This window comes from Rhodovulum sp. PH10, assembly GCF_000293785.1.
GTDB lineage: Bacteria > Pseudomonadota > Alphaproteobacteria > Rhizobiales > Xanthobacteraceae > Rhodoplanes.
Map to the genome: position 1 here is coordinate 1 of NZ_AKZI01000105.1, position 56249 is coordinate 56249.

The 56249-nt window shown below is 68.5% G+C and carries 55 protein-coding genes (1 of these 55 running past the window's edge); 32 read left to right on the plus strand and 23 right to left on the minus strand.

What is annotated here, in order from left to right:
- Positions 1-90: 90 nt before the first annotated feature.
- The gene (locus tag A33M_RS22520) at positions 91-1080 is read right to left on the minus strand and encodes a transglycosylase SLT domain-containing protein (RefSeq protein WP_008389383.1); all 990 of its coding nucleotides are present in this window, start codon (positions 1078-1080) and stop codon (positions 91-93) included.
- Between the two features lie 142 nt (positions 1081-1222).
- On the opposite strand from A33M_RS22520, the gene A33M_RS16480 reads away from it, so the two are divergent.
- From A33M_RS16480 to A33M_RS16500, 5 genes are all read left to right on the plus strand, one after another.
- Positions 1223-1708, plus strand: coding sequence for a MaoC family dehydratase (locus A33M_RS16480; RefSeq protein ID WP_008389384.1), 486 nt, complete (start codon positions 1223-1225; stop codon positions 1706-1708).
- Positions 1709-1722: 14 nt separating this feature from the next.
- Positions 1723-2604, plus strand: a complete 882-nt coding sequence (locus tag A33M_RS16485; RefSeq protein WP_008389385.1) for an HpcH/HpaI aldolase/citrate lyase family protein — start codon at positions 1723-1725, stop codon at positions 2602-2604.
- Between the two features lie 108 nt (positions 2605-2712).
- Positions 2713-2886, plus strand: coding sequence for a hypothetical protein (locus A33M_RS16490; RefSeq protein WP_237718400.1), 174 nt, complete (start codon positions 2713-2715; stop codon positions 2884-2886).
- Positions 2883-3095 (plus strand): DUF2283 domain-containing protein, encoded by a 213-nt coding sequence (locus A33M_RS16495; protein WP_008389388.1) that lies wholly within the window; start codon positions 2883-2885, stop codon positions 3093-3095. The genes A33M_RS16490 and A33M_RS16495 overlap by 4 nt, the downstream gene beginning before the upstream one ends.
- 37 nt (positions 3096-3132) lie before the next feature.
- A complete protein-coding gene (locus A33M_RS16500; RefSeq protein ID WP_008389389.1) occupies positions 3133-3666 on the plus strand; it encodes an isochorismatase family protein in 534 nt (177 codons plus the stop codon).
- Between the two features lie 19 nt (positions 3667-3685).
- On the opposite strand, the gene A33M_RS16505 is transcribed toward A33M_RS16500, so the two are convergent.
- A complete protein-coding gene (locus tag A33M_RS16505) occupies positions 3686-4429 on the minus strand; it encodes a hypothetical protein (RefSeq protein ID WP_008389390.1) in 744 nt (247 codons plus the stop codon).
- 139 nt (positions 4430-4568) lie between these two features.
- On the opposite strand from A33M_RS16505, the gene panD reads away from it, so the two are divergent.
- Positions 4569-4958: an aspartate 1-decarboxylase gene (gene panD / locus A33M_RS16510; RefSeq protein ID WP_040621167.1), complete on the plus strand. Its 390-nt coding sequence runs from the start codon at positions 4569-4571 to the stop codon at positions 4956-4958.
- 173 nt (positions 4959-5131) lie between these two features.
- Here panD and gyrA read toward each other — a convergent pair whose 3' ends face one another.
- A complete protein-coding gene (gene gyrA, locus A33M_RS16515; RefSeq protein WP_040621170.1) occupies positions 5132-7963 on the minus strand; it encodes a DNA gyrase subunit A in 2832 nt (943 codons plus the stop codon).
- 222 nt (positions 7964-8185) lie between these two features.
- On the opposite strand from gyrA, the gene A33M_RS24130 reads away from it, so the two are divergent.
- Positions 8186-9283, plus strand: a complete 1098-nt coding sequence (locus tag A33M_RS24130) for a hypothetical protein (protein WP_157223524.1) — start codon at positions 8186-8188, stop codon at positions 9281-9283.
- Between the two features lie 136 nt (positions 9284-9419).
- Here the strand turns inward: A33M_RS24130 and A33M_RS16520 are convergent, their stop codons facing one another.
- The 6 genes from A33M_RS16520 to A33M_RS16545 all read right to left on the minus strand — a co-directional run bounded on the left by A33M_RS16520 (position 9420) and on the right by A33M_RS16545 (position 16270).
- Complete coding sequence (locus A33M_RS16520; protein ID WP_008389393.1) at positions 9420-10085, minus strand: 3-oxoacid CoA-transferase subunit B; 666 nt, start codon at positions 10083-10085, stop codon at positions 9420-9422.
- Complete coding sequence (locus A33M_RS16525) at positions 10085-10738, minus strand: CoA transferase subunit A (protein ID WP_008389396.1); 654 nt, start codon at positions 10736-10738, stop codon at positions 10085-10087. Before A33M_RS16525 ends, A33M_RS16520 begins: the two co-directional genes overlap by 1 nt.
- 150 nt (positions 10739-10888) lie before the next feature.
- The gene (locus tag A33M_RS16530) at positions 10889-11671 is read right to left on the minus strand and encodes a 3-hydroxybutyrate dehydrogenase (RefSeq protein ID WP_008389398.1); all 783 of its coding nucleotides are present in this window, start codon (positions 11669-11671) and stop codon (positions 10889-10891) included.
- Between the two features lie 162 nt (positions 11672-11833).
- Positions 11834-13225, minus strand: a complete 1392-nt coding sequence (locus A33M_RS16535; protein WP_008389400.1) for a GntP family permease — start codon at positions 13223-13225, stop codon at positions 11834-11836.
- 938 nt (positions 13226-14163) lie between these two features.
- Positions 14164-14910 carry a DUF4142 domain-containing protein gene (locus tag A33M_RS16540; RefSeq protein ID WP_008389402.1) on the minus strand — a complete coding sequence of 249 codons (747 nt, stop codon included), beginning with the start codon at positions 14908-14910 and terminating at the stop codon, positions 14164-14166.
- 859 nt (positions 14911-15769) lie between these two features.
- Entirely contained in the window at positions 15770-16270 is a 501-nt protein-coding gene (locus A33M_RS16545; protein ID WP_008389404.1) for a single-stranded DNA-binding protein, read from the minus strand.
- A 793-nt stretch (positions 16271-17063) separates the two neighbouring features.
- Between A33M_RS16545 and A33M_RS16550 the strand changes: the two genes are divergently transcribed.
- Both A33M_RS16550 and uvrA read left to right on the plus strand, forming a co-directional pair.
- Positions 17064-17795, plus strand: a complete 732-nt coding sequence (locus A33M_RS16550) for an outer membrane protein (RefSeq protein ID WP_008389411.1) — start codon at positions 17064-17066, stop codon at positions 17793-17795.
- A 284-nt stretch (positions 17796-18079) separates the two neighbouring features.
- Positions 18080-21082: an excinuclease ABC subunit UvrA gene (gene uvrA, locus A33M_RS16555; protein ID WP_008389413.1), complete on the plus strand. Its 3003-nt coding sequence runs from the start codon at positions 18080-18082 to the stop codon at positions 21080-21082.
- A 108-nt stretch (positions 21083-21190) separates the two neighbouring features.
- Here the strand turns inward: uvrA and A33M_RS16560 are convergent, their stop codons facing one another.
- Both A33M_RS16560 and A33M_RS16565 read right to left on the minus strand, forming a co-directional pair.
- Positions 21191-21706 (minus strand): GNAT family N-acetyltransferase, encoded by a 516-nt coding sequence (locus A33M_RS16560; RefSeq protein ID WP_008389414.1) that lies wholly within the window; start codon positions 21704-21706, stop codon positions 21191-21193.
- 15 nt (positions 21707-21721) lie between these two features.
- Positions 21722-21979 (minus strand): YjhX family toxin, encoded by a 258-nt coding sequence (locus A33M_RS16565; protein ID WP_040621173.1) that lies wholly within the window; start codon positions 21977-21979, stop codon positions 21722-21724.
- A gap of 320 nt (positions 21980-22299) precedes the next feature.
- Between A33M_RS16565 and A33M_RS16570 the strand changes: the two genes are divergently transcribed.
- The 4 genes from A33M_RS16570 (at position 22300) to A33M_RS16585 (ending at position 25200) form a co-directional block, all read left to right on the plus strand.
- Positions 22300-22593, plus strand: a complete 294-nt coding sequence (locus A33M_RS16570) for a DUF4258 domain-containing protein (protein ID WP_202801926.1) — start codon at positions 22300-22302, stop codon at positions 22591-22593.
- Positions 22590-22802 carry a hypothetical protein gene (locus tag A33M_RS16575; RefSeq protein ID WP_008389417.1) on the plus strand — a complete coding sequence of 71 codons (213 nt, stop codon included), beginning with the start codon at positions 22590-22592 and terminating at the stop codon, positions 22800-22802. Before A33M_RS16570 ends, A33M_RS16575 begins: the two co-directional genes overlap by 4 nt.
- A gap of 254 nt (positions 22803-23056) precedes the next feature.
- Positions 23057-23614 (plus strand): VOC family protein, encoded by a 558-nt coding sequence (locus tag A33M_RS16580; protein ID WP_008389418.1) that lies wholly within the window; start codon positions 23057-23059, stop codon positions 23612-23614.
- Positions 23615-23892: 278 nt separating this feature from the next.
- Positions 23893-25200: a citrate synthase gene (locus A33M_RS16585; protein WP_008389419.1), complete on the plus strand. Its 1308-nt coding sequence runs from the start codon at positions 23893-23895 to the stop codon at positions 25198-25200.
- 102 nt (positions 25201-25302) lie between these two features.
- Here A33M_RS16585 and A33M_RS16590 read toward each other — a convergent pair whose 3' ends face one another.
- Positions 25303-26271 carry a TIGR03557 family F420-dependent LLM class oxidoreductase gene (locus tag A33M_RS16590; protein WP_008389421.1) on the minus strand — a complete coding sequence of 323 codons (969 nt, stop codon included), beginning with the start codon at positions 26269-26271 and terminating at the stop codon, positions 25303-25305.
- A 166-nt stretch (positions 26272-26437) separates the two neighbouring features.
- On the opposite strand from A33M_RS16590, the gene A33M_RS16595 reads away from it, so the two are divergent.
- The 3 genes from A33M_RS16595 (at position 26438) to A33M_RS16605 (ending at position 29747) form a co-directional block, all read left to right on the plus strand.
- The gene (locus A33M_RS16595; protein ID WP_008389423.1) at positions 26438-27277 is read left to right on the plus strand and encodes a potassium channel family protein; all 840 of its coding nucleotides are present in this window, start codon (positions 26438-26440) and stop codon (positions 27275-27277) included.
- 158 nt (positions 27278-27435) lie between these two features.
- Positions 27436-27744 carry a GNAT family N-acetyltransferase gene (locus A33M_RS16600; protein ID WP_008389424.1) on the plus strand — a complete coding sequence of 103 codons (309 nt, stop codon included), beginning with the start codon at positions 27436-27438 and terminating at the stop codon, positions 27742-27744.
- Between the two features lie 302 nt (positions 27745-28046).
- A complete protein-coding gene (locus A33M_RS16605; RefSeq protein ID WP_040621176.1) occupies positions 28047-29747 on the plus strand; it encodes a methyl-accepting chemotaxis protein in 1701 nt (566 codons plus the stop codon).
- A 382-nt stretch (positions 29748-30129) separates the two neighbouring features.
- Here the strand turns inward: A33M_RS16605 and A33M_RS16610 are convergent, their stop codons facing one another.
- A complete protein-coding gene (locus tag A33M_RS16610) occupies positions 30130-31881 on the minus strand; it encodes an alpha-amylase family protein (RefSeq protein WP_008389428.1) in 1752 nt (583 codons plus the stop codon).
- Positions 31882-32125: 244 nt separating this feature from the next.
- Between A33M_RS16610 and A33M_RS16615 the strand changes: the two genes are divergently transcribed.
- Both A33M_RS16615 and A33M_RS16620 read left to right on the plus strand, forming a co-directional pair.
- Entirely contained in the window at positions 32126-32629 is a 504-nt protein-coding gene (locus A33M_RS16615) for a peptide deformylase (RefSeq protein WP_008389432.1), read from the plus strand.
- 73 nt (positions 32630-32702) lie between these two features.
- Positions 32703-33260 (plus strand): YgjV family protein, encoded by a 558-nt coding sequence (locus A33M_RS16620; protein ID WP_008389437.1) that lies wholly within the window; start codon positions 32703-32705, stop codon positions 33258-33260.
- On the opposite strand, the gene A33M_RS16625 is transcribed toward A33M_RS16620, so the two are convergent.
- On the minus strand, positions 33239-33616 hold the full coding sequence (locus A33M_RS16625) for an ArsC family reductase (protein WP_237718401.1): 378 nt from the start codon (positions 33614-33616) through the stop codon (positions 33239-33241). The genes A33M_RS16620 and A33M_RS16625 overlap by 22 nt on opposite strands.
- 151 nt (positions 33617-33767) lie before the next feature.
- Between A33M_RS16625 and A33M_RS16630 the strand changes: the two genes are divergently transcribed.
- The 3 genes from A33M_RS16630 (at position 33768) to A33M_RS16640 (ending at position 36468) form a co-directional block, all read left to right on the plus strand.
- Positions 33768-35396, plus strand: coding sequence for a Na+/H+ antiporter (locus A33M_RS16630; protein ID WP_237718403.1), 1629 nt, complete (start codon positions 33768-33770; stop codon positions 35394-35396).
- A 186-nt stretch (positions 35397-35582) separates the two neighbouring features.
- On the plus strand, positions 35583-35801 hold the full coding sequence (locus A33M_RS16635; protein WP_008389443.1) for a DUF3222 family protein: 219 nt from the start codon (positions 35583-35585) through the stop codon (positions 35799-35801).
- Positions 35802-35862: 61 nt separating this feature from the next.
- Positions 35863-36468, plus strand: coding sequence for a biliverdin-producing heme oxygenase (locus tag A33M_RS16640; protein ID WP_008389446.1), 606 nt, complete (start codon positions 35863-35865; stop codon positions 36466-36468).
- A 318-nt stretch (positions 36469-36786) separates the two neighbouring features.
- On the opposite strand, the gene A33M_RS24135 is transcribed toward A33M_RS16640, so the two are convergent.
- Complete coding sequence (locus tag A33M_RS24135) at positions 36787-37014, minus strand: hypothetical protein (RefSeq protein WP_157223525.1); 228 nt, start codon at positions 37012-37014, stop codon at positions 36787-36789.
- 160 nt (positions 37015-37174) lie between these two features.
- Between A33M_RS24135 and A33M_RS16645 the strand changes: the two genes are divergently transcribed.
- From A33M_RS16645 to A33M_RS16660, 4 genes are read left to right on the plus strand one after another with little or no spacing between them, the layout of a single operon-like run.
- Entirely contained in the window at positions 37175-37732 is a 558-nt protein-coding gene (locus tag A33M_RS16645; protein ID WP_157223526.1) for a TetR/AcrR family transcriptional regulator, read from the plus strand.
- Positions 37729-38541 (plus strand): HlyD family secretion protein, encoded by an 813-nt coding sequence (locus A33M_RS16650; protein WP_008389453.1) that lies wholly within the window; start codon positions 37729-37731, stop codon positions 38539-38541. The genes A33M_RS16645 and A33M_RS16650 overlap by 4 nt, the downstream gene beginning before the upstream one ends.
- Positions 38538-39512, plus strand: coding sequence for an ABC transporter ATP-binding protein (locus tag A33M_RS16655; protein ID WP_008389455.1), 975 nt, complete (start codon positions 38538-38540; stop codon positions 39510-39512). Before A33M_RS16650 ends, A33M_RS16655 begins: the two co-directional genes overlap by 4 nt.
- Positions 39509-40717: an ABC transporter permease gene (locus A33M_RS16660; RefSeq protein WP_008389457.1), complete on the plus strand. Its 1209-nt coding sequence runs from the start codon at positions 39509-39511 to the stop codon at positions 40715-40717. Before A33M_RS16655 ends, A33M_RS16660 begins: the two co-directional genes overlap by 4 nt.
- A gap of 142 nt (positions 40718-40859) precedes the next feature.
- On the opposite strand, the gene A33M_RS16665 is transcribed toward A33M_RS16660, so the two are convergent.
- The gene (locus tag A33M_RS16665; RefSeq protein ID WP_008389460.1) at positions 40860-41327 is read right to left on the minus strand and encodes a nucleoside deaminase; all 468 of its coding nucleotides are present in this window, start codon (positions 41325-41327) and stop codon (positions 40860-40862) included.
- Positions 41324-42301, minus strand: a complete 978-nt coding sequence (locus A33M_RS16670) for a LysR family transcriptional regulator (RefSeq protein WP_008389462.1) — start codon at positions 42299-42301, stop codon at positions 41324-41326. The genes A33M_RS16665 and A33M_RS16670 overlap by 4 nt, the downstream gene beginning before the upstream one ends.
- Positions 42302-42445: 144 nt before the next feature.
- Between A33M_RS16670 and A33M_RS16675 the strand changes: the two genes are divergently transcribed.
- Positions 42446-43459, plus strand: a complete 1014-nt coding sequence (locus A33M_RS16675) for a TRAP transporter substrate-binding protein (protein ID WP_008389464.1) — start codon at positions 42446-42448, stop codon at positions 43457-43459.
- 76 nt (positions 43460-43535) lie between these two features.
- On the opposite strand, the gene A33M_RS16680 is transcribed toward A33M_RS16675, so the two are convergent.
- Complete coding sequence (locus A33M_RS16680) at positions 43536-44840, minus strand: DUF2336 domain-containing protein (protein WP_008389466.1); 1305 nt, start codon at positions 44838-44840, stop codon at positions 43536-43538.
- 244 nt (positions 44841-45084) lie between these two features.
- Here A33M_RS16680 and msrB point away from each other — a divergent pair, with 244 nt between their 5' ends.
- Together msrB and A33M_RS16690 are read left to right on the plus strand one after the other, a co-directional pair.
- A complete protein-coding gene (gene msrB, locus A33M_RS16685) occupies positions 45085-45489 on the plus strand; it encodes a peptide-methionine (R)-S-oxide reductase MsrB (RefSeq protein WP_008389468.1) in 405 nt (134 codons plus the stop codon).
- A 465-nt stretch (positions 45490-45954) separates the two neighbouring features.
- A complete protein-coding gene (locus A33M_RS16690; RefSeq protein ID WP_157223528.1) occupies positions 45955-47313 on the plus strand; it encodes a glycosyltransferase family 39 protein in 1359 nt (452 codons plus the stop codon).
- A 214-nt stretch (positions 47314-47527) separates the two neighbouring features.
- On the opposite strand, the gene A33M_RS16695 is transcribed toward A33M_RS16690, so the two are convergent.
- The 4 genes from A33M_RS16695 to A33M_RS16710 form a co-directional block, all read right to left on the minus strand.
- Entirely contained in the window at positions 47528-48148 is a 621-nt protein-coding gene (locus tag A33M_RS16695; protein WP_008389473.1) for a transglutaminase-like cysteine peptidase, read from the minus strand.
- A gap of 582 nt (positions 48149-48730) precedes the next feature.
- Positions 48731-49345, minus strand: a complete 615-nt coding sequence (locus tag A33M_RS16700) for a PilZ domain-containing protein (RefSeq protein WP_008389476.1) — start codon at positions 49343-49345, stop codon at positions 48731-48733.
- Between the two features lie 85 nt (positions 49346-49430).
- Positions 49431-51041, minus strand: a complete 1611-nt coding sequence (locus tag A33M_RS16705; RefSeq protein ID WP_008389485.1) for a DHA2 family efflux MFS transporter permease subunit — start codon at positions 51039-51041, stop codon at positions 49431-49433.
- Between the two features lie 14 nt (positions 51042-51055).
- On the minus strand, positions 51056-52081 hold the full coding sequence (locus A33M_RS16710; protein ID WP_237718402.1) for an HlyD family secretion protein: 1026 nt from the start codon (positions 52079-52081) through the stop codon (positions 51056-51058).
- A 308-nt stretch (positions 52082-52389) separates the two neighbouring features.
- Between A33M_RS16710 and A33M_RS16715 the strand changes: the two genes are divergently transcribed.
- The gene (locus A33M_RS16715; RefSeq protein WP_083850516.1) at positions 52390-53199 is read left to right on the plus strand and encodes a TetR/AcrR family transcriptional regulator; all 810 of its coding nucleotides are present in this window, start codon (positions 52390-52392) and stop codon (positions 53197-53199) included.
- 78 nt (positions 53200-53277) lie between these two features.
- Here the strand turns inward: A33M_RS16715 and A33M_RS16720 are convergent, their stop codons facing one another.
- Positions 53278-53853, minus strand: coding sequence for a PAS domain-containing protein (locus tag A33M_RS16720; RefSeq protein WP_008389489.1), 576 nt, complete (start codon positions 53851-53853; stop codon positions 53278-53280).
- A gap of 356 nt (positions 53854-54209) precedes the next feature.
- Between A33M_RS16720 and A33M_RS16725 the strand changes: the two genes are divergently transcribed.
- The 3 genes from A33M_RS16725 to A33M_RS16735 form a co-directional block, all read left to right on the plus strand.
- Positions 54210-54950, plus strand: a complete 741-nt coding sequence (locus A33M_RS16725; RefSeq protein ID WP_008389490.1) for a rhomboid family intramembrane serine protease — start codon at positions 54210-54212, stop codon at positions 54948-54950.
- Between the two features lie 206 nt (positions 54951-55156).
- Positions 55157-55588: a CBS domain-containing protein gene (locus A33M_RS16730; protein ID WP_008389491.1), complete on the plus strand. Its 432-nt coding sequence runs from the start codon at positions 55157-55159 to the stop codon at positions 55586-55588.
- Positions 55589-55956: 368 nt separating this feature from the next.
- On the plus strand, positions 55957-56249 hold the start of the coding sequence (locus A33M_RS16735) for a lytic murein transglycosylase (RefSeq protein WP_008389496.1). It continues 943 nt past the right edge of the window; 293 of the gene's 1236 nt are visible here — the first part of the coding sequence; the start codon lies at positions 55957-55959; its stop codon lies beyond the right edge, outside the window.

The window sequence follows — 56249 nt, forward strand, 5'->3', positions numbered from 1 at the left end:
CCGATATCCCCGATATCGGCATCGCTTTTCTCCTGGCCTCCGGCAGTTCGCGCCGCAACGCAGCCCGCGTCCGAGTTTCCAAACGGGCTCTCAGGTCTTCTTCCCGTAAAGCCCGGCGGCGTCGACCGCGGAGACGGTAAAAAGCTCGGCGGCGCGGGTCGGGTCGGTGGCGGCGATCGAGCCGGGCGCAGCCTGCGCCACCGCCCCGCTGAGGGCGGCGGCGACGTGCGGGCGCGTGTGCCACAGGTCGGTGATGAAGCGCGACACGCCGGCGCGCGGCGCGTCGCTCTGGAACAGGCCCTCGAAGATCGGCGAATTGGCGTTGCGGGCGGTCGAGGTCTGGTAGGCCGCATCGGCGTACTGCGCCGAATCGAAGCGGCCGCCGGGCGCGCGGGCCGGCGTCTCGCCGGTCGGCACCGAGCCGCCGAGGGCGGCGACCGACTGCAGCGCGCTCGTCCGCGCGGTCTCGAACCGGCCGACCAGCACGCCGTACACCTCGGCGAAGCTGCGGGGTCGTCCGCTGCGCTCGAAGAAGATCGACTGGTTGGCGGCGGCGGCGTTCGGGAAGGCGTCGGCGGCGATGCCGTCCGGCTGCGAGCCCGCCCGCGCGATCAGCTTGGCGGCGCCGCCCGAGCCGAGGAAATGGGCGATGTAGAGCTCGCCGTCGCTCGGCGCGCGGCCGAGCTTGGCTTTCAGCTGCGCGGCGTTGTTCTGGGTGAAGGCGCCGGCCATCGCGGCGTTGGCGGTCGGATCGCTGCGCAGCGCCATGATGGCGCGGTAGCTCGCGGCGTCGGCAACCTGATAGAGGCCGGACGGGCTGCGGGTGATGGCATCGGCATAACGGCCGTAGCCGAGCGACGGCCCCGCCTGCTTCATCATGCCGAGCCAAGTCTGGTCGATGAACTGAAACAGCCCGGCGGCGGACGAGCTCGACGAGGAGGCGTGCGGGTCGAGATCGGATTCCACCTTTGCGGTGGCGAGAAGATAGGAGAAGCTCGCTCCGGTCCTCTGTGAGGCGGAGCGGATCGCGTCGTTGACCGCCCATCCGGTGGTCGATGATGCTGCGGCTGGAATGGCCAAGGATTCGTCCGCGCGAGGGGCCGGGATCGGCCTGTGACACCGTTCGAAAGAATGGCGTCATCATGGTAAACAAACGATTAATCCGAGGCGGGACGGCGAGCCCTCGGAGTTCATCGGGTAGTCCGGAAGGGATTTTGCGGCAATGTCGTATGCAAAGGCGGTCCGGCACGAGCGGGGCGGCGTCTATTTCGAAGACTTCGTGGTCGGCGAGGTGGTGTATCATCGGCTGCGGCGCACGGTGACCCAGGCCGACAACGTGCTGTTTTCCAACATGACGCTGAACGCCCAGCCGCTCCATATCGACCGGCACTTCTGCGAGCACGAGTCGCCCTGGGGCCAGCCGCTGGTCAACTCGCTGTTCACGCTCGGCCTGATGATCGGCATCGCGGTGACCGATCTCTCGCTCGGCACCACCATCGCCAATCTCGGCATGACCGACGTGGTGTTTCCCCACCCGGTGTTCGACGGCGACACGCTGCGCGTCACCACCGAGGTGATCAACGCGCGCGAATCGCAGTCGCGGCCGAACGCCGGGATCGTCGAGTTCCACCACCGCGCCTACAATCAGGACGACAAGCTGGTGGCCGAATGTCGCCGGCAGGCCCTGATGTCGAAGCGTCCGGCCTGAAGAACGGGTGTCCCATGCGATCGCTGCTGTTCGTCCCCGCCGATTCCGAGAAGAAGCTCGCCCGGGCCATGGAGTCCGGCGCCGACGCGCTGATCGTCGACCTCGAGGATTCGATCTCCGCCGAGCACAAGGCGCAGGCCCGCGCCGCCGCCGCCGAGTTCTTGGGCACCGTCGCCGCCTGGCCGGCGCGGCCACGGCTGATCGTGCGGATCAACGGCCTTTCGACCGGCCTGACCGACGCCGACCTCGACGCGGTGATCCCCGCAAAGCCCGACATGGTGATGCTGCCGAAGGCCGAGGGCGGCCCCTCGGTGATGCATCTCGACGCGAAGCTCGCCGTGCGCGAGGCGATCGGCGGGCTGCCGGACGGCGCGGTGAAGGTGGTGGCGCTCGCCACCGAGACCGCCCAGTCGCTGTTCGTCGCCGGCACCTATCGCGGCTCGAGCCAAAGGCTGGCCGGCCTCACCTGGGGCCCGGAGGATCTCTCCGCCGAGCTCGGCGCCGAGGCCAACCGCGACGCCGACGGGCGCTTCCTCGACCCCTACCGGTTCGCCCGCACGCTGTGCCTCGCCGCCGCCGCGGCCGCCCAGGTGCAGGCGATCGACACGGTGACGATCGACTTCCGCAACGAGGCGGCGATGCGCCGCGAATGCGAGGACGGCCGCCGCGACGGATTTACCGGCAAGCTCGCGATTCACCCGGCGCAGGTGCCGGTGATCAACGCGGTGTTCACCCCGACCGCCGAGGCGATCGCCCGCGCCCAGGCGGTGGTCGACGCCTTCGCCGCAGAACCCGGCGCCGGCGTGGTGGCGATCGACGGCACGATGGTCGACCGCCCTCACCTCGCCCGCGCCCAGGCGCTTCTGGAGCGCGCCAAGGCTTTTGCCGAGGGGTGACGAGGATCGAAATCCGGCCCGGCGAGGCGGCCCGTGAAAACGACCCGATATTTCGAGGAGCAGGTTCTCCGGAAGCGCCCCTATCTCCGTCGCGAATGGTGCCTCGAGGTGCTCGCCTCACCGATCCGCCGTAAAGTTCAAGAAGATGGGCGGATTCGGCTGTGGGGCCGGATCGTCGCGGACGACGGCCGAACCCGCTTTCTCCGGGTCGTGATCCTCGAGGACTCGGAAACGATCCACAATGCTTTCTTCGATCGCGCTTTCCGCGAGGACGACCAATGAAGCTGCACTACTATCCCGAGACCGACAGCCTCTATATCGAGCTGAAGAGCGCGCCGGGCACGCAAACGCGGGAGATCGTCGAGGGCTTGGTGGTCGACCTCGACGCCAATGGCGACGTGGTCGGCTTCGACATCGACCACGCCTCGCGCAAGCTCGACCTGTCGAGGATCGAAACGATCGCCTTGCCGCCTGCGACCGCTGCCGAATGAGCGACGGACCGCGACGCCGACATTTTGGGGAAGCACCATGCCGGTGATCGATCCGCGCCGCACCACGCTGCTGGTGATCGACTTTCAGGACAGACTGATGCCGGCGATCGAGGCCGGCGAGGTTTTGGTGGAGAATGCGCGGCGGCTGCTCGCGGCGGCGGAGACACTGGACATTCCGGTGGTGGTCACCGAGCAGAACGCCAAGGGGCTCGGGGCGACCGTGGCGGCGCTGCCGATCGACCGCGCGCGGCTCGTTCCCAAGATGACCTTCGACGCGGTGCGGGCGCCGGGCTTCCTCGACGGCATCCCGGAAGACCATGCGCTGGTGGTGGCGGGGTGCGAGGCGCATGTCTGCGTCTGCCAGACGGTGCTGGCGCTGCGCGCCACTGGGAGGACCGTCCACGTGGTGCGCGACGCGGTCGGCTCGCGGAAAGCCGAGAGCAAGGAGACGGCGCTCGCCCGCATGGCCCGGCACGGCGCCGACGTCGTCACCACCGAAATGGTGGTGTTCGAGTGGCTGGAAACGGCCGAGCACCCGCGCTTCCGTGAGATGGTGCGGCTGATCAAGTGACGCACGGCGCGCGAGGTGCTCACACCGCGACCCGCTCGACCGCGCTGTCCGCCGCGAGATTTTCGGCGATTTGCGCGAGCCGGGGATAATTCGATAGATCACCCTCGATCGCCTCGATCTCGAACCGCACGAACATCGATTCCGGCAACCAGGCGTCCTTTTGCGATTCGCGGGCGACCACCGGATGGCGCCCGTGGCGATAGGCGAAGGCCCGCATCGCCCCGAAATTCTCCCAAATGCTGAAGGTCGCGAGCTGCAGCAACGGGTGATCGCCGACGCCGATGTGCCAGAGACAGCCTTCGGCCTCGCCGAGCGAGCGATCGACCTCCGGCACCCGCCGCCAGAAGGCGCGCGCCCGACCCGGCGCCACCCGCGCATTGGTGAGCACGGCGAACGGGCCGTCACCCATCCGCCGGCCGGAATAGGCGAACATCGGATCGCCGTTCCAGGTGCCGTGGCCGGTCGCCGGGCGCAGCACGACGTGCACCGCCTCGATGCTCGGGCCCGCCGCCCAGCGCCACAGCCGGGTGCGCTTGAGCGCGTCGAAGCCGTCGGGCTCGGCCGGCAGGCTCATCACGCAGTAACGCGAAAAGTCGGGAACGATCGAGAAGCCGTTGCCGCTGCCGCAGCCCATCAGCCGCAGATGGCCGGCCGGCCCGGTTCGCCCGCCGACCGCCCGCTGAAACCCCATCAGCAGGAACGAGGCATAGGCGTGGCTGCGGCGATAGCGGAAAAAGCTGAACACCACCCGGCTGGCATGCATGGCGAGCGACCGATCCCCGAAACACCCTCGAAAACGTCCGGCGACGGCCAGGCGTTCCCGACGGGCGGATCATCCCACCACCGCGAGCGGACGCGCGGCGGGTGTTGGCACGGGATCGAAAATCTGCCAAAGGATCGGCATGCACATCCGGATGTTCTGGTCGAAAATTCACCGCGCGACGATCACGCACGCCGACCTCCATTACGAGGGCAGCTGCACCATCGACGCCGACCTGATGGACGCGGCGAAAATCGTGACCAATCAGGAGCTTCACGTCTGGAACGTGACGCGCGGCACGCGCCTCGTGACCTATGCGATCGAGGGCGAGCGGGGCTCCGGCGTGATCTGCATGAACGGGGCGGCGGCGCACCTGAACGCGCCGGGCGAGCTGGTCATCCTCGCCACCTACTGCGACATGACGCCCGAGGAGGCCAAGCGCCACATCCCGACCGTGGTGCAGGTGGACGCCGAGAACCGCATCGCCCATATCCGCGACGAGCTGCCCGGCCCAGCGCTGCGGGCGATCTGACGACGCAGGGCGCCCCGATGCCGTAGGGTGCGCGACGCGCAGCGTGCGCACCGGTTTTTTCGCGGCAGCCGACACGGTGCGCGCGGCGCGATGCGACTTCGCGCACCCGACCGGCACGCATCCTACCGGCGAAGTCGGCGGAACACGCTTCGCTATTCCGCCGGACCGCCCGATCACCCCTCGCCGCTGGTCTCGTCGCCGCCCTCGGTCGCGTCGCCGTTGCTGGTTTCGCCCTCCGCCTCGTGCTCGGAGAGGCGCTCGACCGAGACGACCTTCTCCCCTTCGGCGGTGTCGAACACGATGACGCCCTGGGTCTTGCGGCCTTTGATCGAGATCTGGGCGACCGGGCAGCGGATCAGCTGGCCGCCGTCGGTGACCAGCATCAGCTCGTCGCTCTCCTCGACCGGGAACGATGCCACCAAGCAGCCGATGCGCGGCCGGATCGCCCCCGAGCGCATGCGGTTGTCCATCGCGACGATGCCCTTTCCGCCGCGGCCGGTGGTTCGGTACTCGTAGGACGAGGTACGTTTTCCAAAACCGCGCTCGGAGACCGTGAGCACGAACTGCTCGGCCGCCGACAGCTCGACGTAACGCGCCTCGCCGAGCGCGACGTCGGCGCCGGTCGGCTCCTCGCCGTCCTCCGCGTCGGGCACCGCGCCCTCGGCGTCGACGCCCTCCTCGGCATCGCCGTTGCCGCCGCGGCGCACCGCATTGGCGCGCTTGAGATAGGCGTCACGCTCCTCGCCGCTCGCCTCGACATGACGCAGGATCGACAGCGAGATCACCCGGTCGCCCTCGTCGAGCGCGATGCCGCGCACGCCCATCGAGCTGCGCCCGGCAAACACCCGCACGTCGGTGACCGGGAAGCGGATGCACTGGCCCTTGGTGGTGGTCAGCAGCACGTCGTCGTCCGCGCCGCAGATCTGCACGTCGACGATCGCCTCGCCGTCGTCGAGCTTCATCGCGATGATGCCGGAGCGGCGCACGTCCGAGAAGTCAGACAGCTTGTTGCGGCGGACGGTGCCGCGGGTGGTGGCGAACATCACGTGGAGGTCGGCCCAGGTCGACTCGTCCTCGGGCAGCGGCATGATGGTGTTGATGCGCTCGTCCTGCTCGAGCGGCAGCAGGTTGATCAGCGCCTTGCCACGGGCGTTCGGCGCGGCGAGCGGCAGCCGCCACACCTTCTCCTTGTAGACCTGCCCGCGCGAGGAGAAGAACAGCACCGGCGTGTGGGTCGAGGCGACGAACAAACGCGCGACGAAATCCTCCTCGCGCGTCTGCATGCCGGAACGACCCTTGCCGCCGCGGCGCTGCGCCCGATAGGTCGACAGCGGCACCCGCTTGACGTAGCCGAGGTGGGAGACGGTGACGACCATGTCCTCGCGCTGGATCAAATCCTCGTCTTCCATCTCCCCGTCCTGGTCGAGGATGACGGTGCGCCGCGGGGTCGCGTATTTTTCGCGAACCTCGGTCAGCTCGGCCTTGACGATGCTCTGGATTCTTGCGCGCGAGCGGAGGATGTCGAGATAGTCGGTGATTTCGGCGGCGAGCTTGTCCAGCTCGTCCTTGATCTCGTCGCGGCCGAGGGCGGTGAGGCGCTGCAGGCGCAGATCGAGAATGGCGCGGGCCTGCTCGGACGACAGCTTGAAGGTGCCGTCCTCCTGGACCGCGTGGCGCGGATCGTCGATCAAGAGGATCAGCGGCAGCACGTCGGCGGCCGGCCAGTCGCGCGCCATCAAGGCTTCGCGCGCCTCGACAGCGTCGCGCGAGGAGCGGATCAGGCGGATCACCTCGTCGATATTGGCGACCGCGACGGCGAGACCCACCAGCACGTGGGCGCGGTCGCGCGCCTTCCCGAGCAGATACTTGGTGCGCCGCTTCACCACCTCCTCGCGGAAGGCGACGAAGGCGGTGAGGAGGTCCTTCAGCGCCATCACCTGCGGGCGGCCGCCGTCGAGCGCCACCATGTTGGCGCCGAAGGTCGTCTGCAGGGGCGTGAAGCGATAGAGCTGGTTCAGCACCACGTCGGGCACGGCGTCGCGCTTGAGCTCGACCACCACGCGATAGCCCTCGCGGTCGGACTCGTCACGCAGGTCGGAGACGCCCTCGATCCGCTTCTCGCGCACCAGCTCGGCGATCTTCTCGACCAGCGTCGCCTTGTTCACCTGATACGGAATCTCGGTGACGACGATCGCCTCGCGGTCCTTGCGGATGGTCTCGACCTCGGCCTTGCCGCGCATCACGATCGAGCCGCGCCCGGTCGAATAGGCCGCACGGATGCCGGCGCGGCCGAGGATCAGACCGCCGGTGGGAAAGTCGGGCCCCGGCACGATCTCCAGAAGCTCGGCGAGGCCGAGCTCCGGCCGGTCGATCAGCGCCACCGCGGCATCGATGATCTCGCCGAGATTGTGCGGCGGGATGTTGGTCGCCATGCCGACCGCGATGCCGCCCGCCCCGTTGACCAGAAGGTTCGGGAAGCGGGCCGGCAGAACCTCCGGCTCCTGCTCGTTGCCGTCGTAGTTCGGGCGGAAGTCGACCGTGTCCTTGTCGATGTCGTCGAGCAGCGACATCGCCGGCCGCGCCAGCCGGCACTCGGTGTAGCGCATCGCCGCCGGCGGATCGCCGTCGACCGAGCCGAAATTGCCCTGCCCGTCGATCAGCGGCAGGCGCATGGAGAAGTCCTGCGCCATGCGCACCAGCGCGTCGTAGATCGCCTGGTCGCCGTGCGGGTGGTATTTACCCATGACGTCGCCGACGACGCGCGCCGACTTGACGTACTTGCGGTCGGGCAAGTGCCCGTTCTCGTGCATCGAGAAGAGGATGCGGCGATGGACGGGCTTGAGCCCGTCACGCGCATCGGGCAGCGCGCGCGAAACGATCACGCTCATCGCGTAATCGAGATAGGCGCGCTTCATCTCCTCGGAGATCGAGACGGGGCGAATGTCGGATGGACCGGACCCCTCGGGCCCGGACCCGCTCCGCGGGGGGGTGTCGTTGTCGGCCAAACCGAAAAAATCCAGGCGAATCCGTTGCGCTCTAGATAGTGCATCGGCGCCGGGAACGCCAGCCTCGCCCACCCGCTACGGGCGAGATTTCACCTACAGCCGCAATAATTTAGTTACGTCATAGATAGAGATTCAAGCTCGCCGCAGATCGCGCAGTTGTTATTTTACCTTCCGCTCGGCCTGGTTGATGCTGCTTTTCGATCACAGTGGCGGGGTGGCATCATGGAAACCGATCCGAATGTCGCAAAACGCAGTCGCTGCACAGAGGTGCTTCTTTCTATAGAGCGCGAAGGTGAGCGGTACCGCATCCAGGGCGACGACCTCGAGGTCATAGGCTCGAAACTCCGCGGGAAACCTCAATTCTCAGTCTTCAACAGCGTGATCATTCCCATCATCGTTGCAACTTTGACCGTTTTTGTAACAGGAACGTTTCAATTAGTTAGTTGGATTAATTCCGTCCGCGTCCAGCACGCAGCCGACATCGCTACGGCAGCCATGAAAACCTCTGAACGAGTAATAAGCACAATAGGACAGCGCCAATATGCGACTTTCACCTTTCTGCCCTCCTTGCGGGAATTGATCGCTCCGGACGCCCCTACGCACCCTGCCATGAACGGCATGCCTCCAACGCGACCAGGCGCGTCCTCGGCTCTGTCGTGGGAATCGCAGATTCCAAAAACCGCCATAAAAGCCGCTGATGACGCTGGCGAACTGAGAGAACTCGAACTTCTGCTGATAAAAACGAGGCACGATCAGTATTACGACCGACTCAAACAATGGAACGAAAACATTGAACAACTTCTGACTGATGTCGACTATACGCTTGATCGACCGATATTTTCCGACGCAACAGGCATCCCGGAAGGGCTCCATAAGGGATTTGCTACCTACTTTGACCTAATTAGCGGAACTGACAAGAACAACCGTCCCACCGCAATCGGCGGCCTCGATTGCACACTGTCTTTGACCGACGAATTGAGACGCCTAGGCCTAAATGAAAATAGTCTGAAATTGCGACTCGTCGGAATAAACTACTGCTTCATTCGTCTTAATGCATTGATCGACAACGCAAAAACGAAACGAGACTGGAACGATTCTCTTTACGACGACGTTGTTGAACGATTGAGCAGCATCCGAACAATGGCGAGCGAACTTCACTGTTACGCACTACATCGGGTGGATTATTACGAAAACAAGAAAGAAGAAGCAATCCTGAGCCCGCGAACGCTCGTGCGATGGCTTAACGGCCGAGGCGGGGAAGCGCGCGATCATTTCAGTGCCACGACACGCCTCTGCTCGCCATACAATCGTCCGACTTGATGTTCCCCGGAACTTCATCCTGTGCCCCTGGACATTGGATGAAGTAAACTATCAAGCAAAGGCAGAGCGAGCCGGCAGAGTGATTCCGCCGGCTCGGCTTCTTGCAAAATAATGTCGCTGATCGTGGTGCTCCCCGTCAGGCGCCGCCGACGCCGAGCTTCATCTCCGGCACCTCGCCCTCGACCACCAGCTTTGCGGTGGTGGCGGCGACGATCTGCTCGAGGGTGACGCCGGGCGCCCGCTCGCGCAGCACGAGGCCCGCGTCGGTCGGCTCGATCACCGCCATGTCGGTGACGATCAGGCTGACGCGGCGGATCGAGGTGAGCGGCAGCGTGCATTTCGGCACGATCTTCGGCGCGCCCTTGGCGGTGTGGTTCATCGCCACGATCACGCGGCGGGCGCCGGTGACGAGGTCCATCGCACCGCCCATGCCCGGCACCATCTTGCCCGGCACCACCCAGTTGGCGAGCATGCCCTCCTCGTCGACCTGCAGGGCGCCGAGCACGGTCGCCTCGAGGTGGCCGCCGCGGATCAGGCCGAACGACACCGCGCTGTCGATGGTCGCCGCACCCGGGATCGCCGAGACGGTGTTGCCGCCGGCGTCGGTCAGCTCGGGGTCGTCCATGCCCTCCGGCGGCTTGGCGGCGAGACCGACGATGCCGTTCTCGGATTCGAACAGGATGCCGGCCGCCGGATCGATGTAGCGGGCGACGCCGGTCGGCAGGCCGATGCCGAGATTGACCAGCGTGTTCGGCTTCAGCTCCAGGGCGACGCGGCGCTGGATGATTTCTTCGGGTTTCATCAGGCGGCCCTCTCGATGAGATAGTCGACGATCACGCCGGGCGTTTTCACGATGTCGGGGGGGATCATGCCGACGGGAAGGATTTCGCGCGATTCCGCAATCACCGTCTCGGCGGCCATCGCCATGATCGGATTGAAGTTGGTCGCGGTGAGCTGATACTGCAGATTGCCGATGTAATCGGCCTGATCGGCGGCGATCAGCGCGAAGTCGGCCTTGAGCGGGCTCGCCAGCACCCACTGCTCGCCGTCGATGTCGATGGTGCGCTGGCCTTCCGCGGCGATGGTGCCGAGGCCGGTCTTGGTGAGCACGCCGCCGAGGCCGTAGCCGCCGGCGCGGATGCGCTCGACCAGCGTGCCCTGCGGCACCAGCTCGACGTCGATCTCGCCGGCGATCATGCCCTTCTGCGTCTCGGGATTGAGGCCGATGTGCGAGGCGATCAGCCGCGACACCGCGCCGGCGCGGATCAGCTTGCCGATCGCGTAGCCCGGGCGCGCCGTGTCGTTGGCGATGACGGTGAAGTTGCGCTTGCCGGAGGCCGCGAGCGCGTCGAGCAGACGGTGCGGCGAGCCGACGCCCATGAAGCCGCCGATCATCAGGCTGGCTCCGTCGGGAATCAGATTGACGGCGTCTTCGGGTTTGAGATGCGGTTTCATGGACCCCTGTCCTTCGAGGTGAGGCGTGCCGCGCGCGGGCGCATCGCCGGTGTCGAAAAGCACGGAACGGCCGCGCCCGGATCGGTACTTCACCGCGGATGTGACGATCCGATCCGGGATTTGCTGCGGCGGCGCTCCGAGAAAATCACGTCACTGGGCGCACCAGCCGCCGTCCATGTTGACCGCGGCGCCGCGCAGGTTCGAGGCGGCGTCGGAGCACATGAACACGGCGAGCGCGCCGAGCTGATCGGGCGTGACGAACTGCTTGGAGGGCTGCTTCTCGGAGAGCAGCGCACGGCCGGCCTCCTCCTTGCTGATGCCGTCACGCTCCGCCCAGGCGTCGATCTGCTTCTGAACCAGGGGCGTGAGCACCCAGCCGGGGCAGATCGCGTTGCAGGTGACGCCGGTCTCGGCGGTCTCCAGCGCCACCACCTTGGTCATGCCGACGATGCCGTGCTTGGCGGCGACATAGGCGACCTTGTTGGTGGAGGCGACCAGGCCGTGGACGGAGGCGATGTTGATGATGCGGCCCCAGTTGCGCGACTTCATCTGCGGCACCGCCGCCTTGATCGCGTAGAAGGCGGCCGACAGGTTGATGGAGATGACGAGCTCCCACTTGTCGTCCGGAAAGTCTTCGACCGGCGACACCACTTGGATACCGGCGTTGTTGACCAGGACGTCGACCTTGCCGAGTTCCGAGGTCGCCGCCTCGATCAGGCCCTTGGTCTCGGCGGGCTTGGAGAGATCGGCGCCGTTGTAGCCGACCTTCACGCCGAACTCGGCGGCGATGCCGCTGCGGACCTTCTCGATCTCGGCCGCATCGCCGAAGCCGTTCAGCATCACGTCGGCGCCCTGGCCGGCGAGCGCCCGGGCGATGCCGAGGCCGATCCCGCTGGTCGAGCCGGTCACGACGGCGACTTTGCCTTTCAACATTTCGTCACTCCTGGTGCTTCGGCGGCCCCGGCGCATCCGGAGTTCCGCCCGCGGCGGCCGCCCTGCGGCCCCGCCTCGGCGCGGCGGCCGTCACCACAGGTGACCGCCGCCGACCGCCCGATGAGCAACCGCGCGGCCGGAGCCGCGCGGCGAGTTCGCGCCTCACACGATGCCGAACAGATAGTACAGCAGGATCACGACGAACACGCTGGTCGTCTTGATGCAGGTGATGGCGAAGATGTCCTTGTAGGACTGGCGATGCGTGAGGCCGGTGACCGACAGGAGCGTGATCACCGCGCCGTTGTGCGGCAGCGTGTCCATGCCGCCCGACGCCATCGACGCCACCCGGTGCAGGACCTCGAGCGGGATGTGCGCCGCATTCGCCATCGCGATGAACTGATCGGACATCGCGGCGAGCGCGATCGACATGCCGCCCGACGCCGAGCCGGTGATGCCGGCGAGCGCCGTGACCGACACCGCGATGTTGACCAGCGGGTTCGGGATCGAGGTGAGCGCGTCGCGGATCACCAGGAAGCCCGGCAGCGCGGCGATGACCGCACCGAAGCCGTACTCGGAGGCGGTGTTGAGCGAGGCGAGCAGCGAGCCTGCGACCGCCGCCTGGCTGCCGGCGGCGAAGCGGCCGGCGATCTGCTTGAAGCCGAACGCGACGACCACCAGGATGCCGCACAGGAGCGCGCCCTCGACCGCCCAGATCGCCACCACGCCCGACACCGGCTGCACGATCGGCTTGGCGCCTTCCACCAGCGTGACCGAGCTGGTCGCCCCGTAGAACTGCGGGATCAAGTGGGTGAAGACGAAGTTGAGCACCAGCACCAGGACGAGCGGCAGAATGGCGATCGCCGGATGCGGCAGGTTGTCGGTGGAGACCGGCTCGGGCTCGTTGATGTGGCCGGTGCCGTAGCCTTCACCGGCGCGCTTGGCCGAGCGGCGACGCCAGTCGAGATAGAGAAGGCCGACGCCGAGAATGAACAGGCCGCCCAGCGTGCCGAGCCACGGGGCCGCCCAGGTGGTGGTCTTGAAGAAGGTGGTCGGGATGATGTTCTGGATCTGCGGCGTGCCGGGGAACGAGTCCATGGTCGCCGTGAAGGCGCCGAGCGCGATGGTGCCGGGGATCAGCCGTTTCGGAATGTCGCCCTGGCGGAACATCTCGGCCGCGAACGGATAGACCGCGAACACCACGACGAACAGCGAGACGCCGCCGTAAGTGAGCAGGCAGCACACCGCGACGATGGAGACCATCGCCCGCTCCTGCCCGATCAGGCCGATCACCGCGGAGACGATCGATCGTGAGAAGCCGGACAGCTCGATCACCTTGCCGAACACGGCGCCGAGCAGAAAGACCGGGAAGTACAGCTTCACGAAGCCGACCATCTTCTCCATGAACAGCCCGGTGAAGACGGGCGGCACGGCGGAGGGATCGGTCAGCAAGACAGCGCCGAGTGCCGCAATGGGCGCGAACAGGATGACACTGTATCCGCGGTACGCGACGAACATCAGAAACGCGAGCGCACCGAGCGCTATGAAGAAACTCATGGGCAGCACTCCCAGAGGATTTGCGGAGGTCGGGCGCTCTTTGGTAGGATTACTTGGTCATTCAGCGCCTTGACTGCGAGCAGAAAGTCGTATCGGTGGAGATACGAGCCCATTCGACAGGTTCCAAAGTATGAAATCTGTGTTTCAGGCCCGTGAAGCCTTACGTGCGGCATCCCGGCGCAGCGTTGACTTTTATCAACCCGGCACCGGCTAGGTAGAAAGACTATTACGGGGGAATACGACTGCCAAGCCGACAGCATTGCAGGTTCGTCGGTGCCGGCGGGTTGTCCCGGACGGGCCGTTCCGCTTTTCATACGAAGTGCGTCGTGCGGCGGCGTCGTAAGTGCTTTTGCGCAGAACCGCGCCGGCCGAGCAGGCCCGTCACGCAGATCACTGAGGAATTTCGTTCGTGATCAGAATGGTTCGCCTGCCGCACGGACAGCAGGCGTCGCGCGCGCGGTATCATGGTCGGCGAAACCACGGACGCCGCCGCGCGCCACCATGCATGAAATGCAAAGGCTGCAATGTGCGCGGACATGCTTTGCATGAAATGCGGGGCACGATCTGCTGTGGACGATTCCGTACCGACCGCGGACTTTCGCCGGCGAGCCCGAAACATCGGGGGAACACGAGGGCGCAGCGCTTCGCCGTCGGCAGCCGCATCGTCCGCCGACGGTGCCGAATCGCGATGCCGATGGAGGGACCGCGACGGGGCTCGCCCGGCCGTGCACCGGCGCGGCGCGACGCGGGAGTGGCGAGCCGTGGCGCCCGAAGACCGGCGATGCGGGACCGCCGACCGGACGGCGACCAGAGCCGACCGGACGGCGAACAAAAAAGGCCGGCCCCGAAGGACCGGCCCGATTTTTCGCATCGCGAGCGCGAGACGCCGCCGCCTTGCGCGACGGCGCCCGCGAAACATCGCGATCAGCACGAAATCGTCACTGCTGCGGCGCCTGCGCCGGAGACTGCGACTGCGAAGGCGACTGCGTCGGAGCCTGCGAGGTGGTCTCCGCCTGGCCGCCGAGCTTCTGGGCCATCGCGAGGTGCTGCTTCAGCGTCGGCACGGTGGTCGCCGCCCACTGCTTCAGGTCCGCGTTGTCGCCGTTCTGGCCGTAGGTGCTGAACAGATCGATCGCGGCCTGGTGCGCCTCGACCTGCATCTGCTTGAAGGTCTGCTCGAACTGCTGGCCGTTCTGGGCACGGAGCTTGTCGAGCTTCTGCTGGTGATCCTGATCGAGCGCGTTCGGGATCTGGGCCTTCACCTTGCCGGTGGAGACGAAGGTCTTCAGCATGTCGGAGGTGCGCGAGTGATCGTCGATCATCTCGTTGGCGAAGGTGGTGATGTCCTGCCCGACCTGCTTCGCCTTGGCGACGCGGCTCGATTCGAGCTCGAACATGTCGCTGATCGCCGCCTTCTGGACGAAGGTCGCGGTGGAGATGTCGGCCGGGACCTTGCTGGCGGACTGGGCCGACTGCTGGCCGGACTGCTGCTGGCCGGACGACTGCGCCATGCTGCTGCCGGCGCCGGTGGTCTCGCTCCGCTCGGCGGCGTCGGCGCGCTGTGAGGCGGTGCCGAGAACCGAGGCGAGCTCGCCCGTGGCATTGCCGGTGCCGGGCGCGCTCTGCCAGTACATGAACAGAAGGGCGGCCGCGAACACGCCGCCCAGAACGTAATATTGCTTCATCGGATCCTCCGGTGGGTCTTTTTTCCGGCTCGCCCGCTCCCGACGGTCGTACCGCAGGGGTGGTCGCGAGCTCCGGAGGCCAATGGCCGACACGGGCGAGAGTTCCGCGCCCGACACGCGGCACGTTCACCCTGAATTTTCACGCATCGCCGAAACGACTGGCCGAGCGAGGTCGGCGGCGACGCCGCGGCCGGATGCCGCACGGCCGAAGGTCGGATGCCCGATCCACATACCCGAGGCCCCCCGAGGCCCTATGCCCGAGGCCCTATGCCTGAGGCCGCATGTCCGGCGCCGGATGCCCCAGGACGCTCGACGCCGCACGCCCGGTGCCGCACGCCGGGTGCCGCACGACCGACGCCGCACGACCAATGCCGCACGTCCGGTGCCGCACGTCCGGTGCCCCCGGCGCAAGCAGGCCCGGTGCCGCACGTCCGGTGCCCCCGGCGCAAGCAGGCCCGGTGCCTCACGTCCGGTGCCCCGACGCAAAACGATGCACGACCACGCGTGCGCTCGCGTCGCCGCATCCGCGTTGCATCGCCCCTTTGCGACGCGCTTCTTTTCGCCCCGCGTCTCGGCCACGCGCCGCGCCGCGATGCGCGTTCGCCCTTGATTCCGCCGCAAGCCGATTTTGGCGGCTTCGCACAAGCCGAAGTCGGCGGCTGCACCGCCCGTCGCTCGCGACGACTCGTCTTCGCCACGACGCGGCGGCCATGACGGGCCGCTGTAGTCGAGGCGACCGGCCACCTGCCGCCGAGCAAACCCGCCGGGACCGGCGCTCGCCAGCGAAAAACTGCCAGCGAAAAAGCTCCCGAGCGATCGCAGCAAACCGCCGCCCGGGCCACCTCGGAACGGGATCTCGTCAGAACGGGATCTCGTCGTCGAGGTCGTCGCGACGCGAGGACGCCGGCGCGGCCGCCGCGGCCGGGCGACGCTCGCGGCCCCCGGCGGTCGGGCCGGGCGAGCCGAAATCGTCACCCCCGCCCTGGTCGTAGCTCTCGCCGCCGCCCTGGCGGCCGTCGAGCATCGTCAGCACCGAGTTGAACCCCTGGAGCACGACCTCGGTCGAGTAGCGATCCTGGCCCGACTGGTCCTGCCACTTCCGCGTCTGCAGGGCGCCTTCGAGATAGATTTTCGAGCCCTTGCGAAGATATTGCTCGGCGACCCGGCACAAACCCTCGTTGAAGATCACCACCCGGTGCCACTCGGTGCGCTCGCGCCGCTCGCCGCTCGCCTTGTCGCGCCAGGTTTCCGAGGTTGCCACCCGCAGATTGGCGATCGGCCGGCCGTCCTGGGTGCGTCGGATTTCCGGATCGGCTCCCAGGTTGCCGATGAGAATCACCTTGTTGACCGAACCCGCCATCACCGTATCTCCACTCGTGCGCCCGACCCTGCGCCTGCTCGACGCGGCCGACTCGTTGTTCGTCCAGGCACTCTTCACTCGAGCCTGCGTCGTCTCACTCGAGCCTGCGTCGTCCGGGCATCTCTCGTCCCGGCATCTCACGCCCGGCACGCTTCGTCCCGGCACGCTTCGTCCCGGCACGCCAAACCATCTTCCGTGCTGCCGCGCGCGGCGGCCGCCGGCGCATGGCGCCGCCCGAGCCGGCACTCCCGAACTCGGCACCACGGAACTCGGCACCACGGAACTCGGCACCACGGAACTCGGCGCCGTCCTGGTCGCGGCGTCCGCGTCACGACCTCGTACCGCCGGCACGGTCGTCGACCCGCGAGCGTCTACATGGACCGTTGCCGGTCGGCCAACAAGCGGCCGTGCGCGTTGTCCACGCGATAGTCACATCGACTTGTTCACACTATGTTCTATATCTCGTAACCATCCGTTCAGCAAGACTGCAAGTCCGCTTTTCAATGCCTCCATCCGGACCCCGTCGCCGGACTCGGCGACACCTCGTCCGCACGGCGCGAGGCGACCTCCGGTCCGTGCGAGTTCGACTTTGAATTTCAATGAATTGGATGCGATTTTTCGGGTCCCGATCGACCTTTCCGCCGCGACCGGCGGCAACCGTGGCGGAAATGGGGCGCAGAAACACCCCTCCTCGCGGATCGGCTGTGGCAAATTTGTCACCAAAAACGAGAGGACTCCTTCTAGCTTCCGACCCTGGGACTTCGGTAATTCTCGGAAGGAGGGGCCTACTCTCATGAAGAAGATTCTTCTCGCGACCGTCGCGGTGTTCGGCATGGCCGGCATCGCTTCCGCAGCCGACCTGCCGGCTCGTATGCCTGTGAAGGCGCCGCCGGTGATCGCTCCCATGTTCTCGTGGACCGGCTGCTACATCGGCGGCTTCGTCGGTGGCGCGTTCACCGGTGACGATCCGGCCACCTATCCGGCGGCCCGCGGCTACGGCTACTCGAGCGAGCTCGACTCGAGCTTCATCGGCGGCGGCACGCTGGGCTGCAACTGGCAGCCGATGGGCTCGCCCTTCGTGCTCGGCCTCGAGGGCGAAGTCGGCTACATGGATCTCGAAGGCTCGCTCGTCGCCCCGGCGAGCGGCGGCTCGGTCTCGACCAAGGTCGGCGACTGGTACGGCATGGTCACCGGCCGTCTCGGCTACTCGTTCGACCGCGCGCTGGTCTATGTGAAGGGCGGCGTGGCGTTCGTCGACCTCGAGAGCACCGGCGCGGCGCCCGGGCTCGGCGTGACCTCGGTCGACGACACGGTCGCGACCTGGACGGTCGGCGGCGGTATCGAGTGGGCGCTCGCCCCGGCGTGGAGCATCAAGGCCGAGTACATGTATATCGGCCTCGACGAGACCCAGACGCTCACGCTGGGCGGCATCGCCGCGGACAACGCGGTCGACGGCATCCACACCGCCAAGATCGGCCTGAACTACCGCTTCGGTGCCGGCGCCCCGCTGGTCGCCCGCTACTGAGCCTTTCGACGGTTTCCGTCGAACGAAGCCCCGGGGTCCGGCCCCGGGGCTTTTTCTTTGCCGGGTCTCGCCGCGGCGTCGGCCGTGACGCACGAGCCCACTCGCCATCCGACCAGCAGGCCGACGACCGGATCGCGACTTTCGCCCTGTCGACAACTTCCGAGACGCTGGCAAACCGCCTCCGTTCTCATTAAGTTCCGGTCGCACCCAGCGTCCCGGCTCGCGGTCCGTCCCGGTTGCCGCGCCCCCGATGGACCCCTGCTGGCCCCCCGACCCGGTGACCGATGACCGACCTGTTCGACAAGCCGCCCCGTATCGACGGCCGCCTGATCTCCGTTCGCGGTGCCCGCGAGCACAACCTGAAAAACCTCGACGTCGACCTGCCGCGCGACCGGTTGGTGGTGTTCACCGGCCTGTCCGGCTCGGGAAAGTCGTCGCTCGCCTTCGACACCATTTATGCGGAAGGGCAGCGGCGCTACGTCGAGTCGCTGTCGGCCTATGCCCGCCAGTTCCTCGAGATGATGCAGAAGCCGGACGTCGACCAGATCGACGGGCTGTCGCCGGCGATCTCGATCGAGCAGAAGACCACCTCGAAAAATCCGCGCTCGACGGTCGGCACCGTCACCGAGATCCACGACTACATGCGCCTTCTGTGGGCCCGCGTCGGCGTGCCCTACTCGCCCGCGACCGGCCTGCCGATCGAGAGCCAGACGGTGTCGCAGATGGTCGACCGGGTGATGGCGCTGCCGGAGGGCACGCGGCTCTATCTGCTGGCGCCGCTCGTGCGCGGCCGCAAGGGCGAGTACAAGAAGGAGCTCGCCGAGCTTTTGAAGAAGGGCTTTCAGCGGGTGAAGATCGACGGCGCGTTCCACGAGATCGCGCAGGCGCCGGCGCTCGACAAGAAGTTCAAGCACGACATCGACGTGGTGGTGGACCGCATCGTGGTGCGCCCCGACATCGCGACCCGGCTCGCCGATTCGTTCGAGACCGCGCTGAAGCTCGCCGACGGCTTGGCGGTGGTGGAGTTCGCCGATACTGCGCCCGCGACCGCGGCCGGCACGGCGAAGAAGACCGCCAAGATCCACGACCAGAGCGGCCCGGAGCGCCTCGTCTTCTCGGAAAAATTCGCCTGCCCGGTGTCGGGCTTCACGATTCCCGAGATCGAGCCGCGGCTCTTCTCGTTCAACAGCCCGCACGGCGCCTGCCCGGTGTGCGGCGGGCTCGGCAGCGAGCAGAAGATCGACCCCGACCTGGTGGTGCCGGACAAGGACGTGTCGCTGAAGCGCGGGGCGATCGCGCCGTGGGCGAAATCCTCGTCACCTTATTACCTGCAGACGCTGCAGGCGATGGCCAAGCACTATCGCTTCACGCTCGACACCAAGTGGCGCGACCTGCCCAAGCGCGCCCAGCAGGCGCTGCTCTACGGCTCGGGCGACGACGAGATCGCCTTCGTCTACGACGACGGCATGCGCGCCTACACCACGCGGAAGGCGTTCGAGGGCGTCGTCAACAATCTCGAGCGGCGCTGGCGCGAGACCGATTCCGAGTGGGCGCGCGAGGAGATTTCCAAGTATTTCACCGCCATCCCGTGCGCCGCCTGTGACGGCCACCGGCTGAAGCCGGAGGCGCTGGCGGTGAAGGTCGACGGCGCGCATATCGGCGAGGTGTCGGCGATGTCGGTGCGGCGTGCGGGCGAGTGGTTCGCCGCGCTGCCCGACAAGCTGACGCGCAAGCAGAACGAGATCGCCGTCCGCATCCTGAAAGAGATCCGCGAGCGGCTGACGTTTCTGGTGGATGTCGGGCTCGATTATCTCACGCTCGCGCGCGCCTCCGGCACCCTGTCGGGCGGCGAGAGCCAGCGAATCCGCCTCGCCTCGCAGATCGGCTCCGGCCTCACCGGCGTGCTCTACGTGCTCGACGAGCCGTCGATCGGCCTGCACCAGCGCGACAATGCCCGCCTGATCGAGACCTTGAAGCGCCTGCGCGACCTCGGCAACACGGTGATCGTCGTCGAGCACGACGAGGACGCCATTCTCACCGCCGACTGGGTGTTGGACATCGGCCCCGGCGCCGGCATCCACGGCGGCAAGATCGTCGCGCAGGGCACGCCCGCCGACATCATGGCGAACCCGAAATCGACCACCGGTCAGTTTCTCACCGGCGCGCGGATGATCCCGGTGCCGGAGCGCCGCCCGCCCGATCCGCGCCGCATGCTGCGGGTCGTGAATGCGCGCGGCAACAATCTGAAGAGCGTGACGGCAGACATTCCGCTCGGCCTGTTCACCTGCATCACCGGCGTGTCGGGCGGCGGGAAGTCGACGCTGCTGATCGACACGGTGTTCAAGGCGGTCGCGCGCAAGCTGCACGGCGCGGCGGAGGCCCCTGCCCCGCACGACCGCATCGAGGGCCTCGAGCACATCGACAAGATCATCGACATCGACCAGTCGCCGATCGGCCGCACGCCGCGCTCGAACCCGGCGACCTATACCGGCGCCTTCACGCCGATCCGCGAGTGGTTCGCCGGCCTGCCGGAGGCGAAAGCGCGAGGCTACGAGCCCGGCCGCTTCTCGTTCAACGTCAAGGGCGGGCGCTGCGAGGCCTGCCAGGGCGACGGCGTGATCAAGATCGAGATGCACTTCCTGCCGGACGTTTACGTCACCTGCGACGTCTGCAAGGGCAAGCGCTACAACCGCGAAACGCTCGACGTGACCTTCAAGGGCAAGTCGATCGCCGACGTGCTCGACATGACGGTGGAGGAAGGCGCGTCGTTTTTTCAGGCGGTGCCGCGGGTGCGCGACACGCTGAAGACGCTCACCCGCGTCGGGCTCGGCTACATCAAGATCGGGCAGCAGGCGACGACGCTGTCGGGCGGCGAGGCGCAGCGCGTGAAGCTCGCCAAGGAGCTGTCGAAGCGGGCGACCGGCCGCACCTTGTATATCTTGGACGAGCCGACCACCGGCCTGCATTTCGCCGACGTGGAGAAGCTTCTCGAGGTGCTGCACGAGCTGGTCGCGCAGGGCAACACGGTCGCGGTGATCGAGCACAATCTCGAGGTGATCAAGACGGCCGACTGGCTGATCGACCTCGGCCCCGAAGGCGGCGACGGCGGCGGCGAGATCGTCTTTACCGGCACGCCCGAGGACGTGGTGAAGGAGACGCGGTCTTATACCGGCCAGTTCCTGAAGCCGGTGCTGTCGCGCAAGGCGGCCGCCGCCCCGCCGGCGAAGGCCGCGGGCAACGGGGCCACCCGTGGCCGGCGCAAGAAAGGCGCGCAGGCGGCGGAGTGAACCGAACTCGCGTACAGCAAGCGTAGCCCGGCTGGAGCGCAGCGACAGCCGGGGTGAAGCGGACCGTCGCAGCTCCCGCGTTTCGCTTCGCTCGACGCGGGCTACGAACTACGATCTCGGCTGCTTCAGCCCGAATGCCGGGTGATGAAACAGCTCGCCGCGCGGCGCGAGGCCGTCGAACGGCAAGGCGAGCACCACCTCGGGCGGACAGCCCGCCACCGTCAGGCCGGGAAAAGCGCGAAAGCCGAACCGGCCGTAATAGCGGGGGTCGCCCACCAGCGCCGCGCCCCGGCTGCTCGCCCGCAGGCGGCGGAGCGCTTCGGTCATCAGCGCCGTGCCGATGCCCGAGCGATGCCGCGCCGGCGCGACGACCAGCGGGCCGATCAGCCCCCAGCCGTCCTGGGCTCCGATGCGAGCCGGCGAGGCGGCGAGATAGCCGATCGGCGCGCCGTCCTCCTCGCCCTCCTGCTCGGCCACGAGCGACAGAGAGAGCGCGCCCGCCGCTCTCAGCGCCGCGACGATGCCGGCCTCGGTGCCGGTCGCTTGCGGAAGCAACAGCATGGCTTCGGTGACGAGCCGGCCGATCGCCGGGGCGTCGCCCGTCGTCTCGTTGCGGATGTGCATGTCGAAGAAAAATCCTCAGCGGTTGTCGAGTTGTGCGCGAACGGAGCGGCGGCCCTCGTCGGAGATCCGGTAGGGGCTCGACGCGCGGGATTCGATCAGCCGCTTGCGTCGGAGTTTTGCAAAAACGTCGAGCGTGCAGTCGGCCAGGACATGGCCGTCGCGTGTGAAGCAGAGCACGTCGATGATGCGGTGGTCGTCGGTTCGGCGGTGGCGGATGTAGCCACCCTGCGCGAGCACGTGCAGCACGCGCTGCTCGCTGCGTGAGATGTTCATGGATGAGCCTGTGTCAGAAGCACCCGCGAGACGTCTCGGCTCCGGCAGAGCGTGCCGTAGCGGCGAAACGTGCAGCTGGATGTCTCGAAAGGTCGAGACGATCAGCGGGTGGTCACAAGCTCCAACATGAAAATCCCTGGTCCGTGCGGATTGGGCGGTGGTGATGTACCGTCTCCAACCGTGCCTCGTCAACCGCCGGCGCCGTCCCGACGGCCCCCGCAAATCGCGTCGCTCCGCATGGGCCATGCACCACGATGTCGTCGGCACGCCGAAACGGAGACCGGGGGATGAGCGAGGTTTTTCGGCGGATACGGACGCTCGTGCTGGCGGGGGACTGGCTCGTGTCGGAGCACGGCTATGGCGAGCTTCTCGCCGATGATATCGTCGTGGCGGCAGCGATCGACGGTGTCGCGGAAGCCGTGGCGATCGAGGATTATCCGGATCGCGTTCGCGGGCCGAGCGTTCTGACCCTGCAGCGCAACCAAAAGGGCCGCCCGATCCACGTCGTCTGGGCAATCCCGGCCGGGCACCGGAGCCCCGCCGTGCTGGTGACCGCCTATCGTCCGGATCCGGCCCGCTGGGACGACGATTTCAAGCTGCGGAGAGAGCCATGACCCGGAAGCGGACGAAGATCATTCACGAGGGCCGATATGCCGCCGAGGTGGACGTCGAACTGATCGAGGACGACACCGCATGGTCACCGTATCTCACCCCCGACGATGCCAAGAAGCTCGACACGGTGCGCCTCGCGCTTCGTCGCGGCGACATCGCAGAGGCGGCGAAGCTTGCACGCGTGTTCGAGCTGGTGCCGGTGCAAGGCTGACCGCTGCCGTCCGACGTTGGCAGGCTCACGGGTGCAGCCCCGACGGTCTCGTTCGTGCTCGCCCGTCCGGGCCCGTTTCTCCCTCCGCCCTTCCCTCCCCTCACGCAGCGCCCGTGCCCTTCCGCCGTCCGTGCTCCGTCCGCTACCGTTCCCGCGTCGCCGCGGCGGCCGCGCCGGCGTCACATCGCTCGCCCATGGGTCGCCCCCTGCGTCGGGTGCCGAACAACCTTCCCGGCGACGGAGAGGAGATCGCCATGCGGTGGAGAGGCGTCCATCACGTCGAGTTCTCGGTCCTCGATTACGAGGCCTCGGTCGCGTTCTACGACGAGATGTTCGGCTGGCTCGGCTACAAGAGCTTCTGGACGCTCGATCTCGGCTATCGCTCGACCTACTACATGGCGCGCTTCCCGCTGCCGCACAGCTATGTCGGCATCCAGCCGGCGAAGAGCGGCGAAAAGCTCGACCACGCGGCGCGCTCGACCGGCATCCACCACGTCGCCCTGTGGGCGCGCAGCCGCGGCGAGGTGAGCGCCTTCTATCGGGATTTCCTGCTCGCCAAGAACATTCCGGTCACCGACCCGCCGGCCGAGTACCCGATCTACGCGCCCGGTTATGTGGCGGTCTTCTTCGACGACCCGATCAACGGCATCCATTGGGAGCTCGCTCATACGCCCAAAATTCCCTCGCCCGCCGCCTATCTGCGCTGGAAGCGGGCGCTCGATGCGGCCGCCAAGAACCATCCGGAATGGGGCACGTCTTTCGTGGCGGCGGCGATGCGGACACTGCCCGGACGCGACGCGAAGGGCCGCTGACGCCGCGAGCATGCCCGTCCCGGCCCGGCGGAGCCGCCGCAATGCGGGTCCGAGGCGGCGCCGCCGTCGCCCCGTGACATACCTTGCTACCGCACCCCACCCCACTGTGCGTTGCAGCAAAATCGTCCGCATCCCTGGAAACGTCTTCCCCGAAGGCATAAGTTGACGGTGCGGCGATCGGGTGAGCCCGGCCAACGGGCACGCCCGTCATGCGTGTCGCGCAAAACGCCTCGGCAGTTGCCCCTCGCTCACGTCAACCCTCGACATGGACATCGACCATGGCCTCTGATTCGCGCGCGGACCTGAAGACCGGGACTCTGACGCTCGACGGCAAGACCTATTCCTTCCCGATCCGCTGGGGCACCTCCGGCCCCCCTGTGATGGATGTCGGCAAGCTCTACGGCACGACGCGCATCTTCACCTACGATCCCGGCTTCTCCTCCACCGCCAGCGCCGAATCGAAGATCACCTATATCGACGGCGACAACGGCGTGCTGCTGCATCGCGGCTACGCGATCGAGGATCTGGTCGCGCACGGCGATTTCCTCGAGACCTGCTATCTGCTGTTCTACGGCAGCCTGCCGACGCCCGCCCAAAAAGCCGACTTCGACAACCGCGTCACCCGGCACACGATGGTGCACGAGCAGATGGCGCGGCTCTATCACGGCATCCGCCGCGACGCGCATCCGATGGCGGTGATGGTCGGCGTGGTCGGCGCGCTGTCGGCCTTCTATCACGACTCGATCGACATCTCCGATCCGCACCAGCGCATGGTCGCCTCGATGCGGATGATCGCCAAGCTGCCGACCATCGCGGCGATGGCCTACAAATATTCGCGCGGCGAGCCGTTCGTCTATCCCAAGAACGACCTGCCTTATGCCGCGAACTTTTTGCACATGTGCTTCTCGGTGCCGTTCGAGGAGTATCGGGTCAACCCGGTGCTCGCCCGGGCGATGGACCAGATCTTCATCCTGCACGCCGACAACGAGCAGGGCGCCTCGACCTCGACGGTGCGGCTCGCGGGTTCTTCCGGCGCCAATCCGTTCGCCTGCATCGCCGCCGGCATCGCCTGCCTGTGGGGCCCCGCGCACGGCGGCGCCCACGAGGCGGTGATCAAGCAGCTCGCCCAGATCGAGACCAAGAAGCGGGTGCCGGAATTCGTCGCGCGGGCAAAGGATCCGGAGGATTCGTTCCGGCTGATGGGCTTCGGCCACCGCGTCTACAAGGCCTACGACCCGCGGGCCAAGCTGATGCGGCAGATCTGCCACGACGTGCTGAAGGAGACGCGGGCCGACGATCCGCTGCTGGAGATCGCCGAAGAGCTCGAGCGCGTGGCGCTCGCCGACGAGTATTTCATCGAGAAGCGGCTCTATCCGAACCTCGATTTCTATGCCGGCCTGACGCTGCGGGCGATGGGTTTTCCGCCGAGCCTGTTCACCGCGGTGTTCGCGCTCGCCCGCACCGCCGGCTGGATCGCCCACTGGATGGAGATGATCGCCGATCCGCACCAGAAGATCGGCCGGCCGCGCCAGCTCTACACCGGCTACGCGCGCCGCGAATACGTGCCGATCGGCCGCCGCGACTGATCGTTTCGCACGGCACACGACACGCCACACACCGCGAAAAAGCCCGCGCCGTCTTTCGACGGCCCGGGCTTTTTTCTTTCCTCCTGGGCACCGCCGGTCGCCTCACGCCGCCTTGCGGGCACGCAGCGCGGGTGCGAGCGATTTCCGGAAGAAGTCACAAAACTCCGCCTGCTGCGGGCCGATCTGCGTGAGGATCACGTGATCGAAGCCGGCCGAGACGTACTTGTCGATCGCCGCGAGATGCGCGTCGGCCGAGGGGCCGCAGCTCACCAGCTCGGCGATGTCGTCCGGCGTCACGCTCTCGCTCGCGGCGGCGAACCCTTCGGGGTCCGGCAGCTCGGCCATCACCGGCCAGCCGGCCGCCGACCAGCGGAAATATTTGTGGGCGGTGGCGCGCGCCTCACCCTCGCTCGCCGCCCAGCACAGCGAGATCTCGCAATAGCGCGACCCGTGACCGCCGGCCGCGTCGTAGGCCTCGATCAGGTCGGAGCGCGCCTCGGTGGCGACCAGCCCGTCGGCCTTGCGCCCGGCGAGGCGGGCGGCCTGCGGCCCGCCGGCGGCGAGCACCACCGAGGGCTTGCGCTTCGGCCGGTCGAACAGCCACGCATGGTCGAGCTGGAGGTGCTTGCCGCGATAATTCTCGATCTCGCCGGAGAGCAGCCCCTGGACGATGTCGAGCGCCTCGGCGAGCCGCTCGTGCCGCTCGACGCGGCCCGGCCAGCCGGCGCCGATCACGTGCTCGTTCAGGCGCTCGCCGGCCCCGAGGCCGAGCGTGAAGCGGTCGTCGCTCAGAAGCGCCAACGTCGCCGTCGCCTGCGCGACGATCGCCGGATGGTAGCGCATGGTGGGGCAGGTCACCGCCGTCATCAGGCCGAGCCGCTCGGTCGCCTGGGCGATCGCCCCGAGCACCGCGAAGGCGAACGGCGCGTGCCCCTGCTCCTCGATCCAGGGCAAGAAATGGTCGGAGATGGCCGCGAAGTCGAACCCCGCCTCCTCCGCCCGCACCGCATTGCGGACGAGCTCGGCCGGGCCGTGCTCCTCGGACATCAGCTTGTAGCCGATCTGCAGCATGTCGATCGTGTCCGTGGGTTGCTCGACCGCAGACGCGCCTCCCCTCGGCGCCGCGGCCTTCCGTCCGGGGAACGCCCGGCCGTGCCGAAAGTTCGCCCCTTCGCGTCCGCCGAGGCCGCTGCTAACCTCCCCCGAACGGAACGCCGCGCGTGACCCACGAGTGACCATGGACGGCAAGATCGACACCGCCCCCGCCCGCCCGACCCGCTCCGCCCGCGCGCTGCCCAAGCGGCTCGGACGCCTGCGCGCAAAGGTACGGCACTATTACGAGTCCGACGCCCCGGAGGCGCACCGCTTCCGCTATCTGCTGCTCGCCTTCGATCTCCTCACGGTGCTGTTCATCGTCGTCACCTCGTTCCTGCCGCGCACGGTGCTGATGGAGCGGATCGACATTCTGCTCGGTCTCATGATCCTCGCCGATTTCCTGGCGCGGTTCTCGATCAGCCGCCGGCCGCTGCGCGAGTTCGCGCATCTCTCCACGCTCGCCGACCTAGTGGCGATCGTCTCGTTCCTGGCGCCGCTGGTCGGCGAAGGCGCGGGCTTCCTGCGGGTGCTGCGGACGGTGCGGCTGCTGCAGACCTACGAGGTGTTGGCGCGGCTGCGCGCCGACAGCCCGTGGTTCCGCTGCCACGAGGAGCCGGTGCTGGCGACGGTGCATCTGTCGGTGTTCGTCTTCGTGATGACCGGCATCGTCTACGAGACGCAGCACGCCGGCAATCCGCTGATCGCCAACTATGCCGACGCGCTCTATTTCACGGTGACGGCGCTCACCACCACCGGGTTCGGCGACATCACGCTGCCCGGCACCTCCGGACGGCTGATCTCGGTGGTGGTCATGGTGCTCGGCGTCACGCTCTTCCTCAATCTCGTGCGCACGCTGCTGCAGCCGAGCAAGGTGCGCTTCTCGTGCCCGCGCTGCGGGCTCGCCCGCCACGAGCCGGACGCCGTGCACTGCAAGGCCTGCGGCCTGGTGCTGAACATCCCGGACGAGGGCCGCACCTTCTGACACCGGCGAACGCGGGCGGACGCCGGCGCGCCGGCCGCCCGTCCCCGCGGCGCACGGAACCAGCGGCCGCGCTGTCGTTTGTCCCACCAAACCCCACACGGCGGACGCTACGCGGCGCATCTCGTCGCGGTGTCCCGACGTCTCGACAGGAGCCCCCGATGAGCGACACCCACACCGTTTCCGAACACACCGACGCCGGCGTTCGCGACAATCCGCAAAAATCTCGGTACGAGCTCGAGCAGGACGGCGCCACCGCGGCCGCCCATTACCGCATCTCCGGCGACGTGATCACCTTCACCCACACCGAGGTGCCGGACGCGCTGCACGGCCGCGGGGTCGGCTCCAAGCTGGTGCACGGCGCACTCGAGAACACCCGCGAGCGCAAGCTCAAGGTGGTGCCGCGATGCTCGTTCGTGGCCGCCTATATCGACCGTCACCGCGAGTTCGCCGATCTGGTCGCCGGCTGAGGGCGGCGCGCCCCGAATACACGTATTCGAACACGTTTCGCGGCCGGTGCCGAGGCGCCGGCCGCTTTAGTGCGTTACCTCCATGATGTCTCCCGGCGAAGCACTGCCGTCCGTGTGGTGAGTCTTCGGTCCGATTGGCGTCGAAAGCAGCACTTCACCCGCCCTTAACGGCACGTTCGCTAGTTTACTTCGCCTGAATTTTGTTACCGCCCGCCTCGCGACCTTCCTCCACCCCCCGACGAGCTTCGGTCGCCCCCCGCGAGCCTCCGCGTGCCGGCGATCCGATCGGCCGCGGTGACGTGATGGAGAATTTCGACGTGAGCCTGTCCGACAGCCTCGGCCGCGTGTCGCTGCCCTCCAAGATCACGGCCCTGACGGTGCTCGGCATCGCCGTGGTCTCGGCGGCGATCGTCCTCCTGGTCTATCTCGACGTGAAGGCCGAGCTGCGCGCCCAGGCGCAGGCCCGCCAGGAAGCGAACATGCGGGTCGCCCGCGAGGTCCTGCAGAATTCCGGGCCGATCCGTCTCGCCGACGGCAAGCTGCTCGCGGGTGAGCGAGTGCTGAACGGCGACACCGCGCTGGTCGACCGCGTGCAGGCGCTGGTCGGCGGCACCGCCACCGTGTTTCAAGGCGACACCCGCATCTCCACCAATGTCCGCAAGCCGGACGGCAGCCGCGCGGTCGGCACCGTGCTCGCCCGCGGCCCGGTCCACGACGCCGTGCTCGGCCGCGGCGAGGCCTATCGCGGCGAGGCCGACATTTTGGGCGAGCCGTTCTTCACCGCCTACGACCCGATCCTCGACGCCGGCGGCAAGCCGATCGGCGTCCTCTATGTCGGGCTGAAGCAGAGCGAGTTCTTCGCCCGGCTCGACGGGCTGATCGCCTGGATCGCGCTCGAGGCGTTGCTCGCCGCGGTGCTGGTGGGAGCGGCGATCTTCGCGGTGCTGCGCTGGCAGATCCGGCCGCTGGTCGCGCTGGTGGGCGTGATGGGCCGGCTGCAGAAGGACGACACCGCCGTCACCGTCCCCTCGCTCGAGCGCGGCGACGAGGTCGGGGCGATGGCGCGCGCGGTCGAGGTGTTCAAGGAGAACGCGATCGCCCGCAAGGCGCTCGAGGCCGAGCAGCGCGACGCGGAAGCGAACGCCGCCGCCCGCCGCAAGGCCGACATGAACCGACTCGCCGACCGCTTCGAGTCGGCGGTCGGCGGCATCATCGGCGAGGTGCAGGCGGCCGCGAGCGCGCTCGAGGAGACCGCCCACGCCCTCACCCGCACCGTCGACACCACCCAGAAGCTCGCCGGCACCGTCGCCACCGCCTCCGACGAGGCCTCGACCAACGTGCAGGCGGTCGCCGCGGCGACCAACGAGATGACCGCCTCGATCGGCGAGATCGGCCGGCAGGTGCAGACCTCGAGCCACATCGCGCGGGACGCGGTGCGGCAGGCCGAGACCACCGACGCGCGGGTGACGACGCTCGCCCGGGCGGCGACCCGGATCGGCGACGTCGTCAAGCTGATCACCGCGATCGCCGAGCAGACCAACTTGCTGGCCTTGAATGCGACCATCGAGGCGGCGCGCGCGGGCGAGGCCGGCAAGGGCTTCGCCGTGGTGGCGCAGGAGGTGAAGGCGCTGGCCACCCAGACCTCGAAGGCGACCGAGGAGATCGCCACGCAGATTTCCGAGATGCAGGCGGCGACCACCGAATCGGCGACCGCCATTCACGAGATCACCGGCACCATCGGCCACATCGCCGAGATCGCCGCGGCGATCGCCGCCGCGGTGGAGGAGCAGGGCGCCGCCACCTCGGAGATCTCGCGCAACATTCAGCAGGCGTCGCACGGCACCGCCGGCGTCGCCGCCAGCATCACCGAGGTGAACCGTGGCGCGGCCGAGACCGGCACCGCCTCCGCCGAGGTGTCGAGCAACGCCACCCGCCTCGCCGACGAGAGCACCCGCCTGCGCCAGGAGGTCGAGAGCTTTCTCGCGACGGTGCGCGCGGCGTGAGCCACCTCACGACGGGCTCGAAACTGCAAAAAAGCCTCGCCGGCAGGCCGCGAGCGGCGGTGCGGGCGAGGCGGATCGGAACCCGAGGAAGCCCGCTGTCCGGAGCCGGCTCGTAACGAAGGGCGTCGACGACCGTGGCTCGGGTCGGTTCGGACAGCAGGTGACCCGGACCATATCGTGAATCGCCGGCGGCGCATCTTCGCGCTATTCCGCAGGGTGATTCCCGGATGTCTCGTGCCCGACATTGTCGTTGAATGATCTTCCCGTCATACCGTCTGGTGCGACAATCGGCTGTCGCCTTTCGGTACGGGACAGGGCGGCACAGGGCGGCACGGACGCCGCGGCGTTCGGCCACCGCCCTGCCCGCCTCGACCGTCCACCTCTACCGTCCTCCTCGGCCGCGCGTCTTGCTCGCCGCGCTCTTCCGCGCCGTCTCGGGCGACCGGCGCTCGTCGCTCTCGGCGACCGGATCGATGTCGGTGCGGCGCAAGAGATAGTCCAGCCCGCCGACCCGGTACCAGCGATAGCCGTAGCCTTCGAGCACGAGGTGATGCAGCCCGTCGTCGCCGGCGGCGTCGTGGTCGTCGCCGAGCAGATTTATCAGAACGTCGCCGTGCGCGCCCTCGACGCCCGGCGAAAAGGCCACCTCGCGCGGCGTGGCGGCGAGGTTGTGCACGAACAGCGCCGAGTTGTTGCGCCAGTCGTAGCGCACGATCAGCACCGCCGGGTCATCGGTCTCGATCACCGAGAAATCGCCCCAGCCGATCTCCGGCACCTCTTTGCGCATGCGGATGATCCGCTCGGTCCAGTTGAGGAGCGAGTCGGGATGGCGGCGCTGGAAGGCGGCGTTGACGTGCTCGTAGCCCCACGGCCCCCCCGAGATCACCGGCAGCACCGGCTCGTCGGAACGGGTGAAGCCGCCCTGCGGCTCGTCCGACCACTGCATCGGCGTGCGCGCGCAATAGCGCTCCTCGAGCGAGAGATCGTCGCCCATGCCGAGCTCGTCGCCGTAGCGCAGCACCGGCGTGCCGGGCAGCGTGAACAACAGGCTGTAGGCGAGCTCGAGCCGGCGCCGGTCGCAGCCGAGCATCGGCGCGAGCCGGCGGCGGATGCCGCGGTCGTAGAGCTGCATGGTCTTGTCGGGACCGAACGCCGAAAACACCGTCTCGCGCTGCTCTTCGGTCAGCCGGCCGAGATCGAGCTCGTCGTGATTGCGAAGAAACACGCCCCACTGCGCGGTCGAGGGGCGCGGACGGGTCGCTCTCATCGCCTCGACCAGCGGGCGACCATCGGCCGAGGCGAGCGCATAGAACAGGTTCTGGTTGACCTGGAAGTTGAACATCATGTGCATGCGGTCGCCGTCGTCGCCGAAATAGTGGAGATCGGTGTCGGGCAGCACGTTGGCTTCCGCGAGGATGATGCTGTCGCCCTTGCGCCACTGCAGAAACTCGCGAAACGTCCGCAGCATGTCGAACTGCTCGTCCGGGCTGGTGACGTCGGCGCCCTTGGTGCCGATCACGAACGGCACCGCGTCCATCCGAAAGCCGGAGACGCCGAGCTCGATCCAGAACCCCATGATCTTCAGGATTTCTGCCTGCACCTCCGGGTTCGACGTGTTCAGGTCCGGCTGAAACTCGTAGAAGCGGTGGAAGTAGTAGGCCTGCGCCGCCTCGTCGAACGTCCAGGTGGTCTCCTGCACGCCGGGAAACACCATGCCCTGGTCGGCGTTCTTCGGCTTCTTCTTCGACCAGACGTACCAGTCGCGATATTTGGAGTTCGGGTCGCGGCGGGCGTCCTGGAACCAGGGATGCTCGATCGAGGTGTGGTTGACCACGAGGTCGATCAGCACCCGCATGCCGCGCTGCTCGGCGCCGTGGGTGAACTCGACGAAGTCGCCGAGCGTGCCGAAGCGGGGATCGACCGAGTAGTAGTCCGAGACGTCGTAGCCGTCGTCCTTGCCGGGCGACTTCTGGAACGGCATCAGCCAGATCGCCGTCACGCCGAGGCCATTGAGATAATCCAGCCGGCGCATCAGGCCCTGAAAGTCGCCGACGCCGTCGCCGTCGGAATCCATGAAGGTCTCGACCGACAGGCAGTAGATCACCGCGTTCTTGTACCACAGATCGCTGATCATGCTTTTCCCCCCCACGCGCGCGGCGTCGCGCCGGCCGAGTGGTCGGCCGAATGGTCGACCGGGCGCCGTTCGAACGTGAACCGCCGGACGCGAGGGAGGTTCCTACTCACCGGAGGCGCGGACGCGCCCGCCGGGCGCACCGGCCGCGCTGCCACGCTGCGCCCGCCCTTGCGAACCCTCCGGCGTTCGGCATAGTCCCCGTCGAACGGCGCCGCCCGGCGCCGCCGACCTTCGGAGTTTCAGCGTGCCGGTGCGGACCATCGTGACATTTCCCGATCCGCGGCTGCGCGAGCCGGCGCGGCCGGTGGAGGCGTTCGGCGACCGCCTGAAGGCGCTCGCCGCCGATCTCCTCGACACCATGCGGGCGGCGCCCGGCATCGGCATCACCGCGCCGCATGTCGGCGTGCCGCTGCGCCTCGTGGTGATCGCGCTGTCGGCCGCCGACGGCGTGCGGATTTACGCCAATCCGGTGATCGACTGGTCGTCTCCCGAGACCCGCGCGCATCCCGAAGGCAGCGTCTCGATGCCGGGCGTCTCCGAGGAGATCGAGCGCCCGGCCCGCGTGCGGCTGACCTGGCAGGATCTCGACGGCGGCTACGAGACCGGCGAGGCGGACGGCCTGCTCGCGGTGTGCCTGCAGCACGAGATCGACCAGCTCGACGGCGTCTTCTGGGTCGACCGGCTGTCGCGGCTGAAACGCGAGCGGGTGATCAAGCGGTTCGAGAAGCTGCGACGCCCCGGCCGTTGACGTTCGCCGCAACGGGACTATGGTCGGCGCCGCGTGCCACCCCCACGCTCGACCAGCCCCCGGACATTCCGCAATGGATTTCTTCTCGCCGGCCCAGTGCGCCGGCTATGTCGCATTCGTCTTCGGCTTCTCCGCCTTCCTGCAGAAGCGCGACACGCCGCTCAAGGCGCTCAACGCCGCCGAATGCCTCGCCTACACGCTGCATTTCGCGCTGCTCGGCAACCCTCCGGCCGCCGCCTGCGCGCTGATCTCGTCCGCCCGCTCGGTCCTCGCCGTCACGGTGCGGGCGAAGGGCATCGTCTGGATCGTCCTCGCGGTGATCGCCGCGACCGGCTTCGTGGTGGTGCGCACGCCGCTCGGCATCCTGCCGGTGATCGCCACCTGCTCGGCGACGCTGGCGATGTTCCTGATGCGCGGCATCCCGATGCGGCTGGCGCTTCTGCTGGCGACCGCGCTGTGGCTGGTCAACAACATCGCCAGCGGCTCGATCGGCGGCACCTTGCTCGAGAGCTTCATCGCGCTCGCCAACGTCTCGACGATGGTGCGGATGCTGCTCGACGCTGCGCGCGAAAAGAAGAAGCGGAGCGGGCCGCAAATGCTCGGCAGCGGTCAGCCGAGCGCCTCGGCATAGCGCTCCGGCGAGAAGCCGACCAGCAGCGGCCCGGCGCCCTCGAGCACCGGCCGCTTGATCATCGACGGCTCGTCCAGCATCAGCGCGATCGCCTTCGCCTCGTCGAGGTCTTGCTTGTCGGCCTCGGGCAGCTTGCGAAAGGTGGTGCCGGCGCGGTTGAGGAGCTTTTCCCAACCCACCTCGCCGACCCAACCCGCGAGCGTCACACGATCGATGCCATGGCTCTTGTAGTCGTGAAACGCGTAGGCGACGCCGTGCTCGTCGAGCCAGGCGCGCGCCTTCTTCATCGTGTCGCACGCCTTGATCCCGTAAAGGGTGATGCGCCCGCTCGCCACCGCTGAAAACCTCCCGTTCACGCCGGCCGCACTCCTGCCGCGGCGACGCCCTGCCGATACCACAGACGGCGGCGAGGAGAGAGGTTAGAGTGATCGTACCGCGTTCGTCTCCCCTTGCGCCGCCTGAAGACCGCCAGCCGCCCACCCGCGAGGCCCGCCACCCTTGCACACCGTGACGACCGTCCTGCTTCTTCTGCTCGCCGTGGTGGTGACGGCGAGCCTGTCTCGCATGCTGCCGGTGGCGATCCCGCGGCCGCTGGTGCAGATCGCCTTCGGTGCCGCCATCGGCCTGGTCGCCCCCTTGCGGGTCGATCTCGATCCCGAGCTGTTCTTCCTCCTGTTTCTGCCGCCGCTCCTCTTCCTCGACGGCTGGCGCATCCCCAAGGACGAGCTCGCCCGCGACCGCGGCGCCGTGCTCGAGCTCGCGCTCGGCCTCGTCGTCTTCACCGTGCTCGGCATGGGCCTCCTGATCCACTGGATCATCCCGGCGATGCCGCTCGGCGTCGCCTTCGCGCTCGCCGCCGTCCTGTCGCCGACCGACCCGATCGCGGTGTCGTCGATCGCCCGGCGAGTGCCGATCCCGAAACGGATGATGCACATCCTGGAGGGCGAATCGCTCCTCAACGACGCCTCGGGCCTGGTGTGCTTCCGCTTCGCGGTGGCGGCGGTCGCGACCGGCGGCTTCTCGCTGGTCGATGCGGCGCTGACCTTCGTGTGGATGGCGGCCGGCGGCCTGTTCATCGGCGCCACGGTGACGCTCGCGATCATGCGCACCAAGGAGTGGATCGGCCGCCGGTTCGGCGAGGATTCCGGCTCCAACATCCTGGTGAGCCTGTTGATCCCGTTCGCCGCCTATCTCTCGGCCGAGCATCTCGGCGGCTCCGGCATTCTCGCCGCGGTCGCCGCCGGGCTCGCCATGAGCTTCGCCGAGGCGAGCGGCCAGGCGCTCGCCGCCACCCGGATCCGCCGCCGCGCGGTGTGGGACATGATCCAGTTCGCCACCAACGGCGTCGTCTTCGTGCTGCTCGGCGAGCAGCTGCCGGCGATCGTGCCGAACGCGCAGCAGACCGTGGCGCTGACCGGCCACACCAGCCCGTTCTGGCTGATCGGCTATGTCGTGGCGATCGCGCTCGCCCTCACCACCCTGCGCTTCCTGTGGGCGGCGGTGTCGCTGAAGCTCACTTGGTACCGCCGCTGGGGCGGCACCGGCTCGCCGGCCGACCAGCCCGGCCTGTTGCGGCTGGTGCTGGCGATGTCGTGCGCCGGCGCGCGCGGCGCGGTGACGCTCGCCGGCATCCTCACCCTGCCGTTCGTGCTGCCGACCGGCGAGCCGTTTCCCGCCCGCGACCTCGCGATCGTGCTGGCGATGGGGGTGATCGTCGCCTCGCTGGTGATCGCCAGCGTCGGCCTGCCGCTGCTGCTGAACGGGCTGACCTTGCCGGCCGAGCCGTCGCACGCCGACGAGGAGAGCCTCGCCCGCACCGCCGCCGCCGAGGCGGCGATCGCCCGGCTCGAGGAGGTGCAGCATCTGATGGCCGAGGGCCGCCCGGACGCCGACCGCTATGTCGACATCGCCGCCCGCCTGATGGACCTCTATCGCCTGCGGATCGACCAGAACAGCGGCGACGACCAGGTGCGCGCCCGCGAGGACGCGGCGATCGAGCGCCGCATGCGGGTGGCCGCGGTGCGCGCCTCGCGCGAGGCGGTGTGGCGGCTCTTGCGCGAGCGCCGGATCGGCAGCGAGATCGCCTCCAAGCTGGTGCAGGAGTTCGACCTTCTGGAGACCCGCTACGTCGCCTGATTTTTCGCCTCGCCGGGTCGGCGACGAGCCGCTTCGGACTCCGGGCGGTTTGGGGCATAATGCCGTTGGGTCACACGATCCCCGGCCGGCGCCTCGCAGCTTTCCCGGCGTCGCCGGTCACCTGTTCGAAACGCCGTGCTCGCCCGGATCGGCCCCGTGTTTCGCCGACCATCGAGGAATCCCGACATGCCCGACTTTCCCGCCGACGACGTCCGCACCGTCGCCTGCGCGCTCACCACCAGCGCGATCGACCTGCTCGTCGTGGAGGATGCCAACGCCTATCACCGCTGCCGCTTCTGCGGCGCCTCGGTGCCGTGGCAGCAGCCGGCCGAGCAGATCGTCCACAAGGGCGACTGCCCCGTCACGGTGGCGCGGCGCCTGCTGGCGATCGCCGCCTCCGCCTGACGCCCGTGTGGGCGGCCGATACCCCGGCCGCGGTGATCGTCACGACAGAGTTGCAAATCCCATGACGACGGCGCCCTCTTCCGGCTCCGACACGGCGGCTTCGCGCTGGCGCCGCCTGCAGGCCGACACCGACACCGTTCACCGCGCGCTCGACGCCCGCATCATGGCGGCCGATCCGTTCCGCGACCGCGCCCGCTACGGCCTCTTCCTGGCGATGCAGATCGCGATTTTTCGCGATGTCGACGCGCTCTATGCCGACCCTGCCCTGCGGGCGGTGTTTCCCGACCTCGCGACGCGCCGCAAGCTCGGCCTGGCCGAGCAGGACGCCGCCGATCTCGGCCTCGCGGTGCCGCGGCTCGCCGAGCCCGCCTTCGCCGGCACGATCGATGCCCCGACCGGCATGGGCTGGCTCTATGTGGTCGAGGGGGCCGATCTCGGCGCGCCGTTCCTCCTGCAGGAGACGCGCAAGATCGGCGTCGACGAAACATTCGGCGCCCGCCACATGCAGGGGCCCGAGCACGGCCGCGGCCTGCACTGGCGGCTGTTCACCGAGGCGCTCGACGCCGCCTCTCTGACCGCCGCCGAGGATGCCCGCGTGCTGGCCGGCGCCCACGCCGCCTTCGCCCGCGCCAACGTCTTGTTCGAGGCGGCGGGGCTTTCGGCGTAATATCGACAGCGGGAAACCATGACCTCATCCCGAGGGGCCGTGAAGCGACCGTCTCGAAGGATGAGGCCCCCACCGTGGCCTCGCCCTTCGAGACGCACTCCTGCGGAGTGCTCCTCAGGACGAGGTCGGGCTCTGTCGCCGTTGGTATGAGCCGCACCCTCCAGATCGCTTTCCACGAAGCGCCGGCCGTGCCCCCCACGGCCGGCGTTTTTTTTTCGTCCCCGTCCGCACCACCGCCGCTCCCCTTTCACGGATCCGAGAGCCACCCCACGGGCCGCTTGCCGACAACCGCGCCTCGAGATAAATATGACTGACCGGTCAGTCATAGGAGAGCACCGTGCCGTCCGAGAAGCCGCCCCGAACGAGACGCCCGGCAGGCGAGAGCCGCACGCGCGGGTCGGCCGCGGACGAGAAGAACGCATCCGCCCCGAGCATGGCCCGCGCACCGCGGACCGCCGAGCCGCAAGGCGCCACGCCGAAAAGCACGGCCGGAAAACGGACGGCGAAGGGCGGCACGGCAGCGAAAGGAGCCTCGGCGACAGGCACGGCGAAGCCGGTCCCGGCGCCGCAAAAAAAGCCCTCGCGCGCACCGGCACGGGCCGCAGGCGCCCGTGCCAGAACGGCCGCCGCTCCGGCCTCCGCGTCCCGCCCCCGGAAACGCCGGACGATCCGCCCCGAGCAGGCCGCCGCCCGCCGCGAGGCGATCTTGCGCGCAGCCCTCGAGGTTTTCGGCGAGAACGGCTTCGCCGCCGCGAGGCTCGACGACGTCGCGGCCCGCGCCGGCGTCGCCAAGGGCACGATCTATCTCTATTTCCGCGACAAGGACGCGCTGTTCCAGGAGCTGATCGCGGCGATGATGGGCCCGCTGATCGCCGATCTGAAGGCGCTGTCGACCGCCGACCTGCCGCCCCGCACCGCGATCGAGCGGCTTCTGTCGCTGTTCGCCAAGGAGGTGCTCGGCACCGAGCGCCGACAGGTGCTGCGCCTGGTGCTGGCGGAAGGCCCGCGCTTCCCGAAGGTCGCCGAGTTCCACTTCTGCCACGTGGTCGGCCCGGCGATCGGCGCGATCGGCGTGCTGATGAAGCGGGCCGCCGCGGAGGGCGTGGTAAACCCGCGGCTCGCCGAGTTTCCACAGCTCGTCGTCGCGCCGGGGCTGATGTCGGTGGTGTGGACCAGCCTGTTCGACCGCTTCATGCCGCTCGATCCGGAAAGGCTGCTCGCCGCCCATCTCGACGTGCTGTTCGGCGCCGGAGAACGGCGATGAACATGCAACCGCCTCGTCTCGGCCGCCGGCCGGCCGCCCTCCTCGCGCTGGTCGCCACGCTCGCGCTGCCGCTCGCCGGCTGCAGCGAGGAGCCGAAGGTTTATCAGGGCTGGGTCGAGGCCGATCTGATCTTCGTCGCGCCCGACGAGGTCGGCCGCTTGCAGACGCTCGCCGCCAAGGAAGGCGACCACGTGGAAGCCGGGGCGCCGCTGTTCACGCTCGACGACGACCTCCAAGCGGCGGAGGTCAACATGTACAAGGCGCAGCTCGAGAACGCGGAGTCCGCCTTCTCCCGCGCCGACACCTTGCTGAAGACCCGGACCGGCACCCAAAAAGCCTACGACGAGGCGGAGGCGGCGCTGCGCACGGCGCGTGCGCGGCTCGTCACCGCGCAGACACGGCTCGATCGCCGCCGCCGGGTGAGCCCGGTGACCGGCACCGTGCAGCAGGTCTATTACCGCCCCGGCGAGATCGTTCCGGCCGACCGCCCGGTGCTCGCCATCTTGCCGCCGGAGAATCTGAAAGTCCGGTTCTTCGTGCCGGAGGCGCTGCTGCCGTCGATCCGCCACGGCGAGAGGGTGCGGGTCGGCTGCGACGGCTGCGTCGCCGGGCTGACCGCGAAAGTGAGCTTCATCGCGCGCCAGGCAGAATTCACGCCGCCGGTGATCTACTCGCTCGAGGAGCGTCACAAGCTCGTCTATCTGATCGAGGCGAAGCCGGACGATCCGGAAAAGCTCCGGGTCGGCCAGCCGGTCGACGTCGCGCTCGGGACGCCGGCGCCCGCGAAAGCCGCCGAGGCGCGCAAATGAGCGAGCCCGCCCAAAACGCCGAAAAGCCGCCGGACGACATCGCCATCGACGTGGAGAATCTCACGAAGTCGTTCGGCGGCCACACGGTCGTGCGCGGCCTGACGATGCAGGTGCGGCGCGGGCTGATCTACGGCTTTCTCGGCCCCAACGGCTCCGGCAAGACGACCACCATCCGCATGCTGTGCGGCCTGCTGACGCCCGACTCCGGCCGCGGCACCTGCCTCGGCCTCGACATTCACCGCGACGCCGAGATCATCAAGCGGCACGTGGGCTACATGACGCAGCATTTCAGCCTGTATCAGGACTTGTCGGTGCGAGAAAATCTCGAGTTCGTCGCCCGCGTCTACGGCCTGAGAAACCCGCGCGCGGCGGCGCGCGGCGCGATCGAGCGGCTCGGCCTCGCGCAGCGCGCCGAGCAGCTCGCCGGCGAGCTGTCGGGCGGCTGGAAGCAGCGCCTCGCGCTCGGCGCCTGCACGCTGCCCGATCCGCAACTGTTGCTGCTCGACGAGCCGACCGCCGGCGTCGATCCGAAGGCGCGGCGCGAGTTCTGGAACGAGATTCACGCGCTCGCCGCGCAGGGCCTCACCGTGCTGGTCTCGACCCACTACATGGACGAGGCCGAGCGCTGTCACGAAATCGCCTACATCGCCTATGGCGAGCTGTTGGCGCAAGGCACCGTGCAGGAGGTGATCGACGCCTCGCATCTCACGACCTTCACGGTCTCGGGCGGCAGGAACTTGTCCGCGCTCGCGGCCGAGCTGGAGAAACGCGAGGGCATCACCATGGTCGCGCCGTTCGGCACCAGCCTGCACGTCTCCGGCCCCGACGAGGCGGCGGTGAACGCGGCGATCGCGCCGTTCCGCGAAGACCGTGATCTCGTGTGGGAGCCGTCTCAGCCGTCGCTCGAGGACGTGTTCATCGACCTGATGAGCAAGACCGCCTCGGGCAAGGCGAAGGGGAGCGGATCGTGACCAGCGACACGCCCGCCCCCGCTCCTGCCGACGGCACACTCGACACCGCCGTGATGCCGCGGGCGACCGCGCCGCCGATCACCGGCTTTCGTGCAATCCTGCGCCGGATCGGCGCGGTGCTCCTGAAGGAGGTGCTGCAGCTCCGCCGCGACCGGATCTCGCTCGCGACCATGATCACCATCCCGCTGATGCAGCTTTTGTTGTTCGGCTACGCGATCAACACCCAGCCGCGCGACCTGCCGACCGCGGTGCTGCTGCAGGAGCAGAGCGACGTCGGCCGCACCATTCTGCGCGCGCTCGAGAACACCAAGTATTTTCGCGTCGTGCGGGTGGCGCGCGACGAGCAGGAGTTCGACCGGCTGCTGCAGTCCGGCACCGTGCAGTTCGGCGTGGAGATCCCGGCGAATTTCGAGCGCGACCTGAGACGCGGCGACCGCCCTGCCATGCTGGTCGCGGCCGATGCGAGCGATCCGGTCGCGTCCGGCTCGGCACTCGCCGCGCTCACCTCGCTGACGCAGACGGCGCTTCGCAACGACCGCGCGATCCCCGAGCAGACCGCGCCGCCATTCGAGGTGCGTACGCATGCCCGCTACAATCCGGCCGCCCGCAGCCAGCTCAACATCGTGCCCGGCCTGCTCGGCACCATCCTCACCCTCACGATGCTGATCTTCACGGCGCTTGCAGTGACGCGCGAGACCGAGCGCGGCACCATGGAGACGCTGCTGGCGATGCCGATCTCGCCGGTCGAGATCATGCTGGGAAAGATCGCGCCCTATGTGGTGATCGGCTTTTTGCAGGGCACGCTGATCGTCGCCGCCGGCGTGCTGCTGTTCGCGGTGCCGATCTTCGGCAATCTCGCGCTGCTGGCGACGCTGACCACGCTGTTCATCGCCACCAATCTTTCCGTCGGCTACACCTTCTCGACACTCGCGCAGAACCAGCTCCAGGCCATGCAGATGGCGATGATGTACTTCCTGCCGAACCTCCTGCTGTCCGGCTTCCTGTTTCCTTACGCCGGCATGCCGCAATGGGCGCAATATGTCGGCGAGACGCTGCCGCTCACGCACTATCTGCGCATCGTCCGCGCGATCATGCTGAAGGGTGCGACGCTCGCCGACCTCCGCTACGACACGGTCGCGCTGGTGGTGCTGATGCTGATCGCCATGACCATCGCCGTGCGGCGCTTCCGCCGGACGCTGGATTGAGGAGACTCGTCTCCTATTCCCTTTTTTATTCGGTCCGGCGAAGACCGAACCCGGGTCGCTCGCTGTGCCGGGTCCCCGCCTTCGCGGGGACGAGCGGATATGGCGGCGTCGTGATCAGCTCGATTCGGCGATCCACCCGTCGTCAATACCGCACCTTGTCCGGCTTCGCCTGCCAGCGGCGAAAGCCCTCCAAGGCCTCGTCGGCGGCGAGGCGGCGGAGCGGCAGCGTGCGCGCCGGAAGCGGCAGCGCGACCTCGCGATAGAGCGCGTCGTCGTCGAAGCCGATCTCGGCCGCCTGGACGCGGTCGTTGCCGTAGACGATCGCCGACACCCGCGCCCACCACGCGGCCGACAGGCACATCGGGCACGGCTCGCAGCTCGTATAGACCACCGCCCCCTCCAGCACGTGGCTGCCGAGTTTCTTGCAGGCGTCGCGGATCGCCACCACCTCGGCATGCGCGGTCGGGTCGCCGTCCGGCACCACCCGGTTGACGCCCTCGCCGACGATTCTGCCGTCCTTGACGATCACCGCGCCGAACGGCCCGCCGCCCGCCTCCACCGCCTCGCACGACAGCGCGATCGCGCGGCGCATGAAATCCATCTCGCTCATCTCGCCCCTCCCCGTCCGGCGCCACCGACGGTCGTCGGCCGCCGCCTGCGCGGCTTCGTTTGCGCGCGGGCGGTGCCCGCCCCGGCATCCGGCCGCGCCGCGCCCGCGGCGATCCGCACGGCGAGCGCCACCACGCGTTCGAGCAGCCGCCGCTCCGGCGTGCGCCGCCAGCAGGCGGCGAACCGCACGTCGGCCAGCGCCGCATCGGTGTGGACGATCTCCAGCTCGCCGTCGGCGATCTCGCGACGCACCGCGGCCGGCGGCACGCAGGCGACCGCGAGCCCGTCGATCGCCATGCGCACGATCGGCGCGAGCGTGGTGCTGGCGTGGAGCCTGAGGTCGCGCACGTCGGCGAAGGCGTGGCTGACCGCGAGATGGATGTCGCCGCGCCGCGCGAAGGTCATCACCGGATGCGCCGCCACCCGCGCGAGCGGCACCCGCCGCCCGCCGAGCCGCAGCCGCGGGCTCGCGACCAACCCCATCGGGAACTTGCACAGCTCGCGCACCTCGAAGTCGGGGTCGGTCTGCGGCAAAAGCAGAAAGCCGAGATCGATCTCGTCGGCGCGCAGCTTGTCCTCGAGCTGCGGCGAGGCGCCGGCGTCGATCTCCAGCGCGAGGTTCGGATAGAGCACGTCGAGCGCCCGCATGAACTCCTGCAGCCAGGTGTGGACGATCGTCTCGACCACGCCGAGCCGAAACACGCCGTGCACGGCGTCCGGCACCGCGACCGCGTGGTGCATGGCGTCGTTGAGCGAGAGGATGCGCTCGACATAGGACAGAAGCTCGAGCCCCTTCTCGGTGCAGCACACGTGCCGCGGCGAGCGCTCGATCAGCGTCACCCCGAGATCGGCCTCGAGCTGGGCGACGCGCTGTGACACCGCCGGCTGGGTGATCGCCAGCCGCGCCGCCGCCTTGTTGAAGCCGCCGAGCGTGGCGACCCAGTAGAAGGCCTGCAGGAGCCGCGTGTCGAGCATGGGTGCGTCGCCGTCCGCGTCGATTTGTGCCGCTTATCGATCCTGATCGAAAATGATAATTTGACGCGATGCCTCCGTCCAGTGTCTCCTGGCCGCGAGACAACGCCAGGGCGCGGACACGCGACCGGCACCGGACGAGAGGGCTTGTTCGTTTCCATGTTCCCGAGACTGCTTCTGGGGCTCGCCGCCGCGCTGATGGTCGGCTGGCCCGCCGTCGCCGCTCCCGTCCACACGCTGCGCCTCAACGAGAGCGCCGGCCCGGACGGCCCCGAAGCGGCCGCCCTCGAGGTGTTCAAGCGCGACGCGGAAGAGCTGTCCGAGGGGCGGCTCGCGATCGAGATCCATTATCGCGACACGCTGCTCGCCACCCGCCAGGCGATCGAGAGCCTGCAGACCGGCACGGTCGATCTCTATTCCGGGCCGCTGTCGGCCTTTCGGCCGCTCGCCCCGCAAGAACTCGGCGCGCTGTCGGTGCCCTATCTGATCGACACCCGCGGCCGGCTGCGCCGCTATCTCGACAGCGACGTCTTTGCCGAGGCCACCCACAAGCTGCTCGCCCGCGGCATCCGGGTGCTGTCGACTGCGGGGCTGCGCGATCCCGGCCGGGTGATCGTCGCCAACCGGCCGATCCGCACCGCCGACGACCTCGAGGGCTTGCGTATCCGGGTCGGCGGCGACGAGCTGGCCGAACGCTCGTGGCGCAGCGTCGGCGCGGTGCCGGTGCGGCTCGGCTGGAACGAGACCTATCTGGCGCTCCGCCGCGGCACCGCCGACGCGGTCACCGTGCCGGGCGGCCGGCTGCGCTCGTCGAACCTGATCCACGTCGCCCGCTACGTCGCGATCGAGGACGCCCATCCGCAGGTGTGGCCGATGGCGATCGCCGAGACCGCCTGGCGGCGCCTGAGCCCGGAGGATCGCGACGTGCTGATCGATGCCGCCGACGCCGCCGGCCGCGCCTATTCGCGGATCGCCGCGGAAGCCGCCGAGCGCGACCTCGAGTCGGTCGTGGTGCGCGACCACGCGGTGCGCATCGAGGTGGCGGCACTACGCCGACGGATGGTGCCGGTCTATCGCCGGATGGTCGCCGAGGGCTTGCTCGCCCCCGAGGTGCTCACACCCGAGGTGCTCACACCCGAGGTGCTCGACGCCACCCCGTGACGCGTCCGGCCGCTGCGGGACGCCGCGCGGCGTCCCGTAAATGCCGTTCCCGGCAGCGGCAGCAAAGATCCGAAGATCAGAGCATGCGGCGGAACTCGACCGTCGAGGGTGTGCGGCGCGCTTTGAGATAGCGCACGCCGCGCTCGGTCGCCTCGGTCGAGAAGGTGAGGTAGCGGTCGAACGCCGCCTTGTAGTCGACCCGCGCGTTGCGCGTCATCAGCACCGTGAACACCACCTTGGCGTCCGGCCAGCCGAGCCCGAGCGCCTTGCACAGGATCAGCGCGCCGTCCTCGAAGCCGAGCCGCACCAGATTGCGCACCGCCTCCACCGGCACCTTGGTCATGGTCGCCAGCATCTCGATGGTGTCGTCGAGCCGGTCGTCGCGGGCGGCGGCGAGGAGCTGCTCGCGATGGGCGGCGAGCTCCGCCTCGCGGCTCTCCGGCGAGGCGCGGCCGCGGGCGGCGCGGCGCGGCGTCGCCGGCTCGGGCGGCATCGACTGCTCCATCCGGCGGCGCACGTCGGGATCGGGATCGTTCAGCAGCTGGCGGCGCACCGGCTCGGCGACCAGCCGCACCAGTCCGGCAAACAGGTCCGCCGGCAGCTCCTTGCGATGGACGATTTTTCGCGCCAGCTCCTCGTCCTTGCGGGCGCGCACCGCGAGCCGCTGAAAGCCGCCGCGCGAGAGCTGCGCGCCGTCGTTGGCGGTGACCTTGTGGGCGACGCGGGTGTCGCCGCGGTCGACCAGGATGTCGGTCACCCGCTCCGGCACCATGATCCGCCCGGCGAGCGCCAGGAGATGCGCCTGGCTCTTCGAGGCGGCGATCCGCACCAGAAAATCCTCGGCGAGGATCGGCGAGCGCTCGAGCACGGGGCCGGCGACCTCGATCGCGTCGTCCTCGGCGAGCCGGTGGACCACCCGCGCCGGGCCACGCTGCACCGGGGCGATGCGGGCGCTCAGCTTGGCGAGCGCCTCCTCGGGCGTGCCGTCCATCAAGTGGTCCATCACCGTGTCGAACAGCTCGACCTGCTGCTCGGTATAAGCGTGCACGCCGCGGATGAAGAGCTCGGCGACCCGCAACACGTCGTCGTCGCGCTGCGCGTTGCGCAGCGCCACCGGATCGGGGAACTGCGAGTCGTCGAGCGGGCCGTCGGTGAAGGCGACGCCGATGCGATGCCGCTCGCGCCAGGCGGCCTTCACCTCGCGGGTGTCGCCGTCGAAGCTCAGGCTGAAGGCGTCCGGCACCGCCGCGACGTCCGACACCAGGATGCAGGCGCCGCCCCGCGACAGGTTGAGAATCGCGCAGTCGCCGATCAGGCCGTCGGCGGTGATCTGGCCCATCTTCAACGTGAGATAGCGCGGGTACTGCCGGCTCTGTGACATCGGCGATCGCTCCGGACGACGAGGGTCCACTGCTGCTTTTCTTCGAAACTGCCAGGACGGCGCTGAGACCGGGTAAAATAAGACCGGACGATTTTTCTCAAACCGGTGCGAATTTCGACGGAACCGCCCCAGGAGGTACGCCCGCAGGGTGCAACGGGCGCCGGGCAGCCCTACATGACGGACGGCCGCCCGGCCGAAAACCCGCCGGCCGGCAGAACGATACGACGAACCCCCGGAGAGCGACATGGAGGCAAGAACCTATCCCGTCACCCGGACCGACGCGGAGTGGCGCGCCCTGCTCACCCCCGAGCAATACGAGGTGATGCGCCGGCACGGCACCGAGCGGCCCGGCAGCTGCGCGCTGCTCGCCGAGAAACGGCCCGGCCGCTTCACCTGCGCCGGCTGCGGGCAGCCGCTGTTCGTGTCGAAGACCAAGTTCGAGAGCGGGACCGGCTGGCCGAGCTTCGTCGACCCGGTCGAGGGGGCGGTCGAGACCACCCAGGACCGCAGCTTCGGCATGGTGCGCACCGAGGTGCACTGCTCGCGCTGCGGCAGCCATCTCGGCCACGTGTTTCCGGACGGCCCGCCGCCCACGGGGCTGCGCTACTGCATCAACGGCGTGGCGATGAATTTTTCACCGGAGGCGTGAGGCCGGTTTTGAAGGCTCCCGTTCGGGACCTCGGGCACGGTGCTGCCCCTCGCCTCTCCCCGCCTTCGCGACCCGCTCGCGGGGAGAGGTCGGAACCCGAACCGGCTCGGACGCTGCCGGCGGGGAGCGTTCGCAGCCCGAACCGCGTTCGGCGCACCACCGAGAGCGCGTAGCCTCACAGCCACGGCGACCGCCCGGCCCGCGGCTCGTCGCCTGCGATACCGCCCCGGCTAGCCACCCGCACGACGATCGCTCTCTGCCCGGTATCGGCCGGGTCGCCAACTGGACACCTCCGGCCGGAGCGGCCTATATCCGCCGCAGCAGGAGGCGCGCATGCTCAAATATTTACGTCTTTTTCCGATCCTGATCGCGTGTTGGACCGGCATCTTGATCGCCTAGTACGCTCGTTCTTATTTCTTTCTTTTCGACGACACGGCTCTGGTGACCACGGCCATCGACACGCCGGTGGCGGCGATCTTCACGCAGCCACTGATCGGCTTTTACCGACCGCTTCCGTTTCTCCTGCTGAAGCTGCAAGCGGGCGTTTTCGGCTGGCAGGATCCGGCCGGCTACTCGATCGTCGCCATTCTCGTCCATGCGGGATCGGCCGCCGCATTCTACGCGCTGCTCGCGCGTGTCGGGCTCGGCGAGCTGGCGCGCGGCCTCGCCGCCATGCTGTTCCTGGCATCGCCCTGGGCCTCCGAGGCGACCTGCTGGATGAGTGCCTGCTTCGATCTTTGGGCCGTCTTTCTAGGGCTCCTGTCGCTCCTCGTCTTTTGCCGCTACCTGGAGCGGCGAAGCCGGACCGCATTGGCGATCGCCACCGTGATCTTCGCCATGGCGCTCCTGTGCAAGGAGAATGCGGTGGTCTTCGGTGCCGCCTTCGCCGCCTTGGCGATCGGCAAGCTGGGATGGCGACGTTTTCCGGCGGTGGTCGTCGCCGTCCTGCCGATCGCCGGCGTGACGCTGGTGTATCTCGCGGTGCGCTCGGCGATCCTCCCCGACCTCGGTGGCGCCTATGGCACGGCCGGAGCGTTGTTCGAGAACGCCCCGCTGGTGGCGAACGCGGGCACCTACGTGCAAGGCATTCTCGATCTCGGGCCGAAGCTTCCGGCGGCTGTTTCCTTCGTAGCGTTCCTCTATTTGGCCGGGATGACGGCGTGCCTCGTGGCGGCGTGGGCGAGACCTCGGGCCGCCGCGATGTGCGTCGGGCTGTTCGTCGTCCTGCTGGCCCCGGTCCTGTGGGTGCCGGTGTCGCTCACCTCGACCGGATCGGGTCGATTCCTTTATGCGCCGGCACTGGCTTTGCTGGCTCTGGTGGGAATCGGGGCCGAGGTGATCCGGCAGTGGTCGACCGCCTCGAAGTCGGCGGCACACGAAGCATCGGCCGCGATCGCCGGCGGGTCGTCCCTGCGGCGGGCGGGGCGGGCAGCCTTCGCCATTCTCGTCGGCGTGACGGTCGGCGTGGCATTCCTGTCCGCCGGCGACCAGGTTCGCCTTTGGCGTTTCGCCACCGACACCGTCCGCAACACCGTGGCCTATCTTTTGGCTCAACCGACCTTCGCGGGCCCGGCCGTGCACATCACCAACCTGCCGCTGCAGACCGTCGAGGGGCCTTACCTGCTCAAGACCTACAACCTTCATCATCACCTGGCCGCGGCCGGGCGAGCCGGGAGGTTCGACATCTCGGCGGACGGCGTGATGGTGTCGGCGCGCGATCCGGCGGTCGTGGTGCCGCTCGGGAGTGACCCGTTCGCGGATCCGCATCGGCCGGAGGCGACGGTGATCACCCTGCCGCTGAAAGCCCTGCGCCCGGGGAACTGACCTCGAGGCCCTGCGCCCGATGTCACGCTCGGATACGGAAGCGGTTCCGACCGCCCCGCCCGGGCACCGTCCAAAAAAGATGCGGCCGACCGTTGGGGGACGGTCGGCCGCGCGCAATCCCGGTCTGGGACGGGGAGGGGTGGGGACGTGACCGGGGTGCGTAAGCTCCTGCTGCTTGGTCGCCGATTGCGGGCGACCGGTTCGAACTATCCGTTCATTTCGCGGCGGCGGTGGCCGTCGCCGGACGCGGATCGCCGAGCGCCACCCAGGTGTTCGGGTCCGACTGCGACTGCCGCTTGACGAAGCGGTAGCCGGTCTCCATCCACGGCAAGACCTCCTCGACCTGGTTGTCGAGAACGTACTCGCCCTTGTCGGTCTTCACCGTCAGCACGGCGTGACCTTCGTCCTTGTGATCGCGCACCACGGTGACCAGCAGCGCCTCGCGCGGCCACCCGGCGTCCATCAGCATGCGCCGCTTCAGCAGCACGTAATCCTCGCAGTCGCCGTAGCCGTCGTCGGGATACGACCACTTCTCCACCACGCCCCAGTGCTCGAGGTCGGTCATCGGTCGGATGGTCTCGTTGACCCACCGGTTGACCTCGACCAGATCGCGCCAGGCCCTCGTCGTGAGGACCACGTCGCGCGGCGTGGTGGCGCGCACCGCGCATTCCCGCGGATTGTCGGCGCAGAACGCCACCCAACCGATCGGCGCGCGGGCGGTCGGGCCGATCGAGGCGTAGATCGGCCGCTCGAGCGCGGCCGCCTGGACCGAGACGGCGCCGAACGCGACCGCCGCGATCACCGCCGAAATGGTTCCGCCGCAACCCTTTTTCATGTTCGACCCCTCCCGTCCTCGCAGGATCGAACCTCGCATAAAACCTTTGCATCCGACCTAAGTCGATATCTTCAACTTGAATGGTTTTTGTGTTGACGTTCGTTTCCATTCTCTACGACATCGTATTTGCATTGCATAAAACACGAACCATCTCGAATTGAATAAAATTGTCGGCATTTACATTTTTGTCGTTCTATCTCAATGCGTTACCGAAGCGCATCGGGCGCCGCCACGATTTCGCCCTCCCTATGTTCGTACTCCTGCTCGTGGACCCCGGCCGTTCTCTCGCCTGGCGCGTGCGGCTTTTCGGTGGCGAAACGGCCTTCGTGCGGCCACCTTTTGTTTACCAGGGGCCGAGGTCGGACGGATCGGGACGAAAGTTCCGAGGACACGACCGGACGCCGACGATCCCCCTGCCCGCTCGGCCGGTCGGGGCGAAAAAGCCTCGGTCCCGCAGGGCGTTCGATCGAGGGCTCGCGATGTCGAACGGGGACGACGACCACGCAAACGCGAGAACGCCGGCGCGACCGCGTGCGCGGACGGCCGGCGTCACCACAAGCCCGGGGCAAAAGCCCCCGGGCGTCACGGCAAAAGGTTGTCCTCGATGGAATCGGGATGCTGCAGCCGGGTGAACTCGACGGCAAAGCCCTCGTCGAGATGGCGCACCACCCGGCCCTGGATCTTGCCGATCGTCACCAGCGCGCCGACCGGCGGGCGCTGATCGGTCGAGACCGCGGCGCCCGACAGCGAGGCGTCGATCACCCGGCAGCGCAGGTTCAGGCCGTTCGGCATGACGAGCTGGGTGAACGGGTTCTTCGGCGCGAAACGGCCGTGGCGGCGATCCTCGGGCAGATTGAGGATGCTGCGGTTGGCGAGCCAGGTGAGCTGGGCGGCGAGCTTGTCGCGCTTTCTCGGCGTCGCCGAGAAGGTCATCGCGAAGCCGGTCTCGAACACCCGGGTGATCACGCCTTCCAGGCGGCCGACGTGATCGACGTAAGCGACCACCCGCTCGCCCTCGAAGCCGCTGACGGGCGCGATCATGGCGAGCCCGCCGGGCGACATGTCGACCACTTGGCAGGGATATTCCCGCCGGTCCTCGAGCATGTAGCGGCCGAGCAGGTTGACCTTGACGCGCTGGAACCGGCGCCGCTCCTTGGCCAGAGCCCGCAGGCTCGCCTTGCGATCCGCCACCTCCATCGTCGCCGTGCTCCCACTCTCCGGACCAGCCACCTTATGGCGCGGACCGTTAACGGGCGGTGTCCCGACCCGGCGCGGAGGTGCCTCAGTGCCCGCCACCACCGCCGGCCGGGCCACCGGGCGCCGCGGCCGCCTTCGGCTTGTGGAGCAGCAGGGCCGCGAAGGTGAGCGCGCCGAACAGCACGGTGAGCACCACGAAGACGTCGGCGAACGCCATCACCAGCGCCTCGCGCCGCACCAGCGCCGCCAACCGCTTCAGCGCCATCATCTGGTCGAGGCCCGGCCCGTAATCGGCAAACTGCGCGGTCATGCTCGCCAGCATCTCCTCGGCGACCGCCCTGCCCTCGGCGACCCGCTCGTGCAGGCGGACGAGGTGGAGGTCCATGCGGTGGTTGAGCACCGTGTTGATCACCGCGAGCCCGACCGCGCCGCCGAGATTGCGCACCAGGTTGAACAGGCCGGAGGCGTTCTTCAGCTCGTGCACCGGCAGCGTCCCGAGCGCCAGATTGGTGATCGGCACCATGCACAGCATCAGCCCGGCGCCGCGCAGGATCTGCGGCACGAACAGCTCCCAGAAATCCCACTCGGCGGTGAGCCCCGTGACCATCCAGGTGCCGAGCGCAAAAGCGCCGAAGCCGATCATCATCATGATGCGCGGATCCATCGACACCGACAGCTTCCCGGAAATCGGCGCGGTGAAGAACATCACGATGCCGGTGACGAACATCGTCTCGCCGATCATCATCGCGTCGTAGCCGCGCACGCGGGCGAGATAGACCGGATAGAGATAGGTCAGGCCGTAGAGCCCGACGCCCATCACGAACTGGAACAGCGAGCCGAGCGTGAAGTTGCGGTCGCGATAGGCCCAGATGTCGACGATCGGCTCCGGCGCGGTGAAGGCACGCCAGAAGAACAGCACGCAGCCGACCGCCGAGACGATGGCGCACATCAGCACCGCCCGCTCGTCGAACCAGTCGTGGTTCGGCCCCTCCTCCAGCACGTATTCGAGGCCGCCGAGAAAGCCCGCCATGCCGGCGAGGCCGAACCAGTCGAAGCGGCGCAGGAGCGCGAGGTCGGGCTCGTCGAAGTCGATCAGCAGCACCGCGGCGAGCGTCACGCCGATGCCGGGAAAGACGTTGACGAGAAACAGCCAGTGCCAGGAGAAGGCCTGCGTCAGCCAGCCGCCGACCGTCGGGCCGATGGTCGGGGCGATGGTGGCGACGAGGCCGATCAACGGCGTGACGATCGCCCGCTGGCGGCCGGGAAACAGCGTGAAGGAGGCGGCGAAGACGCTCGGGATCATGCCGCCGCCGATGAAGCCCTGGATCGCGCGATAGACGATCATCTGCTCGATCGAGCCGGCGGTGGCGCACAGCGCGCTGGCGAGCGTGAAGCCGGCGGCCGAGATCGAGAACAGCACGCGGGTGGAGAGCGCGCGGGCGAGGAATCCCGACAGCGGGATCATCACCACCTCGGCGATCAGATAGGCGGTCTGGACCCAGGAGATCTCGTCGGCGGAGGCCGACAGGCCGGCCTGGATGTCGGCGAGCGAGGCCGAGACGATCTGGATGTCCAGGATCGCCATGAACATCCCGAACACCATCGCCAGGAACGCCGCGACCCGCCAAGGATCGATCCGCTCCTCGTCGGGCATTTGTCGCGGCGCCGCGGCGGCGGACATGGTGGTGTCGGTCATGACAGGCCGTGCGGTCAAGGCGTGCGGGTGTCGACGTCGACGATCACCGAGAGGCCCGGCCGCAACAAACCCTCGCGGGCGATGTCGGCGGGAACGGCGATGCGCACCGGCACCCGCTGGACGATCTTTGTGAAGTTGCCGGTGGCGTTCTCCGGCGGCAGCAGCGAGAAGATCGAGCCGGAGCCGGGCGCGAGGCTCGTCACGGTGCCGACGATGTCGCGATCCGGAAAGGCGTCGACATGCAGATGCGCCACCCCGCCCGGCCGGATGCCGGCGAGCTGGGTCTCCTTGAAGTTGGCATCGACATAGATTTGGTCGAGCGGCACCAGCGAGGCGAGTCGCTTCCCGGCCGTCACGTAGTCGCCGACCTGGACGCCCTTGTTGGCGATCACGCCGTCGAACGGCGCCCGCACCACGGTGAAGTCGAGATTGCGCTTCGCCTGGTCGCGGGCGACCCGCAGCTCGGCGGCGACGCGGGAGGCCTCGGCGCGCTGCGCTTCGAGCACCGCGACGTTCAGCTCGGCGGCGGCGACCGCGCTCTTGGCGGCGGTCTCGGTGGCGCGCGCGCGGTCGCGGGCGGCGGTCGCGGTGTCGAGCGTCGCCTTGGCGCCGGCCTGGCGCTGATAGAGGTCGCGGGCGCGCTCGAAATCGGCCTCGGTGCGGGCGGTGTCGGCGGCCGCCGCGTCCTGCTGCGCTTTCGCCTGATCGATGCCGATCTTCGCCGCGGCGATCTGCTGGTCGATGCGGGCGAGCGTCGCCTGCTGGGTGGCGAGCTTGGCCTCGGCGCCGTCGAGCGCGAGGCGGTAGTCGCCGTCGTCGAGCACGACGATCGGATCGCCGGCCTTCACGTGCTGGTTCGCCTCGACCGGCACCGACGCCACGAAGGCCGCGACCTTGGCGGCGAGCGTCGCGTTCTCGGCACCGACATAGGCGTCGTCGGTCGACACCATGAAGCGGCCGACCGTCCACCACTGCCAGCCGTACCAGGCGCCGGCGCCGAGCACGACCAGCGCCACCACCGGCAGCACGCGCTTGCGCAAACCCCCGCCCTTGCCCTTTGCGGGCGGAGCGTCGGCCGGCTGCGACGGCGGAGCGGACGTCGAGGGGGGCGGTTCGCCGGTCCGCTCCGCCGGAGGCGCGGACGGCAGGATGTTTGGGGGATCCGTCCGTGCGATATCGAGGCGTTCGGTCGTTTTCATCGCGAGTCGCTGGTCGAGGTGGCGATCCACGGTCGCGGCCCATTGACCGAACCGTTCGGTTCGATATTGACTAAGCGATCGGCCGTCCGATATCAAGAGCGAACCGAACCGTTCGGTTCGATAATTCTACCATGCAGCCGGGGACGACGATGCAGCCAGGCGAAGCCACGCCGCGCGAGGGCGGGACCACGGGCTCGCCCGCCGAGGAGGCCGGAGCCGAGGAGCGCCCGGCGGTACGCCGCCCGCCGGACGAGGCCGGAAGCGCCGATCCGAGCCGGCGCGGCCGTGCGCCGGCGGGCACCGACCCGGCAAAACGCCGCCAGATCCTCGAAGGGGCCGACCGCGTCTTCTCCACCCTCGGGTTCGACGCCGCCTCGATGAACGACATCGCCCGCGAGGCGCGGGTCTCCAAGGGCACGCTCTACGTCTATTTCCAGAACAAGGAAGAGCTGTTCACCGATCTGATCCGGGTCAAGCGCCACCAGCACTGCGGCGAGCTGTTCGAGCCGATCCCCGACGACGACGACGTCCGCGCGACGCTGCTACGGTCCGGCACCGCCTTCACCCGCATGATCACCTCGGACTGGTCGCTGCGGGCGCTGCGCGTCGTCATGGCGGTGACGGAGCGGATGCCGGAGGTCGGGCGCGGCTTCTATATCGACGGCCCGGGCCGCGGCAAGCCGATGCTCGCCGACTATCTGCGGCGGATGACCGAGCGCGGTTTTCTGAAGGTCGACGATCCGATGCTGGCGGCAGCCCAGCTCGGCGAGCTGTGCCAGGCGAACCTGGTGAAGCCGCGGCTCTTTCGCATGATCGACGAGCCGCCGACCGAGGCCGAGATCGCCCGCGTGGTCGGGCGCGCGGTCGACATGTTTCTCGCCTTCTACGGCACCGGCAAGATCGCCGGGACCGCCGAGACTGCCGGGGACGCGGCCCCTGCCCCGGCGGACAGTGAATAGCGAAGTGGCGAGTAGCGAGTAGCGAGTAGCGAGTGGGGAGTAGCGTGTGGTGCGCGGGTCGGCGCGGCGGCGCGACCGTCAGTCGGTGCGGCCGCCTTCCAGCACCACCAGCGCCGGCCGGCCGCGCCGCTCGGGAATCGTCGGCACCAGGCTCGGGGCGATCCGCGGCGACAGGTTGCGGAAGGTGCCGAGGCCGAGCCGCTGCACCGGCTCGATGCCGATCCAGTACGGCGTCTGCAGCGGCGCCAGCACCCCGATCATCCGGGCGTGCACCGACATCCGGTGAGCGAGCGGCAGCAGCAGGAGCTCGAGCGGCAGCGGCGGCTCGGTCGCGGTCTCGGCGAGCACGCCGACCACCATGCCCGACACCTCGTCGGCGACCCCTTCCACCAGCGACTCGGCCATCGGCCGCGAGGCGCCGTCCCACAGATCGAGAAACGACGCGCCCTTCAGCTCGCGGCAGAACAGCCCGCACAGGCGCGTGCCCGCGAGGCGAAACGGATGCCCGTTGCGCGAATCGTAGGTCAGGACGAAAGAGTCGCCGAGCACCTTGCGGAGCGCGCCGGGATCGACCTCGTCGCGCTCCGGCGCCGGACGATGGCCGCGCAACGCCGTCCAATATTGAAACAGTTCGCGGCTCGACGGGTGTTTCATCGCGCTCACGGTCTCGATCCGGGATCGTGATGGTCGGAGATCGTCCGGCCTCGGCACACCGAGCGGCCGCCCCATGCGGTCGCCCCACCGACTCGGCAGCCGGTGTGCCGTGATAGCCCGAATCCCCTCCCGGACGGTCGTTTACCCTCCAGTAAGGTTAATGGTTGCAGCGCACTCGTGTGGATCTACCCGAACGCGCGTCGAGGTTTTCCACACCGCGCCTTTTCCCTTCTGGCACAGAGATTTCCGGGCACCCGCTCGGGTGGAGCGCGAACAGGCGCCGCAAACGGCCGGACGCGGCTTGCTTGCAGCCGGCGCGCCCTCGGCCTATCTCTGCGCGATACGCACGGGGCTTCATGACGCGACGCAACGAACCCATCCTCAACCTGCCGGGCGTGATCACCGGCATGATCGCGGTGTTCGTTCTCGTGCACGCGATTCGCACCTTGATGCTCACGCCGCGCCAGGACGTCGAGCTTCTGCTCCTGTTCGCCTTCATCCCGGCGCGCTACGCCCCCGCCCCCGGCCTCGACATGGTGTTTCCGGGCGGGCTGCCGGCCGACCTGTGGACCTTCGTGAGCTACGGCTTCATCCACGGCGACCTCACCCATCTCGGCTTCAACGTGCTGTGGTTCCTGCCGTTCGGCAGCGCGGTGGCGCGCCGGTTCGGGACCGCGCGCTTCCTCGCCTTCTTCGCCGCCACCGCCGCGACCGGCGCGGCGATGCACCTCCTCACGCACGATCACGAGTTCGTGCCGATGATCGGTGCCTCGGCCGCCATCTCCGGCTGCATGGCGGCGGCGATCCGCTTCGTGTTCGAGCTCGGTGGCCCGTTGAGCGTGTTTCGCGAGGCCGACGACACCGCCTATCTGGTGCCCGCCGCGCCCCTCTCCACGGTGCTCCAGGACGGCCGGGTGATCGCCTTCCTGGTCGTCTGGTTCGGCGTCAACATCCTGTTCGGACTGGGATCGGTGGGGATCGCCGGGATCGACCAGCCGGTCGCTTGGCAGGCGCATATCGGCGGCTTTTTGGGCGGGCTCCTGCTCTTCCCGCTGTTCGATCCGGTGCCGGGCGCCGGCGCGCTCGACACCGAGTGAGCTTTTAGCGCCTCTCCTTTCTCGACCTCCCGCGGCCACACTCTCGCCCCGCGTGCGCCTTGCTCACAAAAAACTTCTGCTCGATGATCGGCAGATCGGCCCGGCGGGAACCCGGCGGCGGCCTTGCTCCTTGGTCGCAGAGGGATCCCGCCCGCGGCTCGACAACGACAAGAGCGCGGCCGCCGGGCCGGCACACGGAGGAAAGCGTGACCGTCAAGACGATTCTCGACCGCAAGGGCTCCGACGTCGCCACCATCGATCCCGCCACCAGCGTCGCGACCGCCACCAAGACGCTCGGCGAGCGCGGCATCGGCGCGCTGGTGGTGACCGGCACCGAGAGCCGCGTCATCGGCATCGTGTCGGAGCGCGACATCGTTCGCGCGCTCGGCACCCGCGGCGGCGAGGTGCTCGAAACGCCCGTGTCGGAGATCATGACCCGCAAGGTCGCGACCTGCACCCAGCACGACACCATCGACGAGCTGATGCAACAGATGACCGAGGGAAAATTCCGCCACGTGCCGGTGGTCGAGCACGACCGGCTGATCGGCATCGTCTCGATCGGCGACGTGGTGAAGTCGCGCCTCGAGCAGATGGAGCAGGAATCGGACGCGCTGCGCGACTATATCCGCACCGCCTGATCCGGCCCGCTCCGCGCGGCCGACCGCTCGTCGGCCCACGACACCGCTTGCACGGCATGTTCCGTGCGATATCGCTCGTGCGGCAGGGTCGCCGCCCGGTGGCACGTGCGGCCGAAAAAACAACCGCCGGCCGACCTCGATCGGCCGCGCGGCGTCGCGTCGCGCCGGCCCTCCCCTCTCGCCCGCGTCTCGCCCACGTCTCGCCCACGTCTCGCCGGCGTCTCGCCGGCCCTCGGCCGGCTTCGGCGTGCTAGGCTCGCGCAAAGCGAATCGACCGGGAGAATCGCGTGCCCCCCGTACCGGTGCCCTCCGCGCTCGCAGACCGTTCCCCTGCCACCGACGGCGCCCCGTCGGATGCGGGCACGTCCTTGCCCACCCGCCGGCGGCTGTTCGGCCTCGCCGGCGCCCTCGCCGCCGGCCTGATCGGCCTCGCCGCCGGCGCCACGCCCCTCCTCGCGCGCGAATCGTTCGAGAGCTGGCGCGCCGGCTTCAAGGCGCACGCGGTGCGCCGCGGCGTGTCGGCGGAGACCTACGACCGGGTGATGGACGCCATCGAGCCGGACACCCGCGTCTTCGCGCTCCAGCGCGCCCAGCCGGAATTCCAGGAGGCGCTCTGGCAGTATCTCAATCGCCGCGTCTCCGACTGGCGGATCGTCACCGG

What these genes read in the sequence shown, in the direction of transcription:
- A33M_RS16480 (WP_008389384.1), top strand. Translation starts at nt 1,223, where the DNA reads ATGTCGTATGCAAAGGCGGTCCGGCACGAGCGGGGCGGCGTCTATTTC.
- A33M_RS16485 (WP_008389385.1), top strand. Translation starts at nt 1,723, where the DNA reads ATGCGATCGCTGCTGTTCGTCCCCGCCGATTCCGAGAAGAAGCTCGCC.
- A33M_RS16495 (WP_008389388.1), top strand. Translation starts at nt 2,883, where the DNA reads ATGAAGCTGCACTACTATCCCGAGACCGACAGCCTCTATATCGAGCTG.
- A33M_RS16500 (WP_008389389.1), top strand. Translation starts at nt 3,133, where the DNA reads ATGCCGGTGATCGATCCGCGCCGCACCACGCTGCTGGTGATCGACTTT.
- A33M_RS16505 (WP_008389390.1), bottom strand. Translation starts at nt 4,429, where the DNA reads ATGCATGCCAGCCGGGTGGTGTTCAGCTTTTTCCGCTATCGCCGCAGC.
- panD (WP_040621167.1), top strand. Translation starts at nt 4,569, where the DNA reads ATGCACATCCGGATGTTCTGGTCGAAAATTCACCGCGCGACGATCACG.
- A33M_RS24130 (WP_157223524.1), top strand. Translation starts at nt 8,186, where the DNA reads ATGGAAACCGATCCGAATGTCGCAAAACGCAGTCGCTGCACAGAGGTG.
- A33M_RS16520 (WP_008389393.1), bottom strand. Translation starts at nt 10,085, where the DNA reads ATGAAACCCGAAGAAATCATCCAGCGCCGCGTCGCCCTGGAGCTGAAG.
- A33M_RS16525 (WP_008389396.1), bottom strand. Translation starts at nt 10,738, where the DNA reads ATGAAACCGCATCTCAAACCCGAAGACGCCGTCAATCTGATTCCCGAC.
- A33M_RS16530 (WP_008389398.1), bottom strand. Translation starts at nt 11,671, where the DNA reads ATGTTGAAAGGCAAAGTCGCCGTCGTGACCGGCTCGACCAGCGGGATC.
- A33M_RS16535 (WP_008389400.1), bottom strand. Translation starts at nt 13,225, where the DNA reads ATGAGTTTCTTCATAGCGCTCGGTGCGCTCGCGTTTCTGATGTTCGTC.
- A33M_RS16540 (WP_008389402.1), bottom strand. Translation starts at nt 14,910, where the DNA reads ATGAAGCAATATTACGTTCTGGGCGGCGTGTTCGCGGCCGCCCTTCTG.
- A33M_RS16545 (WP_008389404.1), bottom strand. Translation starts at nt 16,270, where the DNA reads ATGGCGGGTTCGGTCAACAAGGTGATTCTCATCGGCAACCTGGGAGCC.
- A33M_RS16550 (WP_008389411.1), top strand. Translation starts at nt 17,064, where the DNA reads ATGAAGAAGATTCTTCTCGCGACCGTCGCGGTGTTCGGCATGGCCGGC.
- uvrA (WP_008389413.1), top strand. Translation starts at nt 18,080, where the DNA reads ATGACCGACCTGTTCGACAAGCCGCCCCGTATCGACGGCCGCCTGATC.
- A33M_RS16560 (WP_008389414.1), bottom strand. Translation starts at nt 21,706, where the DNA reads ATGCACATCCGCAACGAGACGACGGGCGACGCCCCGGCGATCGGCCGG.
- A33M_RS16565 (WP_040621173.1), bottom strand. Translation starts at nt 21,979, where the DNA reads ATGAACATCTCACGCAGCGAGCAGCGCGTGCTGCACGTGCTCGCGCAG.
- A33M_RS16575 (WP_008389417.1), top strand. Translation starts at nt 22,590, where the DNA reads ATGACCCGGAAGCGGACGAAGATCATTCACGAGGGCCGATATGCCGCC.
- A33M_RS16580 (WP_008389418.1), top strand. Translation starts at nt 23,057, where the DNA reads ATGCGGTGGAGAGGCGTCCATCACGTCGAGTTCTCGGTCCTCGATTAC.
- A33M_RS16585 (WP_008389419.1), top strand. Translation starts at nt 23,893, where the DNA reads ATGGCCTCTGATTCGCGCGCGGACCTGAAGACCGGGACTCTGACGCTC.
- A33M_RS16590 (WP_008389421.1), bottom strand. Translation starts at nt 26,271, where the DNA reads ATGCTGCAGATCGGCTACAAGCTGATGTCCGAGGAGCACGGCCCGGCC.
- A33M_RS16595 (WP_008389423.1), top strand. Translation starts at nt 26,438, where the DNA reads ATGGACGGCAAGATCGACACCGCCCCCGCCCGCCCGACCCGCTCCGCC.
- A33M_RS16600 (WP_008389424.1), top strand. Translation starts at nt 27,436, where the DNA reads ATGAGCGACACCCACACCGTTTCCGAACACACCGACGCCGGCGTTCGC.
- A33M_RS16605 (WP_040621176.1), top strand. Translation starts at nt 28,047, where the DNA reads ATGGAGAATTTCGACGTGAGCCTGTCCGACAGCCTCGGCCGCGTGTCG.
- A33M_RS16610 (WP_008389428.1), bottom strand. Translation starts at nt 31,881, where the DNA reads ATGATCAGCGATCTGTGGTACAAGAACGCGGTGATCTACTGCCTGTCG.
- A33M_RS16620 (WP_008389437.1), top strand. Translation starts at nt 32,703, where the DNA reads ATGGATTTCTTCTCGCCGGCCCAGTGCGCCGGCTATGTCGCATTCGTC.
- A33M_RS16635 (WP_008389443.1), top strand. Translation starts at nt 35,583, where the DNA reads ATGCCCGACTTTCCCGCCGACGACGTCCGCACCGTCGCCTGCGCGCTC.
- A33M_RS16640 (WP_008389446.1), top strand. Translation starts at nt 35,863, where the DNA reads ATGACGACGGCGCCCTCTTCCGGCTCCGACACGGCGGCTTCGCGCTGG.
- A33M_RS16650 (WP_008389453.1), top strand. Translation starts at nt 37,729, where the DNA reads ATGAACATGCAACCGCCTCGTCTCGGCCGCCGGCCGGCCGCCCTCCTC.
- A33M_RS16655 (WP_008389455.1), top strand. Translation starts at nt 38,538, where the DNA reads ATGAGCGAGCCCGCCCAAAACGCCGAAAAGCCGCCGGACGACATCGCC.
- A33M_RS16665 (WP_008389460.1), bottom strand. Translation starts at nt 41,327, where the DNA reads ATGAGCGAGATGGATTTCATGCGCCGCGCGATCGCGCTGTCGTGCGAG.
- A33M_RS16670 (WP_008389462.1), bottom strand. Translation starts at nt 42,301, where the DNA reads ATGCTCGACACGCGGCTCCTGCAGGCCTTCTACTGGGTCGCCACGCTC.
- A33M_RS16680 (WP_008389466.1), bottom strand. Translation starts at nt 44,840, where the DNA reads ATGTCACAGAGCCGGCAGTACCCGCGCTATCTCACGTTGAAGATGGGC.
- msrB (WP_008389468.1), top strand. Translation starts at nt 45,085, where the DNA reads ATGGAGGCAAGAACCTATCCCGTCACCCGGACCGACGCGGAGTGGCGC.
- A33M_RS16695 (WP_008389473.1), bottom strand. Translation starts at nt 48,148, where the DNA reads ATGAAAAAGGGTTGCGGCGGAACCATTTCGGCGGTGATCGCGGCGGTC.
- A33M_RS16700 (WP_008389476.1), bottom strand. Translation starts at nt 49,345, where the DNA reads ATGGAGGTGGCGGATCGCAAGGCGAGCCTGCGGGCTCTGGCCAAGGAG.
- A33M_RS16705 (WP_008389485.1), bottom strand. Translation starts at nt 51,041, where the DNA reads ATGACCGACACCACCATGTCCGCCGCCGCGGCGCCGCGACAAATGCCC.
- A33M_RS16715 (WP_083850516.1), top strand. Translation starts at nt 52,390, where the DNA reads ATGCAGCCAGGCGAAGCCACGCCGCGCGAGGGCGGGACCACGGGCTCG.
- A33M_RS16720 (WP_008389489.1), bottom strand. Translation starts at nt 53,853, where the DNA reads ATGAAACACCCGTCGAGCCGCGAACTGTTTCAATATTGGACGGCGTTG.
- A33M_RS16725 (WP_008389490.1), top strand. Translation starts at nt 54,210, where the DNA reads ATGACGCGACGCAACGAACCCATCCTCAACCTGCCGGGCGTGATCACC.